51 protein-coding genes and 2 pseudogenes (1 of these 53 cut by a window edge) are annotated in these 56,963 nt (G+C 71.9%); 22 read left to right on the plus strand and 31 right to left on the minus strand.

Annotation, left to right across the window (positions count from 1 at the left end):
• Positions 1-172: 172 nt before the first annotated feature.
• The 9 genes and pseudogenes from ACH442_RS01800 to ACH442_RS01840 form a co-directional block, all read right to left on the minus strand.
• Complete coding sequence (locus ACH442_RS01800) at positions 173-565, minus strand: DUF3040 domain-containing protein (protein ID WP_396120642.1); 393 nt, start codon at positions 563-565, stop codon at positions 173-175.
• A 208-nt stretch (positions 566-773) separates the two neighbouring features.
• The gene (locus ACH442_RS01805) at positions 774-1,964 is read right to left on the minus strand and encodes an alkaline phosphatase family protein (RefSeq protein ID WP_396120643.1); all 1,191 of its coding nucleotides are present in this window, start codon (positions 1,962-1,964) and stop codon (positions 774-776) included.
• A complete protein-coding gene (locus tag ACH442_RS01810) occupies positions 1,961-2,707 on the minus strand; it encodes a methyltransferase domain-containing protein (protein WP_396120644.1) in 747 nt (248 codons plus the stop codon). Before ACH442_RS01810 ends, ACH442_RS01805 begins: the two co-directional genes overlap by 4 nt.
• A gap of 27 nt (positions 2,708-2,734) precedes the next feature.
• Positions 2,735-3,130 (minus strand): SSI family serine proteinase inhibitor, encoded by a 396-nt coding sequence (locus ACH442_RS01815; RefSeq protein WP_396120645.1) that lies wholly within the window; start codon positions 3,128-3,130, stop codon positions 2,735-2,737.
• Positions 3,131-3,211: 81 nt separating this feature from the next.
• Positions 3,212-6,535: an error-prone DNA polymerase gene (locus ACH442_RS01820; protein ID WP_396121016.1), complete on the minus strand. Its 3,324-nt coding sequence runs from the start codon at positions 6,533-6,535 to the stop codon at positions 3,212-3,214.
• 16 nt (positions 6,536-6,551) lie between these two features.
• Positions 6,552-8,507: a DNA polymerase Y family protein gene (locus ACH442_RS01825; RefSeq protein WP_396120646.1), complete on the minus strand. Its 1,956-nt coding sequence runs from the start codon at positions 8,505-8,507 to the stop codon at positions 6,552-6,554.
• 299 nt (positions 8,508-8,806) lie between these two features.
• A pseudogene (locus tag ACH442_RS01830) lies at positions 8,807-9,559 on the minus strand (hypothetical protein); the annotation flags it as partial.
• 472 nt (positions 9,560-10,031) lie between these two features.
• Positions 10,032-10,433, minus strand: a complete 402-nt coding sequence (locus ACH442_RS01835) for an SAV_6107 family HEPN domain-containing protein (protein ID WP_396121017.1) — start codon at positions 10,431-10,433, stop codon at positions 10,032-10,034.
• Between the two features lie 621 nt (positions 10,434-11,054).
• Positions 11,055-12,029, minus strand: a complete 975-nt coding sequence (locus tag ACH442_RS01840) for an ArsR/SmtB family transcription factor (RefSeq protein WP_396120647.1) — start codon at positions 12,027-12,029, stop codon at positions 11,055-11,057.
• Positions 12,030-12,097: 68 nt separating this feature from the next.
• Between ACH442_RS01840 and ACH442_RS01845 the strand changes: the two genes are divergently transcribed.
• Positions 12,098-13,282: an MFS transporter gene (locus ACH442_RS01845; RefSeq protein WP_396120648.1), complete on the plus strand. Its 1,185-nt coding sequence runs from the start codon at positions 12,098-12,100 to the stop codon at positions 13,280-13,282.
• An 80-nt stretch (positions 13,283-13,362) separates the two neighbouring features.
• Here ACH442_RS01845 and ACH442_RS01850 read toward each other — a convergent pair whose 3' ends face one another.
• A complete protein-coding gene (locus tag ACH442_RS01850; RefSeq protein WP_396120649.1) occupies positions 13,363-15,312 on the minus strand; it encodes an amino acid transporter in 1,950 nt (649 codons plus the stop codon).
• Between the two features lie 72 nt (positions 15,313-15,384).
• On the opposite strand from ACH442_RS01850, the gene ACH442_RS01855 reads away from it, so the two are divergent.
• The 6 genes from ACH442_RS01855 to ACH442_RS01880 are packed head-to-tail and all read left to right on the plus strand — an operon-like array spanning position 15,385 to position 20,748.
• Positions 15,385-16,191: an SDR family NAD(P)-dependent oxidoreductase gene (locus ACH442_RS01855; RefSeq protein ID WP_396120650.1), complete on the plus strand. Its 807-nt coding sequence runs from the start codon at positions 15,385-15,387 to the stop codon at positions 16,189-16,191.
• The gene (locus tag ACH442_RS01860; RefSeq protein ID WP_396121018.1) at positions 16,155-16,865 is read left to right on the plus strand and encodes a monooxygenase; all 711 of its coding nucleotides are present in this window, start codon (positions 16,155-16,157) and stop codon (positions 16,863-16,865) included. The genes ACH442_RS01855 and ACH442_RS01860 overlap by 37 nt, the downstream gene beginning before the upstream one ends.
• A 3-nt stretch (positions 16,866-16,868) precedes the next feature.
• Entirely contained in the window at positions 16,869-17,447 is a 579-nt protein-coding gene (locus ACH442_RS01865) for a GNAT family N-acetyltransferase (RefSeq protein ID WP_396120651.1), read from the plus strand.
• Positions 17,448-17,450: 3 nt separating this feature from the next.
• Complete coding sequence (locus ACH442_RS01870; protein WP_396120652.1) at positions 17,451-18,206, plus strand: carotenoid biosynthesis protein; 756 nt, start codon at positions 17,451-17,453, stop codon at positions 18,204-18,206.
• Positions 18,203-19,309 carry a glycosyltransferase gene (locus ACH442_RS01875; protein ID WP_396120653.1) on the plus strand — a complete coding sequence of 369 codons (1,107 nt, stop codon included), beginning with the start codon at positions 18,203-18,205 and terminating at the stop codon, positions 19,307-19,309. Before ACH442_RS01870 ends, ACH442_RS01875 begins: the two co-directional genes overlap by 4 nt.
• 5 nt (positions 19,310-19,314) lie before the next feature.
• On the plus strand, positions 19,315-20,748 hold the full coding sequence (locus tag ACH442_RS01880; RefSeq protein WP_396120654.1) for a phytoene desaturase family protein: 1,434 nt from the start codon (positions 19,315-19,317) through the stop codon (positions 20,746-20,748).
• Between the two features lie 9 nt (positions 20,749-20,757).
• Here the strand turns inward: ACH442_RS01880 and ACH442_RS01885 are convergent, their stop codons facing one another.
• The 3 genes from ACH442_RS01885 to ACH442_RS01895 form a co-directional block, all read right to left on the minus strand.
• Positions 20,758-22,482 carry a substrate-binding domain-containing protein gene (locus tag ACH442_RS01885; RefSeq protein WP_396120655.1) on the minus strand — a complete coding sequence of 575 codons (1,725 nt, stop codon included), beginning with the start codon at positions 22,480-22,482 and terminating at the stop codon, positions 20,758-20,760.
• 134 nt (positions 22,483-22,616) lie between these two features.
• The gene (locus tag ACH442_RS01890; protein WP_396120656.1) at positions 22,617-23,369 is read right to left on the minus strand and encodes a class I SAM-dependent methyltransferase; all 753 of its coding nucleotides are present in this window, start codon (positions 23,367-23,369) and stop codon (positions 22,617-22,619) included.
• A 53-nt stretch (positions 23,370-23,422) separates the two neighbouring features.
• Complete coding sequence (locus ACH442_RS01895) at positions 23,423-24,346, minus strand: LysR family transcriptional regulator (RefSeq protein WP_396121019.1); 924 nt, start codon at positions 24,344-24,346, stop codon at positions 23,423-23,425.
• A 167-nt stretch (positions 24,347-24,513) separates the two neighbouring features.
• On the opposite strand from ACH442_RS01895, the gene ACH442_RS01900 reads away from it, so the two are divergent.
• Genes ACH442_RS01900 through ACH442_RS01910 form a run of 3 tightly spaced genes read left to right on the plus strand, consistent with a single transcriptional unit; the run spans position 24,514 to position 27,849 of the window.
• Positions 24,514-25,158, plus strand: coding sequence for a succinate dehydrogenase cytochrome b subunit (locus ACH442_RS01900; RefSeq protein ID WP_396120657.1), 645 nt, complete (start codon positions 24,514-24,516; stop codon positions 25,156-25,158).
• 1 nt (position 25,159) lies between these two features.
• Complete coding sequence (locus ACH442_RS01905) at positions 25,160-27,106, plus strand: fumarate reductase/succinate dehydrogenase flavoprotein subunit (protein ID WP_396120658.1); 1,947 nt, start codon at positions 25,160-25,162, stop codon at positions 27,104-27,106.
• Positions 27,106-27,849, plus strand: coding sequence for a succinate dehydrogenase/fumarate reductase iron-sulfur subunit (locus ACH442_RS01910; protein ID WP_396120659.1), 744 nt, complete (start codon positions 27,106-27,108; stop codon positions 27,847-27,849). Before ACH442_RS01905 ends, ACH442_RS01910 begins: the two co-directional genes overlap by 1 nt.
• Before the next feature lie 252 nt (positions 27,850-28,101).
• Here ACH442_RS01910 and ACH442_RS01915 read toward each other — a convergent pair whose 3' ends face one another.
• Positions 28,102-28,290 (minus strand): nuclear transport factor 2 family protein, encoded by a 189-nt coding sequence (locus tag ACH442_RS01915; protein WP_396120660.1) that lies wholly within the window; start codon positions 28,288-28,290, stop codon positions 28,102-28,104.
• Between the two features lies 1 nt (position 28,291).
• Here ACH442_RS01915 and ACH442_RS01920 point away from each other — a divergent pair, with 1 nt between their 5' ends.
• A complete protein-coding gene (locus tag ACH442_RS01920; protein ID WP_396120661.1) occupies positions 28,292-28,507 on the plus strand; it encodes a hypothetical protein in 216 nt (71 codons plus the stop codon).
• A gap of 288 nt (positions 28,508-28,795) precedes the next feature.
• Here ACH442_RS01920 and ACH442_RS01925 read toward each other — a convergent pair whose 3' ends face one another.
• On the minus strand, positions 28,796-29,407 hold the full coding sequence (locus tag ACH442_RS01925) for a TetR/AcrR family transcriptional regulator (protein ID WP_396120662.1): 612 nt from the start codon (positions 29,405-29,407) through the stop codon (positions 28,796-28,798).
• Positions 29,408-29,473: 66 nt separating this feature from the next.
• Between ACH442_RS01925 and ACH442_RS01930 the strand changes: the two genes are divergently transcribed.
• Together ACH442_RS01930 and ACH442_RS01935 are read left to right on the plus strand one after the other, a co-directional pair.
• Complete coding sequence (locus ACH442_RS01930) at positions 29,474-30,868, plus strand: FAD-dependent monooxygenase (RefSeq protein ID WP_396120663.1); 1,395 nt, start codon at positions 29,474-29,476, stop codon at positions 30,866-30,868.
• Between the two features lie 181 nt (positions 30,869-31,049).
• Positions 31,050-31,106, plus strand: a pseudogene (locus ACH442_RS01935) (hypothetical protein); the annotation flags it as partial.
• 313 nt (positions 31,107-31,419) lie between these two features.
• Here the strand turns inward: ACH442_RS01935 and ACH442_RS01940 are convergent.
• From ACH442_RS01940 to metF, 3 genes are all read right to left on the minus strand, one after another.
• On the minus strand, positions 31,420-31,857 hold the full coding sequence (locus ACH442_RS01940; RefSeq protein WP_396120664.1) for an HNH endonuclease: 438 nt from the start codon (positions 31,855-31,857) through the stop codon (positions 31,420-31,422).
• A 111-nt stretch (positions 31,858-31,968) separates the two neighbouring features.
• Complete coding sequence (locus ACH442_RS01945; protein WP_396120665.1) at positions 31,969-32,598, minus strand: CDP-alcohol phosphatidyltransferase family protein; 630 nt, start codon at positions 32,596-32,598, stop codon at positions 31,969-31,971.
• Positions 32,595-33,518 carry a methylenetetrahydrofolate reductase [NAD(P)H] gene (metF, locus tag ACH442_RS01950; RefSeq protein WP_396120666.1) on the minus strand — a complete coding sequence of 308 codons (924 nt, stop codon included), beginning with the start codon at positions 33,516-33,518 and terminating at the stop codon, positions 32,595-32,597. The genes ACH442_RS01945 and metF overlap by 4 nt, the downstream gene beginning before the upstream one ends.
• Before the next feature lie 114 nt (positions 33,519-33,632).
• Here metF and ACH442_RS01955 point away from each other — a divergent pair, with 114 nt between their 5' ends.
• Positions 33,633-34,703 (plus strand): polyprenyl synthetase family protein, encoded by a 1,071-nt coding sequence (locus ACH442_RS01955; RefSeq protein WP_396120667.1) that lies wholly within the window; start codon positions 33,633-33,635, stop codon positions 34,701-34,703.
• Here the strand turns inward: ACH442_RS01955 and ACH442_RS01960 are convergent.
• The 3 genes from ACH442_RS01960 to ACH442_RS01970 are packed head-to-tail and all read right to left on the minus strand — an operon-like array spanning position 34,684 to position 35,733.
• Complete coding sequence (locus ACH442_RS01960) at positions 34,684-35,043, minus strand: lycopene cyclase domain-containing protein (RefSeq protein WP_396120668.1); 360 nt, start codon at positions 35,041-35,043, stop codon at positions 34,684-34,686. The two genes, ACH442_RS01955 and ACH442_RS01960, sit on opposite strands and share 20 nt — an antisense overlap.
• Positions 35,040-35,366: a lycopene cyclase domain-containing protein gene (locus ACH442_RS01965; RefSeq protein WP_396120669.1), complete on the minus strand. Its 327-nt coding sequence runs from the start codon at positions 35,364-35,366 to the stop codon at positions 35,040-35,042. The genes ACH442_RS01960 and ACH442_RS01965 overlap by 4 nt, the downstream gene beginning before the upstream one ends.
• A 16-nt stretch (positions 35,367-35,382) precedes the next feature.
• Positions 35,383-35,733, minus strand: coding sequence for an Rv2175c family DNA-binding protein (locus tag ACH442_RS01970; protein ID WP_396120670.1), 351 nt, complete (start codon positions 35,731-35,733; stop codon positions 35,383-35,385).
• A gap of 36 nt (positions 35,734-35,769) precedes the next feature.
• Between ACH442_RS01970 and ACH442_RS01975 the strand changes: the two genes are divergently transcribed.
• The 4 genes from ACH442_RS01975 to ACH442_RS01990 all read left to right on the plus strand — a co-directional run bounded on the left by ACH442_RS01975 (position 35,770) and on the right by ACH442_RS01990 (position 40,463).
• Positions 35,770-36,492: a hypothetical protein gene (locus ACH442_RS01975; RefSeq protein ID WP_396120671.1), complete on the plus strand. Its 723-nt coding sequence runs from the start codon at positions 35,770-35,772 to the stop codon at positions 36,490-36,492.
• A gap of 123 nt (positions 36,493-36,615) precedes the next feature.
• Positions 36,616-38,628 carry a Stk1 family PASTA domain-containing Ser/Thr kinase gene (pknB, locus tag ACH442_RS01980; RefSeq protein ID WP_396120672.1) on the plus strand — a complete coding sequence of 671 codons (2,013 nt, stop codon included), beginning with the start codon at positions 36,616-36,618 and terminating at the stop codon, positions 38,626-38,628.
• A complete protein-coding gene (locus tag ACH442_RS01985; protein ID WP_396120673.1) occupies positions 38,619-39,482 on the plus strand; it encodes a deoxyribonuclease IV in 864 nt (287 codons plus the stop codon). The genes pknB and ACH442_RS01985 overlap by 10 nt, the downstream gene beginning before the upstream one ends.
• Before the next feature lie 102 nt (positions 39,483-39,584).
• Positions 39,585-40,463, plus strand: a complete 879-nt coding sequence (locus ACH442_RS01990) for a helix-turn-helix transcriptional regulator (protein ID WP_396120674.1) — start codon at positions 39,585-39,587, stop codon at positions 40,461-40,463.
• Positions 40,464-40,549: 86 nt separating this feature from the next.
• On the opposite strand, the gene ACH442_RS01995 is transcribed toward ACH442_RS01990, so the two are convergent.
• Both ACH442_RS01995 and ACH442_RS02000 read right to left on the minus strand, forming a co-directional pair.
• Positions 40,550-41,341 (minus strand): SAM-dependent methyltransferase, encoded by a 792-nt coding sequence (locus ACH442_RS01995; protein WP_396120675.1) that lies wholly within the window; start codon positions 41,339-41,341, stop codon positions 40,550-40,552.
• A gap of 56 nt (positions 41,342-41,397) precedes the next feature.
• Positions 41,398-42,270, minus strand: coding sequence for a LysR family transcriptional regulator (locus ACH442_RS02000; RefSeq protein WP_396120676.1), 873 nt, complete (start codon positions 42,268-42,270; stop codon positions 41,398-41,400).
• Between the two features lie 72 nt (positions 42,271-42,342).
• On the opposite strand from ACH442_RS02000, the gene ACH442_RS02005 reads away from it, so the two are divergent.
• Positions 42,343-43,053 carry a hypothetical protein gene (locus ACH442_RS02005; protein WP_396120677.1) on the plus strand — a complete coding sequence of 237 codons (711 nt, stop codon included), beginning with the start codon at positions 42,343-42,345 and terminating at the stop codon, positions 43,051-43,053.
• Positions 43,054-43,243: 190 nt separating this feature from the next.
• On the opposite strand, the gene ACH442_RS02010 is transcribed toward ACH442_RS02005, so the two are convergent.
• The 5 genes from ACH442_RS02010 to ACH442_RS02030 form a co-directional block, all read right to left on the minus strand.
• Positions 43,244-44,467 (minus strand): IPT/TIG domain-containing protein, encoded by a 1,224-nt coding sequence (locus ACH442_RS02010; protein ID WP_396120678.1) that lies wholly within the window; start codon positions 44,465-44,467, stop codon positions 43,244-43,246.
• A 14-nt stretch (positions 44,468-44,481) separates the two neighbouring features.
• Positions 44,482-45,981 carry an IPT/TIG domain-containing protein gene (locus ACH442_RS02015; RefSeq protein ID WP_396120679.1) on the minus strand — a complete coding sequence of 500 codons (1,500 nt, stop codon included), beginning with the start codon at positions 45,979-45,981 and terminating at the stop codon, positions 44,482-44,484.
• A gap of 73 nt (positions 45,982-46,054) precedes the next feature.
• Positions 46,055-47,074, minus strand: a complete 1,020-nt coding sequence (locus ACH442_RS02020) for a threonine aldolase family protein (RefSeq protein ID WP_396120680.1) — start codon at positions 47,072-47,074, stop codon at positions 46,055-46,057.
• On the minus strand, positions 47,067-48,458 hold the full coding sequence (locus ACH442_RS02025) for a class II 3-deoxy-7-phosphoheptulonate synthase (protein WP_396120681.1): 1,392 nt from the start codon (positions 48,456-48,458) through the stop codon (positions 47,067-47,069). Before ACH442_RS02025 ends, ACH442_RS02020 begins: the two co-directional genes overlap by 8 nt.
• A gap of 61 nt (positions 48,459-48,519) precedes the next feature.
• Positions 48,520-49,995, minus strand: a complete 1,476-nt coding sequence (locus ACH442_RS02030; protein ID WP_396120682.1) for a glycosyl hydrolase family 18 protein — start codon at positions 49,993-49,995, stop codon at positions 48,520-48,522.
• Between the two features lie 168 nt (positions 49,996-50,163).
• Between ACH442_RS02030 and ACH442_RS02035 the strand changes: the two genes are divergently transcribed.
• Both ACH442_RS02035 and ACH442_RS02040 read left to right on the plus strand, forming a co-directional pair.
• Positions 50,164-50,634: a glutathione peroxidase gene (locus ACH442_RS02035; protein ID WP_396120683.1), complete on the plus strand. Its 471-nt coding sequence runs from the start codon at positions 50,164-50,166 to the stop codon at positions 50,632-50,634.
• An 84-nt stretch (positions 50,635-50,718) separates the two neighbouring features.
• A complete protein-coding gene (locus ACH442_RS02040; RefSeq protein WP_396120684.1) occupies positions 50,719-51,396 on the plus strand; it encodes a DUF429 domain-containing protein in 678 nt (225 codons plus the stop codon).
• A gap of 167 nt (positions 51,397-51,563) precedes the next feature.
• Here the strand turns inward: ACH442_RS02040 and proC are convergent, their stop codons facing one another.
• The 3 genes from proC to ACH442_RS02055 form a co-directional block, all read right to left on the minus strand.
• The gene (proC, locus tag ACH442_RS02045; RefSeq protein ID WP_396120685.1) at positions 51,564-52,376 is read right to left on the minus strand and encodes a pyrroline-5-carboxylate reductase; all 813 of its coding nucleotides are present in this window, start codon (positions 52,374-52,376) and stop codon (positions 51,564-51,566) included.
• Between the two features lie 59 nt (positions 52,377-52,435).
• On the minus strand, positions 52,436-53,464 hold the full coding sequence (locus ACH442_RS02050; protein ID WP_396120686.1) for a 6-phosphofructokinase: 1,029 nt from the start codon (positions 53,462-53,464) through the stop codon (positions 52,436-52,438).
• Positions 53,465-53,617: 153 nt separating this feature from the next.
• Complete coding sequence (locus tag ACH442_RS02055; RefSeq protein WP_396120687.1) at positions 53,618-55,852, minus strand: ROK family protein; 2,235 nt, start codon at positions 55,850-55,852, stop codon at positions 53,618-53,620.
• Positions 55,853-56,102: 250 nt separating this feature from the next.
• Here ACH442_RS02055 and ACH442_RS02060 point away from each other — a divergent pair, with 250 nt between their 5' ends.
• Positions 56,103-56,963: the 5' portion of an MFS transporter gene (locus ACH442_RS02060; RefSeq protein WP_396120688.1), read on the plus strand. 414 nt of this gene lie beyond the right edge of the window; only the first 861 of its 1,275 coding nucleotides appear in the window; the start codon lies at positions 56,103-56,105; its stop codon lies beyond the right edge, outside the window.

Consider the following 56,963-nt stretch of genomic DNA (forward strand, 5'->3'; position numbering starts at 1 on the left):
ACGGGGCGGGAAACGCGCGGCGCGGAGATTGGGGTGCCGGGTGACGGCGAGGCGGGGTGTGGGCGTACTGGGGCAATCGGCATGGACCGCTTGCCCGGCCGCAAGTGCCCAGGCAAGCGGAAACGACGACGGCGGCCGCATGGCCGCCGTTCGTCAATATGGGTCGAAGCCGTCAGCGATGCCCTTCCGGCCGCTGCTTCCACCGGTCTTCGAGACGGTCCAGGAAGCCACCGCTGCCCTTACGTCCTTGGCGGGTCCGCCGGGAGGCGGTGCCGCCGACGGATCTGAGGTCGGGGGCCTGGCCACGCTTGCGCGACTGCATCGCGAAGGCGGCGGACCCGAGCATCACGACGAAGCCGGCGACGCCGAGCAACACCGTGCCCGAGGCTGCCCCGTAGACGACGAGAGCCAGACCAAGCACGATCACGAACGCGGCGATGATGAGCCGGCGCCGTGCGTGGAAACGCGGGTCGCTGGCCCGCACAGCCGAGGCGAATTTGGGGTCCTCGGCAAGCGACCGCTCGATCTGATCGAACAGCCGCTGCTCGTGCTCCGAGAGCGGCACGGCTTTCCTCCCCGGGCGCATGTCCGGCCCGCGTGGGGCCGGGGCAGCCGTCGGCTGCCTTACCACGCAAGTCTACGAGGGGGTTGCCGGGTCGGAAAGCCGGACGACGGCTGAGTGCGGGTGATTTTCCGGGCCCGGAAGATCGTTTCGTCCGAAAAGCCCGTCTCACCAGGCTGATTACATCGCGTGAAGCACCTGCGACATCGAGTTATACGGATGAACGGGCGATCAGCAACGGGACGGTCATCTCCGCCGCCGTGGCCGAGCCGTGGTAGGCGACGAGCTGTCCCGCCTTCACCGGCTCCCAGCCCGAGGCCACCGCCACCGCCCGGCCCCAGCAGATCACCACGACGTCCCCGATCCGCTCGGCGTGCGCGGCCGGGACCGCCCCGAACCAGCCCTCGTCGATCGCCTGCTCGCGCGAGACCACCGAGGCGTCCGCGCCGAAAACCTCGCGCCAATTCGCCAGCACGTCATCACGTGCGCCCGCCGCCACGTGCAGATAGCGCACCCGCGGCTCCCCGGCCACGCCCTCGACGCCCTCGGCGAGTGCCGGTATCGCCGCGATGTCCCGCCGCCCCTCCAGCGGAACGTTCAGCTGGCCGTGATCGGCGACGATCAGCAGCGCGGATCGCGGCGGCAGCCCGTGCACCAGCCGGTCGAGCAGTTTGTCGACGCCGCGCGCGGCTTCCCGCCAGGTGTCCGAGCCGACCCCGTCCTCGTGGCCGAAGTGGTCGAGGTCCGGGTGGTAGCCGTAGACGAGCGCCGGCCCGTCCGCCTCGCGCAGCGCGGCCAGCATGCCGTCGGCGACCGCCGTGCCGTCCGCGGCGCCGCGGTAGACGCCGCCCCGGTTCGCGGCGAGCGACAGGCCGCCGCCCTCGAACTGGGGCTTGCTGACGACGGTGACCCGCACGCCGGCCGCGGCGGCCAGCTCCAGGCGGGTCGGGACCGGCTGCCACGTACGCGGATCGGGGTCGTTGCCCCACAGGATGTGGGTGAGCGGGCGTCCGTCCGGGCGCCGGACCGTGAAGCCGAGGATCCCGTGCGCGCCGGGCGGCACCCCGGCGCCGAGCGTGACCAGGCTGACCGGGGTGGTGGAGGGGAAGCCGGCGGTCAATGTGCCGGCGTGACCGCGCCCACCGGCGGCCAGGTCGGCGAGGACCGGCGCGTGCGGGGCGGCGAGCGGCAGCTGGTACGCCCCGAGCCCGTCCACCAGCAGCACCGCCACCTTGTCCACCCCGTCGAGCCGGGCGCCGAGGCCGAGCACGTCGGTCGCATCGGGAACGCCGAGCACCGCGCTGACGCTGGGCAGCAGGTCAGCGAGACTGCCCGTCCCGTAGGCGGGCCGGACGAGCCGCAGCGCGTCGGGATGCAGCCCGTCGGAGGGGAAGACGGTCATGGCCGGCGGGCGAACAGGTGCAGCTGCGAGGCGATGTCCCGGAACGGCGGCTGAGCGCTCAACGCCAGTTCCAGCTCCAGCACCGCCTGCGGGTCCTCCTCGAGCACGGCGGCGGGGAGGAGGTCGGCCACCACCCGTACGCCATGGGTCTGCTCGACGTCGAGCCCGGCGGAGCGCAACAGGTCGGCGGCGGTCTCCGCGTCGTATCGCCGGCGCAGGGTGTCCCGCGGCCCGGACCGGCCTTCCAGGTCGGTGACCAGCGCGGATGCCGCCCGAAGGTGACCGTTGACGGCCCGGCCCAGAATCGCGGCGGCCCTTCCGGCGACCAGCAGGCTGAGCGCACCGCCCGGCCGCAGGGCCCCGGCGATCGCGGTGACCACCTGCGACGGGTCGTCGACGATCTCCAGCACGGCGTGGCACAGGATCAGGTCGGCGCTGCCCGGCTCGACCAGCCCGGCGAGCGCGTCGCCGTCACCCTGCACGGCGTGCACGCGCTCGGCCACGCCGGCGTCGGCGGCGCGGCGGGTCAGGGCGGCCAGCGCGTCCGGGCTGGCGTCGATCACGGTGACGGTGTGCCCGGCCTCGGCCAGGGGCACGGCGAACCCGCCGGTGCCGCCGCCCACGTCCAGGACGGTCAGCGAACGGCCGGCATGCCGGTCCAGCTCACGGCGCAGCACGGCCCAGACCGCCGCGGTGCGGGCGGTGACGTGCGGCCGGCCGGTTCGGGTGATTGCGGTGTCCACGCAGGCAGCCTAGCCCGCCGGACAACCCTAGAAATCGAACAGGACGCCGGTGGCGCGATTCATCTCGCAACTGTTGCCGTAGGTGTGCGCCCACGTCACCGAGCGTCCCCGCCACACCCCTCTGAGCTGCGCGGTGACCGGCTTGTAGAGCAGGAAGCAGTAGCGGTCGGCCGGCTTGAGCCGCCCCGGGTTCGCCCCGGCCCGGGACAGGTCGGCGCAGGCCCGGGAGGGCTGGGGATGCCCGCCGCCGTCCGGATCACAGGTGAGTTCGACCGTCGCGGCTCCCCCGCCGGCCTCGGCGACGCGGGTGAGGACGAGTCGCGAGCCGGTGGGTGGCCCCGGTCGCGGCCCGGCGGCGGCGGGTGCCGCGGCGGCCAGGGCGGCTGCGGCGACGGCGAGACTCGTGCAGATTCGGAACAACATGGCGCACTCCCCGAGACTTCCTGGAGACGCACCCTATGCCAGCCGAACCGGCATTTCCGGCAAATGCCGAAAACAACCTCTTCAACGGAAGTCCCGCGAGGCCGGCGTCACCGGTGGGTTCAGCGCCTCCAGCCGATCCGCCACCAGGTTCAGCACCCCCTCCACCTTCTCCAGTTTTCCCCGCACCAGCAGCGCCGCACTGCTCCGCGCGACCCGCCGGTACCGCAGCCACAGCCCGGGTGAGCAGGTCACGTTCAGCATCCCGGTCTCGTCCTCCAGGTTCACGAACGTCACCCCGCCCGCGGTCGCCGGCCGCTGCCGGTGGGTGACGATCCCGCCGACCAGGACCCGGCTGCCGCCCTCGACCGCGGGCAGCGCGGAGATCGGCAGCGCCCCGGCCGCGTCGAGCCGCTCCCGGAGGAACCGCGCCGGATGCGTCTCCGGGGACAACCCGGTCGCCCAGACGTCCGCGACCAGCGTGTCCACCTCGCTCATCCCGGGCAGCATCGGCGCGTCGGTGCCGGTCGCCGTCCCGGGCAGCCGGTCCGGCTTGTCCTGCGCGGCGGCGCCCGCGGCCCACAGCGCCTCGCGCCGCGACAGGCCGAAACTCGCGAAGGCGTCGGCGGTGGCGAGCGCCTCCAGGTGCGCGGCCGAGCATCCGGTCCGGCGGGCAAGATCGGTCATCGACCGGTACGGCCCATGCTCGCGCCGCTCCTTCTCGATCCGCGCGGCGAGCTCGGCCCCGATCGTCCGGACCGCGCCCAGCCCCTGTCGCACCGCCGGGCCGTTCAGCCCCCACGCGTGCGGCGGTTCACCGGCGAGCGCGGCGTGCCGGCTCTGCGGGGTGGTCTCCAGCGTGGCCATCGCGTCGCTGGCGTTGATGTCCGGGCGGCGCACCTCGACGCCGTGCCGGCGGGCGTCGTCGACCAGCGTCTGCGGTGAGTAGAAGCCCATCGGCTGGGCGTTCAGCAGCGCGGCACAGAACGCGGCCGGGTGGTACCGCTTGAGCCAGGCACTGGCGTAGACCAGGTAGGCGAAGCTCATCGCGTGACTCTCCGGGAAGCCGTAACTGGCGAACGCGGAGAGCTTGTGGAACAGGTCGTCGGCGAGCTCTCCGGTGATCCCGTTGGCGGCCATCCCCTCGTACAGCCGGATCTTGATCCTCTGCATTTTCTCGATCGAACGCTTGGAACCCATCGCGCGTCGCAACTGGTCCGCCTCGGAAGGATCAAAACCGGCCACGTCGATGGCCAGTTGCATCAGCTGCTCCTGGAAGAGCGGAACGCCGAGGGTCTTGGCCAGTGCGTTCTCCATCAGCGGGTGCGGAACGGCCGGCGCCTCCAGGCCGTTCTTGCGCCGGATGTACGGGTGGACCGAGCCGCCCTGGATCGGCCCGGGGCGGATCAGCGCCACCTCGATCACCAGGTCGTAGAAGTTGTCCGGTTTGAGCCGGGGCAGCGTCGCCATCTGCGCCCGGCTCTCCACCTGGAACACCCCGACCGAGTCGGCCCTGCGCAGCATCGCGTAGACCTCGGGATCGTCGAGGCGCATCGTGCCGATGTCCAGCTCGGACTCGATCATGTCGTAGGCGTAGTGCAGCGCCGACAGCATCCCGAGCCCGAGCAGGTCGAACTTGACCAGATCGACCGCGGCGCAATCGTCCTTGTCCCACTGCAGGACGCTGCGGCCCGGCATCCGGCCCCACTCGACCGGGCAGACCTCGATGATCGGGCGGTCGCAGATCACCATGCCACCGGAGTGGATGCCCAGGTGCCGGGGGAAGTTCTGCACCGCGCCGGCGAACTCGACCACCTGCTCGGGCAGGTCGCTGCCGGCGGTCGCGACGTCGCCCCAACGGTCGATCTGCTTGCTCCACGCGTCCTGCTGGCCGGCCGAGAAACCGAACGCGCGGGCCATGTCCCGCACCGCCGACCGGGGACGGTAGGAGATCACGTTGGCGACCTGCGCGGTGTGCTCCCGTCCGTACTTCTCGTAGACGTGCTGGATCACCTCCTCGCGCCGATCCGACTCGATGTCGACGTCGATGTCCGGCGGGCCGTCGCGCTCGGGAGCGAGGAAGCGCTCGAAGAGCAGGTTGTACTCGACCGCGTCGACGTTGGTGATCCGCAGCGCGTAACAGACCGCGGAGTTGGCCGCCGAACCGCGGCCCTGGCAGTAGATCTTCTCCCGGAGGCAGAACTGCACGATGTCGTACACGATCAGGAAGTAGCCGGGAAAACCCAGGTCCTCGATCATCCGGAGCTCGTACTCCAGCTGCCGGTAGGCCTTCGGGTGATGCTCCCCGTAGCGTTCCCGGGCGCCGCGCATGGTCAGCTCACGCAGCCAGCTCATCTCGGTGTGCCCCGGCGGCACGTCGTAGTCGGGCAGCTTCGGCGCGACCAGCTCCAGGTCGAAGGCGAGACCGTCGCCGTACATCGCGGCGTTCTCCACCGCACCCGGATAACCGGCGAACCGGCGCGCCATCTCGGCGCCGCTGCGCAGGTGGGCGGTGCCGGCCGCGGGCAGCCAGCCGTCCATCTCGTCCAGGCTGCGCCGGGCCCGGACAGCGGCGAGCGCGGTCGCCAGCCGCCGCCGCGACGGGGTGGCGTAGTGAACGTTTCCGGTCGCGACCACCTCCAGGCGGCGGCTCCGGGCCAGGGCGAAGAGCGCGTCGTTGTAGTCGCCGTCATACGGGTGACCGTGATCGGTCAGCTCGACCGCCACGTTCGGCTTCCCGAACAGGTCCACCAGCCGGTCCAGCTCCCACGCGGCGGCGTCGACCCCCTCCGTGGCCAGGGCCAGCGGGACCGGGCCCTTGCGGCAGCCGGTCAGCACCAGCACGTGGTCCCTCAGGATCTCGGCGATCTCCTCCGGACTGCCGTACTCGGGTCTGCCCTTCTCCCCGCCCCGCAACTGTGCCTGCGAGATCACCCGGGCCAGCCGGGCGTAGCCCTCGTGCCCGTGCGCCAGGGCCAGCAGATGAGCGCCCTCCGGGTCGGGTTCGCCGTTCTGCGGGCGGGTCAGCCCCAGCGACAACTCGGCACCGAAGATCGTCGGCAATCCCAGCTCACGGGCCGCTCCGGAGAAGCGGACCACGCCGTAGAAACCGTCATGATCGGTCACGGCCAGCCCGGTCAGGCCGAGCCGGGCCGCCTCCTCGGCCAGCTCCTCCGGGTGGCTCGCCCCGTCCAGGAAGCTGAAGTTGGTGTGACAGTGCAACTCGGCGTACTCGACCTCGGCCTCCCGCCGCACCAGGCCGGGCGCGGCACGATAGGGCTCGCGCTTGCGACTGAACGCCGGTGAGTCACCACCGTCGGCATCGGCCGCGATCGGGTCCACCACCGGAGTCCCCGAGAGCGTCGCCTCCAGCTTCGCCCAGGACTGCTCCGGATGGTGAAAACTCATCGCGCCGGCCGAAGTGTCAGTCATAGATCGCCTCCACCGCCCACTGCCCCGCGGTCAGCGAGATCAGCACCGCCCGCCCGTCCGCCAGCGACATCTGGAACCTCGCCCGGCGCCGCGCCTCCTCCGGCGCCCACCAGCGCTCCTCGATCGGCCACGGGCCGGCCCAGCCGGTGATCGCCAGCGGCGCCGACCGATCCACCGTCAACGTCGCCGGCCTGCCGGTCAGCTCCAGGCGCGCGGAGACCCCGACCGGCATCCCGGTCTCGTCGTACACCACCGCCGGGATCGGCTGCCCCGGTGCCAGGGCGGGTGACGGTCGCGGCAGTCGCCCCGGCCAAGGAGGCTGTCTCTTCGAACCAGGACCCCACTGCTTTGCGCGTACGGCCGTTGCCGCGCCCGCCGCGGCATCCGCCCGCGCCTCGTTCTCCCGTCCGCCGTCCCGCCCAGCCGCCACTCCCGCGGCGCCGCCCCGCCCCGCCGCAGCTTCCGCCGCCGTCTCTGTCTCTGTCTCCCCGACCAGTCGCAGGTGGGAGCGCGAAGCCGGTCGGCCCTCATCGGCTTCCTGAGTCCGACTTTTCGGCTTTTCTTCACCGCTCGCCGTCCCCGTGAGCGGAGGCGGAAAGCGGCGCGGATCCGACTCGACCAGCACCGGGAAGCGGCGCGAAGCCGGACCACCGGGCAGTTCCGGAGCGATGGCACGGTCCAGCACCGGCACCGTGACCAGGCCCGGAATCGGATCCTCGTGCACCGCGGCGGGCCGGGCCGGCGTGCGCTCGTCACCCCACGGGACCAGGCGCACCTGATCGTCCCCGGAACGCCCGCCCCCGATCACCGGCGTCACCACCGCCTCCGGCCCGAGCAGGCCCTGCACCCGGCTGAACGCCCGATGCGCCCGGTCCCGCTCGGCGCCGGTGTCACCCCAGAGACCCGGTTGCAGGCCGGCGTGCGCGAGAACCCCGCCCGGGATCAGGCTCAGCCGGACCAGTCCCGCGGTCGGGCGGGCCGGCGCGTTCCGGCGGGCGCCGGTCAGCCAGCCGTCGAGCTGCCAGCGCACCCGCTCGGCGATCGCGGCCGCCGTGAGCAGGCCGTCGTGCCGCCAGACGCGGTGCAGTTCCTGACCGTCCGCGGTGACCGCCTCGACGCCGAGGCGGGTGCAGGCCAGCCCGTACCCGGCGAGCCTCTCGTGCAGGCGCTCGGCCAGCACCCGCCCGGCGAAAGCGGCGGTGTCCACTCGGTCGAGCGGTTCGTCGTACGTCTCGGAGACCGCCAGATCGCGCGGCGGCTGCCGGACCGCGAGCGGCCGGTGGTCACCGCCCCCGGCGAGCCGGTGCGCCAGCGCCCCGTCGAACCCGAACCGGGTCAGCACGTCCCCGGCCGGCAGCGCCGCGAACTCGCCCAGCGTCCTCGCCCCGAGCCGGCGCAGCAGGTCGGTGAGCTGCGGCCGCTCCAGCGCCTCGACCGGGAAACCGGCCAGGAACCCGGCGGTCCCGCCCGGCACGACGATCTTCCCGTCCCGGGCCGCGATCCCGGCCGCGAACACCCCGTCGGCGATCCCGATCTGGCTCTCCACCGCGCAGGTCTGCGCGATGTGCTCGACGATCCGCTCGGCCGCGGCCTCCTCACCCCCGTAGTACCGCGACGGCCCGCGCGCCGCCAGCGCACACGCGCCCGGACGCACCACCTCGACCCCGGCCGCGACCTCCTCGACCGCGGCCACCACCGGCTCGAACGCCCGCGCGTCCCGCCCCGGGTCATGCTCCACCACGATCAGTTGCGGACACCGTCCCTGCGCATCCCGCCGCCGCAGCCCTCGCCGCACGTTCTCCCGCCGGGCCGCCTCGGAACAGGCCAGCACCCGATTGTTCGCGAACACCGCGACCGGCTCGGCGGCCGGCACCCCGAGCACGATCTCGGCTGCCACCACCGGCCAGTCCGGGCACCAGACCAGCAGCGTCCGCACCGGCCCCACCATCACTCCCCCACCCCCGAACCCACGGACGAGCCCACCGCCGCCCCACGCCGCTCCCGCCCCGCCCCGACCGCCGACGTCGCCCCGAGCCGATCCCGCGCGGACATGGCGACCGCGGGTGTACCGCGACCGGCCCCGGACCCCGCTCCCGGCTTCTTCCGCCCGCCCTTCTGCCGCCGCCCGCTCTCCTCGGCACCTCGCGGCACGGCACCGCCGGAGCCCGGCCCACCCCGGCCGTCCCGAACCGGCGGCGGCCCGGCCAACGACCCCGCAGCGCCGCCACGAACACCAGCCCCGGCGATCGGCACCGAACTATCCGGACGTGCACCCGGCCCGGCGAGCGGCACCGAGCTGTCGGGATGAGAGGCAGGGCCGGCAGAACGGGCGGCCGGGCTGCTCGGGCGTGTGGTCAGCCCCGGCATCCACACAGTGAGCTCCCGCGGACGGGCCGCCGCGCCGCGCCCGTTGGCGGTGACGGTCACCTCCCGGCGGCGCAGGCGCCCCCAGCCGTCCCCGAGCCCTTCCCAGTGACTGCGGCTGACCTGCAGCGTCACGTCCGCGCCGGACCAGGCCCCGAACGGCATCAGCACACTGCCGCGCTGCCGGGCCCGGGCCGCGAGCCGGCTCACGACGGACCCGGCAACCGACCCGGGCACGGCCGTGACCACCACGTCCACGCCGTCGATCAGGGCGGCCACCACGGTCGGCCAGTCCGGGCCGGGGTCGGGCACCAGCGCGAGGCGTTCCAGCGCGATGCCGGTCTCGGCCGCGGCCAGCGCGCCCAGCGTCGGCAGCCCGACGACCGCGCACCAGGACCCGGCCCGGGAGGCCGCCGCGAGCAACGCCAGCATCAGTGAGGTCCCACCACCGGCGGACGCGACCCGGCCACCGGCCACCGCCACCGTGCTGCCGCGTCGCAGCCCGCTGCCGGGCAGCAGACCGCCCAGCTCAGCCGCGACCGGAAGCATCCGATGCGCGCCCGGCTCATCCGCCTCGCTCGCGGGACGAACCAGTCCCGCGAGGGCGGCCGTCCCGCTGATCATGCGCCCTGCCATGGTGCCCCGCTCTGTTTCCCCGTAACAGCCCGCCGCGACGCCGTCGTCACCTCGGGGCCGCAGCGCGGCTCGCTTCCCGCTTCCACCGCGATCCCGCGCCGGCCGCGGCGAAGATCGGCGGACCGAGCACGATAAAAGTGGATATTCCGCCCGCACGAAGCAGATGCCGACAGAACAGAATCCGGTCCGGCGGATTCACTGACCGGCAAGTAGATCTCGAACGCTCCGGAGGCGACGGCCAGGCAATCAGCGCCGGCCCGGAACGCAGGCTCCCGCACACCACCCATCCCGGTGCCCGGAGCGCCGACTCGTGCACGCCCCGGCCCGGGCATCCGGAGCGCCGACACGTGCCCGTCCCGGCATCCGGAGCGCACATCGTGCACGCGACCCGTCCGACGCCTGGAGTTCCGGCGCGCACACGCCACCTGCCCGGCACCTGGGTCTTCGGCGATTCGCCGGTGTCGCGTCGGGGTCAGGCGGCCAACGGCGGCTGACAGGAGAGCCCGAGCGAGGACTCCGCCACCGTCACGAACTGCTCGGCCGCGCGCAGCAGGTCATCCGCCTCGCGGGCGCTGACCACGTGCGGGATGCCGGCCTCGGCCGCAGCGCGCTTGCCGGCGCCGAGGGCGAAATAGCCCGCCCAGTCACCGAATTCGGGCGCGACCATCGCCAGCAGCGACCAGACACTGGTCGCCCGGGTGCGCCGCCCGGGTGCGGCCGGGCGAGCCCGGGCGGCGAGCAGAGCGGCGGCCGCGCGCAGGGCAGCCAAGTGGGCCGCCGCATATCGCAGGCCGTCGGGAGTCGTGTGTGCCGCCTCGGCCAGACCCTGCCGGGCGATTGCCAGCAGCTGGGCCGGTGAACGGTGGGGCAGCATGTGCGCCGGGACCGTGGGCGCGTCAGCCCGGCCGGTCGCGCCGGGTGCCGAAGCATGCCCGGGGACCGGCGTCAGGCCGGGTGCCGCGGTGCTCGCCATGGTCGTTTCTCCTCGCCTGTTCCGCATCCGACGACGTGGTGGCCGAACCGGACCGCTGCTGAGGAAGGCGCAACGGGCCAAACCTGTGGCCGGGGTGCCGGGACCCCACGGGCAGTAGGAGCCCCGGCTGCAGACCGGCCGGATGTGAAGCTTCCCCACACCACACCCGGCCGGCCAACACCAACCGGCGGGTCCGCCGCCCGCCACCGGGGGTCGGGGGCAACGAGCGGCGGCCTGCCTTGTCGCGAGGACCGGACCCGCGAATGCCCGGACCACGCATGCGGCACTTCGCGGTGCCGCGCCCGGAAGACACGCCGCGAAACACGCTCCCGGGGTCAGTTCGAATGCTCGTTCGAACATCCGTTCTAACTACAGCAGAGACTAACACCCCCGTACGACAAAAAAGCAACCTCAGAGGCGCCACGCCGCCCACTTTTTCGAACAGATGATCGACACCCGCGCTCACCCGGGTGAGCGGGTGCGACGGCGTACGGCAAAAAGCGCGAATGCGCCGGAAAAAGATCAGCCGGCCGCGGCGTGGACGACGGCCTCGCCCGCGGAGGTGCGCAGGTAGAGGACGCTGCGGCCGGCTCGGCGCCGGGTCACCAGACCCGCCTCCAGCAGCACCCGCAGGTGACCTCCGACCGATCCCAGGGCCAGCCCGGTGATCACGACCAGCTGGCTGGTGCTCCTCGGTTGCGCCAGCTCCAGCAGGATCCGCGCGCGGCCGGCCCCGAGCAGCCGCCCGAGCGCCCCGGGCACGACCCGGCCCGGCCCGGGGTCGGCCAGCACCCCGGTCGCGCGGTAGATCAGCGCGTACCGCGTCGGCTGCGGCTCCTGCCAGGACACCCAGCCGCGGCCGAGCGTGGTCGGCACGAGGAGCAGCTGGGCCCCGGAGATGTCGCGCGGCGGGTAGTCGAGTGCGTTGATCTGCAGCCGGCCCTCGCCGAGCCAGCGCATCCCGTCGCGCATCCCGTCCATCGCCGACCGCCAGCCACCGAGGCTGAGCTGCCGGGTCCGGGACAGGACGTCCGCCTCCAGCAGGCGGCGGCGCCGGGGCCAGTCCGGCGCGATCCCGGTACGCCAGACCCAGCTCAGCAGCTCCGCCGTCCGCGCGCCGAGGTCGTCCCGGTCGAGCGTGTCCGGCAGTCGTCCGCCCAGCCCTTCGGCGAGGTGGGCCCGGGCCGCCGCGGGCGAGGTGTCCCGGACCACCGCGACCTCGTCCTCGAACGGCTGCTCCACCTCGGCCGGTGGCGGTGCGACGAAGTCCGCGATCCAGTGCGGCCGCAGCGCCGCCTCGACCAGTTCGGCGGTGATCGGGTCGGCGGCGAGACGCTCCCGCCAGGCCGGCCGGTGCGCGCGCAGCCATTCCCGGTCGGACGGGATCTCGGCGGTGTCCCAGCGCAGCCGCATCAGCCCGGCGGTCGCCTCGGCCCGCGGGGAGAGCACGAAACGGCTGGTCGCGAGCGTGTCGGCGTCGACCTGCCACCAGCCCACGAGGAACCACCTTTCGCTGCCACGCGAAACATTAACCACTTCGCGGGGCGGCCCGAAGACTGCGAGCCATGCGTACCTACGGCGATCTGTTCCGGACTCCCGGATTCACCCCGATCTTCGCCGCGGCCTGCCTGCAGAACGCCGCGGGCACGGTGGTCGGGCTGGCGCTGGCCACCGGCGTCTACGCCCGTACCGGCTCGCCGTTCCTCGCCGCGATCAGCATGTTCGGCCCGTCGCTGGCCCAGCTGGCCGGCGCGACCCTGCTGATGTCCGCGGCCGACCGCTGGCCGCCACGGGCCGCGGCGACCGGGCTGGCCCTGCTCACCGCCGGGCTGACCGCGCTGCTGGCGCTGCCCGGGCTGCCGCTCGGCGGGATGTTCGCGGTGCTGCTCGCGACGGGGCTGGGCGCCTCGATCAGCGGCGGGGTGCGGGCCGGGCTCCTCACCGACGTGGCCGGCGAGGCGTACCTGCTGGGACGTTCTGCCCTGAACATCTCCACCGGGGTCATGCAGATCGCCGGGTTCGCGGCCGGCGGCGCGCTGGTGACAGTGCTGTCGCCGGCCGGGACGCTGCTCACCGGCGCCGGGTTCCACCTGGTCGCGGCGGTGGTGATCCGACGGGGACTGGCCCGGCGCGCGCCGCGGGCGGCCGGTCGTCCGTCAGTGGCGGCGACCTGGCGGACCAACCGTCGGTTGTGGACCATCTCCGGCGTACGGCCGATCTACGCCGGACTGTGGCTCCCGAACGGCCTGATCGTCGGCTGTGAGGCGTTGTTCGTGCCGTTCGCCCCGTCCGGCGCCGGGCTGCTGCTGGCCGGTTCCGCCCTGGGCATGCTCGCCGGCGACGTGCTGGCCGGGCGGTTCCTGCCGCCCCGCTGGCGCCGCCGGTCGGCCCCCTGGCTGCGGTTGTTGCTGGCCGTGCCGTACCTGCCGTTCGCGCTGCACCCGCCGCTCGCCGTCGCGGTGGCACTCGCCGTGATCGCGGCGGTCGGGTACTGCTCGACGCTGCTGCTCCAGGAGCGCCTGGTCGAGCTGACGCCGGACGAGAACCGTGGCCAGGCGCTCGGCCTGCACGCCTCCGGGATGCTGACCATGCAGGCGGTGTGCGCGGCGCTGGCCGGGACACTCGCCGAACTGACCTCGCCGGCGGTCGCGATCACGCTGCTGGCCGCCGGTTCGGTCGCGGTCACGCTGCTGCTCGCCCCGGCCCTGCGCGAGCCGGCAGAAGCGCGAGGAGCGGGGAGAACCGGGTGACAGGCGGGCGGGCACGAGCCACCGCCCGCCCGCGCGCCCACCTCAGGGGACACGGCTCACGACGTACCGGACAAGGGTCTTCATCCGACGTGGACCCGAGGGCGGCGCTCGGGAGAAGGCTCGACCTGCCGGAGGATCTCGCGGACCACGGGGGCCGTGTCGCCACGCCCGAAGAGCAGGTAGCGGAAGAGGTGGCCGAGTGGGCTGCCCTCGGCCCACTCGAAGTAGCAGTGCGGCCGGAGCCCGGTGGCGTCGCGGAGGGCGAGCAGGACGGCGGCGATCGCGTTCGGCGCGGCCGGGCTCTCCACGCGCAGGATCCGATGCTGGCCGGCCTCGGTGCCGCGCACTTTCAGGACGTCGCTGAACTCGGACGGGTCGACCACGTCGATCTCCAGGAAGAGGACGTCGGCGCGGCCGGGAACCGGGTTCATGCCGCGCTGCTCACTCTCCTTGGCGTCGTATTCCTCCGGGTCGCCGGTCTGCCGCTGGTTGGCGACGATGTTCAGCTCGCCGTCGTGGGCGATGGAGTCGGCGATGAACTGCCGTGCCTTCTCGTCGAACTCGATCCGGTCGGCGCGCAGCTCGGTGGTCCGGGTGATCCGGGAGATCAGCGAGACCAGGATGATCGCGGCGATGAAGACCGCGGAGATCGCGATGCCGTCCGGTTTCTCGATGATGTTGTCGGCCAGCGCGTAGAGCAGCACCAGCGTCAGCGCGGTGAAGCCGATGCCGGCGCCGCGCCGGCGGGCCCGCCACGCCGAGATGGTGACCGCGACCGAGCCGGAGACCATCATCGCCAGGATGCCTGTCGCATATGCCCCGGCCTGCGCGTTGACATCGGCGCCGAAGGCGATCGTGATGCCGATGCTGATCACCGTGTAGACCAGCACGACCGGGCGGACCGCGCGGCCCCATTCCGGCGCCATGCCGTAGCCGGGCAGGTAGCGCGGCACGATGTTGATCAGGCCGGCCATCGCGGACGCGCCGGCGAACCACAGGATCAGGATGCTGCTGATGTCATAGACCGTGCCGAAGACCTCGCCGAGTTTCTCGTGGGCCAGGTAGGCCAGGGCCCGCCCGTTCGCCTGCCCGCCCGCCTCGAACTCGGCCGGCGGGATCAGGACGGTGGTCACGAAGCTGGTCGCGATCAGGTAGACGCTCATGATCGCCGCGGCGGTGGTGAGCAGCTTGCGGGTGTTGCGCACCCGCTCCGCCATGTTCCCGGCCTTGATCAGCGGCATCATGCTGACCCCGGTCTCGAAGCCGGAGAGGCCCAGCACCAGGGCCGGGAAGGCGAGAATCGACGGGCCGACGATGTCGAAGAAGCCGCTGCCGTGCTCGGTCAGCCGGTCGGTCCAGGTGGAGAGCGCGCCCTCGGTGCCGAAGACGTCGACCAGGCCGACGACCGTGACAACGGCGTTGAGCAGCAGGAAAATCGCGACCAGCGGGATCGCGACGCCGACCGCCTCGCTGAAGCCGAGCAGGAAGACGAAGCCGAGGATCAGCAGCAGCACGACGGTGATCAGCACTTCGTGGCCGTGCAGGGCGGCGGGAAGATACGGATTCTCCGACATGTGCACGGTCGCGTCGGCCGCGGACAGCGTGATCGTGATGATCCACGAGGTGCAGACGAAGCCGAGCAGCACCAGCACGAAGATCTTGCCGCGCCAGAACGGCAGCAGTTTCTCCAGCATCGCGACCGAGCCCTGCCCGTGCGGCGACTCCTCGGCGACCCGCCGGTACATCGGGAGCATGCCGAGCAGGGTGAGTGCCACGATCAGCAGCGTGGCCAGCGGGGACAGCGCGCCCGCGGCCAGCGCCGCGATGGCCGGGAGATAGGACAGTGTGGAGAAGTAGTCCACACCGGTCAGGCACATCACCTTCCACCAGGCCTGCTCGTGCTCGGCGTGCTCGGACTCCGGCCCGACCGGCTGCACCCGGTTGGCCAGCAGCCAGCGGGACAGGGGGCGTTGTGACACCCGCTCGCGGACCGGCTCCACGACCGCCGGAACGTTGATCTCGGTGCTCATCGACCTCTCCCTTGCCACGCGCAGATGACAGGATGCACCAGAGGTGCGACATTCCGGGGATCAGGAGGCGTGATGGCGCGAACAATCGTGGTCACTGGGGGCAGTTCCGGCATCGGACTGGCCGCGGGCGAGCAACTGGCCGCCCGCGGTGACGAGGTGGTGCTGGTCGGCCGCGATCCGGATCGCCTGGCGGCGGCCGTCGAGCGGGTCCGGGCCGCCGGGAACGGTCGCGCTCCGCTTCACTTCCGGGCCGATTTCGAGAACCTCGACGACGTACGGACCCTGGCCGCGAACCTGCTCGACGAGCTCCCGGAGATCCACGTCCTGGCCAACAACGCCGGTGGCATCATCGCCCGGCCGCGGGAGACCGTGGACGGTTACGAGGCCACCGTGCAGGGCAACCATCTGGGCCCGTTCCTGCTGACCAACCTGCTGCGGGAGCGCCTGGCCGGCGGGCGGGTGGTGAACACCTCGTCGCGCGCGCACATGCAGGGGCGGCCGGGAACGAACTTCACCGATGAGTACAAATCGTACAATCAATGGCGTTCTTACGGTGCCAGCAAGACGGCCAACATCCTGTTCGCGGCGGAAGCGGCCCGGCGCTGGCCCGATGTGGTGAGCGTCTCCTTCCACCCCGGGGTGGTCCGCACCAACTTCGGCTCCGGCCGGCTGACCCGGTTCTTCTACAAGCACGCGCCCGGCCTGGTCACCCCCGAGGCCGCCGGTGAGCTGCTCACCTGGCTCTGCACCACCGGCGAGCTGCAGAACGGTGCCTACTACGTCGGCCGTGAAGTCGCCCGGCCGGCCGCGCACGCCCGCGACCCCGAGCTGGCCGCCGCGCTCTGGGAGGCGAGCCTCACGGCGACCGGTCTAGCCTGAGCGGGATGCATGATCACGTGACGTTGCACGTCTGGCGGGTGCCGCGCCGCGCGGCCGGCTCCGCCATGCTGCGCATGGCCTTCGCACGCCGCCTCCTGCGCGGCGTCCGGTTCGGCAAGTTCCTCGGCACCGGGACCGGGACGACGTTCGGGCCCGGCGATGCGGACCTGTCCCGCTGGGCCGCACTCACGGTCAGCGATTCCCCGGTACGTTTTCCCGCCTGGGACCGGATCGCGACCGCTCACGCCCGCGTCGACCTGGAGCCGCTGATCAGCCGGGGCACGTGGTCCGGGCAGACCCCGTTCGCACCGACCGGCCGCCGCCACGACGGCATGGTGCTCGCTCTGACCCGGGCCCGGTTGCGGCCGGCACGCGCCCTGCGGTTCTGGCGGGCGATCCCGGCCGTCGCCCGGGAGGTGGCCGACGCGCCCGGCCTGCTCGCCCGCTTCGGGGTCGGCGAGGCGCCGATCGGCTGGCAGGGCACGGTCACCGTGTGGCGCGGCGCGGCGGATCTGACCGCGTTCGCGTACCGTCAGCCGGAGCATCGCGCGGCGATCGCCCGGACCCCGGCCGACCGCTGGTACGCCGAGGAGCTGTTCGCCCGGTTCGCGGTGCACGGCATCAGCGGTGACCGGTCCGTCCTGGGCTGGGCACAGGGACAGGAGCGGACGTAAGCGATGAGGCTCGTAGCGTGGCAGCCGGACGACCTGCTGCGTCGGCTCGACGACGTGGTCGGCGTCTACGGCGAGGCGATGGGCTACCGCCAGGAGCTGCTGCAGACCCGCCGGGGATACATCGGCTCGCACGTGCGGCGGCCCGGCTTCCGCGCGGTGGCGACGCTGACCACCGAGGGCCGCCTGATGGGCTTCGGTTACGGGTATGCCTCGCAGTCCGGCCAGTGGTGGCACGACCAGGTCAAGTTCGCCCTCGACGAGGAGTCGCGGCGGCAGTGGCTGGCCGACTGCTTCGAGGTGGTCGAGCTGCACGTGCGCCCGGCCGCGCAGGGGCACGGGGTCGGCGCCCGCCAGCTGCGCGCGCTGCTCGCGATGGCCAAGGGCCGGACCGTCCTGCTCAGCACGCCGGAAGCCGACGAGCAGGCGTCCCGCGCCTGGCGGCTGTACCGGCGGTACGGCTTCTCGGACGTGCTGCGGCACTTCTACTTCCCCGGCGACGAGCGCGCGTTCGCCGTCCTCGGCCGGGAACTGCCCCTGGCGGAACGGCCGGTCGAGGACGCGTCCGGCCGGGCCGGCGCATAGACGGTGCCGGCTCGCTGGTTGCCCTGGGGACTGCTCGGGGCACTCGTTCTCGCGCAGATCTGCTACCCACTCACCGACGGTGACGCCCGGGCCCGGCTGACCGTGGTCACCGTGCTGCTCGGCGTCGCGTTCTCCCTGGTCCACGCACTGCTGGCCCGGGGACCGCGGGCGGCCGGCGCGCTGCTGCTGACCGCGACGCTGGGCGGTTTCGCGGTGGAGGCGGTCGGGGTCGCCACCGGTTTCCCGTTCGGGACGTACGAGTACTCCGGCCGCCTCGGCCCGCGCCTGCTCGACGTGCCGTTGATCATCCCGCTGGCCTGGACCTGGATGGCCTGGCCGGCCTGGCTGGCCGCGGTCCGTGTCGCCCGTCGCCGCCTCACCCGGATCCTGGTCGCCGGAGCCGGGCTCGCCGCCTGGGACGTCTTCCTCGACCCGCAGATGGTCGCCGAGCACTACTGGCAGTGGGCCGACCCGACGCCCGCGCTGCCCGGCGTTCCCGGCATCCCGATCGGCAACTACCTCGGCTGGCTCGGCTTCGCCCTGGTCCTGATGGCCGCCCTGTCGGCGGTCGCCGGGCGGGCGGCGTCGGCCCCGCTGGCCTCGGACGCGCCCGCTCTCGCGCTCTGGCTCTGGACGTTCGCCTCGTCGGTACTCGCCCACGCGGTGTTCCTGTCGCTGCCCGCGTCGGCGGCCTGGGGCGCGGTCCTGATGGGCGCGGCCGTCCTCCCACTGATCCCGCGTCTGCGCGGCCGCACATGACCGTCGCCTGGGTTCTGCTGATCCCGCTGGTACTGCTCACCGCGCACACCGCGGTCAACGCCCGGCTGCTGCGCCGCCCGGGCCGCGGCGCGACCACCACCGAGCGCGTCGCCGTCCTGCTCCCGCTGCGCGACGAGGCCGGCCGGGTCACCCCGTGCCTGCGGTCGCTGCTCGCGCAGGAGGGGGTGCCGGGGCTGACGATCCACGTTCTCGACGACGGCTCGACCGACGGCACCGCGGACGTGGTCCGGGAAGTGGCCGGCGACCGGGTTCACCTGCACACCGGCGCTCCCCCGCCGCCGGGCTGGCTGGGCAAGCCGCACGCCTGCCACCGCCTCGGGGAGTTCGCCGCGGACGCCGACGTGCTGGTCTTCGTGGACGCGGATGTCGTGCTGGAGCCGGATGCCGTGGCCGGCGCCGTCGACCTGTTACGCCGGACCGGGGTGACACTGCTCAGCCCGTACCCCCGGATCGTCGGTGCCGGGCGCCTCGTCCAGCCGCTCCTGCAGTGGTCCTGGCTCACCTTCCTGCCGCTGCGGGCGATGGAACGCTCGCCGCGCCCGTCCCTGGCGGCGGCCGGCGGACAGTGGCTGGTCCTGGACCGGGCCGGCTATCAGCGCGCCGGTGGCCACGCCGCGGTCCGGGACGAGATCCTGGAGGACATCGCGCTGGCCCGCGCGGTCAAACGCACCGGCGGGCGGATCGCCCTGGCCGACGGTTCCGCCCTGGCCACCTGCCGCATGTACGACTCCTGGCACGACCTCACCGACGGTTACACCAAATCGTTGTGGGCGTCCTTCGGCTCCACGGCGGGAGCGGCGGCCGTGACGTCCCTGCTGGTCCTGCTCTACGTCGTCCTGCCCTCGGCCGCTCCGGTCCTCGTGCTTCCCGCGCTGATCGCCTACCTCCTCGGGGTCGCCGGCCGCGCGATCAGCGCACACGCCACCGGCGGCCGCGCCCTCCCGGACGCCCTGGCGCATCCGATCTCCGTCCTCCTCTTCGGATACCTGATCGTTCTCTCTGTCCACAGGCGCCGGGCGGGCCGCCTCGCGTGGCGTGGCCGGCCCCTGCCCAGCGCGGCCGCCGACAAACGGAAAGGGTGAGCGGCATGAGCGACATCGTGGTGATCGGGGCCGGCGTCGGCGGGCTGGCCGCGGCGATCAAGCTGGCCGAGGCCGGGCACCGGGTCACCGTGCACGAGCGTTCCGGCACGACCGGTGGCAAGCTCGCCGCGTTCGAGCGGGACGGTTTCCGCTTCGACACCGGCCCGAGCCTGCTGACTCTCCCCCAGGTCTTCGCCGACCTCGGTCTGGGCCTGCGTCCCGAGCCGCTGGACCCGCTGGTCCGGCATTTCTTCCCGGACGGCGCGGTCCTCGACTCGTCCTCCGATCACGCCGTCTTCCTCGACCGGATCGGCGCTGCTCTCGGCCCGGGCGCCGCGCGCGACTGGGCCCGGTTCTGGCGCCGGGCCGAGCGGATCTGGCACGCCTCATGGGAGTCGGTGCTGCAACGCCCGGTCACGGCGGCATCCCTGGCCCGGCTCTCGTGGCGGGTCCGTGACCTGGCCGCGATCGCGCCGGGCCGGTCGCTGCGCGCGCTGGGCCGGCACTATCTGCACGATCCACGGCTGCGGATGCTGCTGGACCGGTACGCGACGTACGCCGGCGCGGATCCACGTCGCGCACCCGCGGCGCTGGCGGCCATCCCGTACGCGGAAATGGCTTTCGGGGGTTGGTATCTGCCCGGTGGCCTGATCACGCTGGCCGGGGCGCTGCGCGCGAGGTGCGACGAGCTGGGGGTGCGGATCGAGCTGAACTCCCCGGTCGCCGCGATCCTGGCCGACCGGAAGGTTCGCGGCGTGCGGCTGGGCGACGGCACCGAGGTCCGCGCCGACGTGGTGGTGTCCGACGTGGACGCGCTGACGCTCTACCGTGATCTGCTGCCCGCTCCAAGGCCGCTGGCCGCGCTGGCCGACCGCAGCCTGGCCGGGTTCGTGCTGCTGCTCGGCGTGCGCGGGGAAACACCCGAACTGGCACACCACAACGTGTTCTTCCCGCGCGACTACGACGCCGAGTTCGACGCGGTCTTCGGCGACGCCGGGCGGCGGGCGCGACCGGCCGGCGACCCCACCGTCTTCGTCACCCGCGCGCTGGACCCGGCCGTTGCCCCGCCTGGGCACGAGGCGTGGTTCGTGCTGGTCAACGCGGCGCCGCACGGCACCGGGTGGCATCGGGTGGACTGGCGGCGGGCGGGGCTGGCGCAGGCGTACCGGGATCGGGTTCTCGCCGTGCTCGCCGCGCGGGGCCTGGACGTACGGGATCGGCTGCTCTTCGACGAGATCCGCACGCCGGCCGATCTCGCCGACGCGACCGGCGCCCCCGGGGGTGCGATCTACGGTACCGCCGGCGGCCTGGTGCGACCGGCCAACCGCAGCCGGGTCGAGGGCTTGTTCCTGGTCGGTGGCTCGGCCCACCCCGGCGGCGGCCTCCCCATGGTCACCCTCTCCGCCAAGATCGCCGCCGATCAGATCGGCCGAACCTGACAACCACACTCAACTCCCGTGCGCGGCCAGGAAGGCGGCCGCGATGCCGGCGGCGAGATCGGCCGGGTTCTTGGCCGCGACAGCCTGCCCGCCGGTCGCCTTCGCCATCGCCTGCAGCGCCGGCATGTTCGCGTCCGGCCCGTAACCGACCGCGATCACCGGCACCGGCCGCGCCGGGTCCGCTCCCGCGGTCAGTTTCTTCAGGAAGTCCGCCTGGGACATCCTGAAGCGCGTCCCGCCGTCCGACCCGTCGGTCAGCACCACCACCACGGTCGCCGTGCCCGCGGCGGCCCGCCCGCGCATGTCCGCGACCCCGTCCAGAACGGTCTGGTAGAGCGGCGTCCCGGAGTTCGTCACCGGCTTGTACCCGCCGATCCCGGCGGCCAGCTGATCGCGCCGGGTCTGGCCGCCGGCACCGGCGTCGAGCCGGCCGAACGGCACCTCCTCGGTGTGCGCCGGGCTGGTCGCCGACGGGGTGCCGAAGAACCACATGCCGAGGCTGGTGTCGTCGCCGAAGAGCTGGGCCGCGCTGGTCCCGGACTCGCGCAGCAGCGACGCCTTGGTGACGCTCCGCCCGGCCCGGTCGGTGATCTTCTCGTTCATCGAGCCGGACGCGTCGATCAGCAACAGCACCTGGAACGCCACCGACTTGTACGCCGTCCACTGCTGCGCCGCGCTGAACAGCGCGGCCGGGTCGGCCGGCGGCCGCAGCGCGCCCTTCGTCGCCTCGGTCCGGAACCCGGCCCCGGTCAGGGCCTCCGTGGTGATCGCCTCGCGCAGGTGTTTCGCCAGGTCGGCCGGGGCACCTTTGCGCACCGCGTACGGGTAGTCGGCGTCCACCTGCCCGTCGGCCGGGGCGCCGCCGACCAGCCGTACGTCATGATCCGCTTTCTGATAGCCCAGGAACTGCTGCTCGGTCGTCGGGAAGACGCCCACCTCGAACGTCGCCGCGGTCTGTTCGGTCTCGACGGCCATCTGCCGGAGCAGCTGGGCCGGGTCGGCCGCCGCGCTCTCCAGCCGGCTGCGCAGGGTGAGCGCCTGCAGCTGGGCGATGCCGGCGTCGGGGTTGGTCCGGGCGGTCGCCTGCCGCAGGGCGAAGACGCTGAGCAGCCCGGTCGTGGTCTGTGTCGCGTCCGGCATCCGTACCGCGGGCAGCCGTTTCTGGATCGCGCCCTGCACCACCGTCATCCACGAGGTAGCGCCGTTCGGGGCGAAGAGCGAGCCGAGTGCCTCGGGGCCGACGATCACCAGCGGTGACCAGGCGAGCGGCCCGCCGTCGACGGTCCAGGTGGCGCCCCGCGATTTCGCCGCGGCCAGCCAGACGCTGCTGGACGGCACCCACACGTCGGGTTGCGGCTTGGCGTCGAGCACGGCGCCGGGTTCGACGGCCCGCACCTCCACCTCGGAGCAGCGCTGGCCGGAGCGGCTGAGGCCGGTGGCGGCGGCCTGGACCACCGGGGCGATCTCCGGCGCGGCGGCGACCCGCAGTTTCGGCTCGGGGCAGGGCAGGACGGTGTGTTCCACGATGGGTGGCGGCGCGCTGGGCTGAGCGACCGGGGTGGCGGAGCGGTTGCTCATCAGACGCCAGGCGATGCCACCGGCGGCCAGCAGCACCAGGACGACGACCGCGGCGGCGAGGAGCGCGCGGCCCCGCCCGGGTGGCGGGTCGTGGTGCGGCTGGCTCCATTCGACCGGTTCGGGGAGCCGTGGATCGGGCCACTCGTTCTCGGGCATGCCACCTCGACATCGCGTAAAGATCGACAACGATCGGTAAAGACCGACTCCAATGGTTGCGGATGGTAGTCCCGGATTTAAGCCCCGCAACGGTTACTAAGGTTCCGCACAACAACTCGGCACATCCGTGACCGCTAGGACATCAGCCGCGGCGCAACGACCGCGATCACGATGAACTCGCCGTCGCCGCTGAGACCGACGGGCTCACGGCCCCACCCGCCGTAGATCGTGTCCACCCGGAACCCGGCCTCCCGCAACGAGGCCCGCAACTCCGGCTCGGTCCGGAACCGCAGCGTCGCCGAGTTCGCCACCTCCCGCCCGTCCGCGAACCGGTAGCGCTCGGTGACGTGCCAGACGTTCGGCTCCACCTCCGCGGCCTCGCTCCACGCCTCCGCCTCACCGTCCGGGAGGACCACGGCCCGCCAGGAGTCCCGCGGGTTCCACAGTGCCCACGGCTCGAACGCCGGGTCGCTGCTGTCGAAGACGAGCCGTCCCTCGGGGACCAGGGCCCGGCGCAGCCCGCGCAGCACCCCGTCCCACTCCTCGTCGTCCACGAAGGACTGGGCGACGTGACTGGTCATGAACGCGGCGTCGAACGAGCGGGCCGGCAGTTGACCGGCCGAGCCCTGCAGCCAGTGCACCCGCTCCCCGCCGCTCTTGCGGCGGGCGGCTGCGAGCGCGGCGGCGGCCGGGTCGACGGCGGTCACCTCGTGCCCGGCCCGGGCCATCGCGATGGCCAGCCGGCCGGTGCCGCAGCCCAGGTCGACGACCCGGTGGGCGGAGCGTTCGGCGAGCACGGCCATGAAGAAGTCGTCGTCCCAGCCCCAGGGACACTCGGCGTCGTAGACCTCGACGAGTCGCGGGTCGTGGAACTCGCCAATCCACACCCCTGGACTGTAGGACGCGTGGTGGGCAGTTGACTACCCTAAGTGGACGAAGCTCAGAGAGCGCGTACCCCGAACGGGAGCCGGCCCGACGTGATGTGCTCCAGCACGACGTCGCGCAGCGCGGCGGCGGCGTGCGGCAGCACCGCGGCCCGGCGCTGGGCCAGGGCGATCGTCCGCCGCATGCCGGGCGGCGCGAGCGGCGTGGCCCGCAGCAGCGGCCGGTTGGCCAGGACCATGCTGGGCACGAGCGCGACCCCGAGCCCGGCCTCCACGAAGGCGAGCACCGCGTCCATCTCCCCGCCCTCGACGGCGAGCTTGGGGGTGAAGCCGGCCCGTTCGCAGGCGTGCAGGGTCACCTCGCGGATGTCGTAGCCCTCCCGGAACATCACCATCGGGGTGTGCCGCAGCTCGCCGAGCTCCAGCTGCCGGCCGACGGTCAGCGGCGGCCCGTCCGCGACCGAGGCCACCACCAGGCTCTCCCGGACCAGCTCGGTGGTGACCAGCGTCTGGTCCACGCCGTGTTCGGGGGCGACGATCAACGCCAGGTCGAGGGTGTGCGCGAGCAGCCCGGCGATCAGGTCCTGCGAGCTGCCCTCACTGATGTACAGCTTCACCCCCGGGTGGTCCGCCCGGTATGTCCGCAGCACGGCCGGGACCAGGGAGGAGCAGAGGCTGGGGGTGGCACCCAGGCGCACCTCGCCGCGACGAAGGCCGACGATGTCCTGCACGGCGTCGCGGGCCGCGTCGGCGTCGGCGACGATCCGCTGCGCCATCGGCAGCAGGGTCTCGCCGGCCACCGTGAGGGTTACCGCACCCCGCATCCGCTCGAAGAGGGGGGCGCCGAGTGAGGACTCCAAGGTGTGAATCTGCTTACTCAACGTAGGCTGCGACACGCCCATAATGTCCGCTGCTTGGGTGAAATGTCGGGTCTCCACCACTGCTAAGTAGTACCGGAGTTGTTGCAGCTGCACCGTAATAGCTTACCGCTATGACCATCCGCCCGATCATGCATTAGACGAATGACTCGGGACTTTCTACCGTCAAGGTTGTGGCGGTAGACACTCCAATTCCGAAGACAAAGAACGCGGCCGGGGCGACGGCAACGCCCACCCCGCGCAGGACGGTCCGGCCCTCGTCGGTCTCCTTGAAGATCATCATGGCGGTCAGCGGGATCCTGCTGTTCCTCTTCCTCTACGTGCACATGGTCGGGAACCTCAAGATCTTCTTGGGCGCTTCCGAGTTCGACCACTACGCACACTTCCTGCGGTCGCTCGGCACCCCGGTCCTTCCGGAGATGTGGTACCTCTGGATCCAGCGGACCGTCCTGACGCTCGCCGTCATCGCGCACATCTACACCGCGGCCGTGCTGACGGTGCGCGCCAGGAAGGCGCGCCCGGTCAAGTACGCGCACCGGCCGAAGGTCCAGGGCAGTTACGCCGCCCGGACCATGCGCTGGGGCGGCGTGATCGTCCTGCTGTTCATCATCTTCCACATCCTCGACCTGACCACCGGCACGGTGAACCCGGTCGGCGACCACGAGCACCCGTACACGAACGTCGTCGCCGACTTCGCGCCGGACCGCTGGTACGTGACGCTCTTCTACGCGCTCGCGATCATCGCCGTCGGTTTCCACCTGTGGCACGGCATCTTCAGCGCGGCGCGCACGCTCGGCCAGCAGACCGAGAAGGGCCAGCGGCGCGCCAAGACCATCGCGGCCGTACTCTCCGCGGTCCTGGTCGTCGGGTATCTCTCGGTGCCGTTCTCGGTACTGGTCGGATTGGTGGACTGACATGACTGACACTGACTTCTGGACCGAGGGCGAACCGGTCGTCGACAAGGCCGCCCCCGACGGACCGATCGAGACCCGCTGGGAGCGCCGCAAGTTCTCGGCCAAGCTGGTCAACCCGGCGAACCGCCGGAAGCTGACGATCATCGTGGTCGGCACCGGCCTGGCCGGCGGCTCGGCCGCCGCGACGCTGGCCGAGCAGGGTTACCACGTCAAGTCGTACTGCTACCAGGACAGCCCGCGCCGCGCGCACTCGATCGCCGCGCAGGGTGGCATCAACGCCGCGAAGAACTATCGCAACGACGGCGACTCCGTCTACCGGCTCTTCTACGACACGGTCAAGGGCGGCGACTTCCGCGCCCGCGAGTCCAATGTGTACCGCCTGGCCCAGGAGTCGGTGAACATCATCGACCAGGCCGTGGCGCAGGGCGTCCCGTTCGCGCGCGAGTACGGCGGCCTGCTCGACAACCGCTCGTTCGGCGGCACCCAGGTGTCCCGCACGTTCTACGCCCGGGGCCAAACGGGTCAGCAGCTGCTGATCGGCGCCTACCAGGCCCTGGAGCGGCAGATCGGCCTCGGGAACGTCGAGATGAACACCCGGCACGAGATGCTCGAGCTGATCATCGTCGACGGCAAGGCCCGCGGCATCGTCGTCCGGGACATGGTCACCGGCGAGATCACCACCGAGCTGGCCGACGCCGTGGTCCTGGCCTCCGGCGGGTACGGCAACGTGTTCTTCCTGTCCACCAACGCCAAGGGCTGCAACGTCACGGCGTCGTGGCGGGCGCACCGCAAGGGCGCACTGTTCGCGAACCCCTGCTACACGCAGATCCACCCGACGTGCATCCCGGAGTCCGGCTCGCACCAGTCGAAGCTGACCCTGATGTCGGAGTCGCTGCGCAACGACGGCCGGGTCTGGGTGCCGAAGGCGCAGAACGACACGCGCCGCCCCGCGGACATCCCCGAGGACGAGCGCGACTACTACCTGGAGCGCATCTACCCGTCGTTCGGCAACCTGGTGCCGCGTGACATCGCGTCGCGCGCCGCCAAGAACGTCTGCGACGAGGGCCGTGGTGTCGGCCCCGGTGGGCTCGGCGTCTACCTCGACTTCGCCGACGCGATCAGCCGGCTGGGCCACAAGGCGGTCGAGGCCAAGTACGGCAACCTCTTCGAGATGTACCAGCGCATCACCGGCGAGGACCCGTACGAGACGCCGATGCGCATCTACCCCGCCGTGCACTACACGATGGGCGGCCTCTGGGTCGACTACGACCTGCAGTCCACGATTCCCGGCCTGTTCGTCGTCGGCGAGGCCAACTTCTCCGACCACGGCGCCAACCGGCTCGGCGCGTCCGCGCTGATGCAGGGCCTGGCCGACGGCTACTTCGTGCTGCCGAACACGATCAACAACTACCTCGCGTCCGGCCCCTTCCCGAAGGTGTCCACCAACGACGAGGCGGTCGTGGCGGCGCGCACCGAGGTCGAGGACCGGATCGCGAAGTTCCTGTCGATCGACGGCGACCGCACGGTCGACTCCTTCCACCGCGAGCTCGGCCACATCATGTGGGAGTACTGCGGCATGGAGCGCACCGAGGAGGGCCTGACCAAGGCGATCGGCCTGATCCGCGCGCTCAAGGAGGAGTTCTGGACCCGGGTGAAGGTGCCGGGCAAGGGCGAGGAGCTCAACCAGAACCTGGAGAAGGCCGGCCGGGTCGCCGACTTCATCGAGCTCGGTGAGCTGATGTGCATCGACGCGCTGCACCGGCGGGAGTCGTGCGGCGGTCACTTCCGGGCCGAGTCGCAGACCCCGGACGGCGAGGCGCTGCGCAACGACGACGAGTTCAGCTACGCCGCGGCGTGGGAGTACTTCGCCGCCGACGGCCGGCCGACCCTGCACAAGGAAATGCTCGAATTCGAGTACGTCCACCCGAGCACGCGGAGCTACAAGTAATGGACATTCAGGTACGGGTGTGGCGTCAGTCCGGTCCCTCCGACCGAGGCCGCATGGTCACCTACGACGTCAAGGACATCTCCCCCGACGCGTCGTTCCTCGAGATGATCGACGTCCTGAACGAGAAGCTGATCCTCGACGGCGACGACCCGATCGCGTTCGACCACGACTGCCGCGAGGGCATCTGCGGCGCGTGCAGCATGGTGATCAACGGCGTGGCGCACGGCCCGGAGAAGGCCACCACGACGTGCCAGCTGCACATGCGGCACTTCTCCGACGGCGACGTGATCGACGTCGAGCCGTGGCGCGCGTCCGCCTTCCCGGTCATCAAGGACCTGGTCGTCGACCGTTCCGCCTTCGACCAGATCATCCAGGCCGGCGGTTACATCAGCGCCCCCACCGGCACCGCGCCGGACGCGCACGCGACCCCGGTCCCGAAGAAGGACGCCGACGCCGCGTTCGAAGCCGCCACCTGCATCGGCTGCGGCGCCTGCGTCGCCGCCTGCCCGAACGGCTCGTCGATGCTGTTCACCGCCGCGAAGATCACCCACCTCGGCCTGATGCCCCAGGGCCAGCCCGAGCGCGACAGCCGCGTCATCGACATGCTGCAGGCGCAGGACGACGCCGGCTTCGGCGGCTGCACCAACATGGGCGAATGCGCGGAGGTCTGCCCCAAGGGCATCCCGCTGAGCCTGATCGGCCGCCTCAACAGCGATTACCGCAAGGCCGTCGCCAAGAGCTGATCGGACGGAACTCCAGGTGTCCGGCACAACGGCGTGCCGGGCACCCGGTTACCCAAGATCAAATTCAAGATCTTCATTGCCCATCTCCGCCGTGGTCGCCGATCGTCGCTCCCGCGGGGACCCTTCCGGGCCGAGCAGGGCGCGGGGCGCCCAGAACGCTCAGCCCTCCAGGGCGACGTCCGCGGGTGGTCCCGCTCAGAGCAACAAACCCGCCCACGCAGTCGAGCACGCCGCCCGGAGTCCGCGGCTCGGTCAGGTGGTCAGGGCGGCGGCGATGGCCATCGTGTGCTGGTATTCGCGCCAGCCGGCGAGCAGCCCGTCGCGCGTACGCAGCACCCCGATGAACGGCGCCGCCGCCTGCACCCCGGTCACCTCGTGGGTGCCGACCAGCTCGTACTCCACGACGATCACGTCCGGGTCCGCGGTCTCGTGGACCACCACGTTGCGGCAGCTCCCCCAGACCCTCGGTCACCTGGAGCAGGCCGTCGCCACGCTGCTGGCCCAGGCCCGGTCAGCCGGCACGGTCCGCCCGGAGGTCCAGCTTCCCGAGGTCATGGCCCTGCTGATCAGTGTCACCCAGGGCGCCCTGCACGGCGGCTGGCCCCCCGGCCTGCAGAGCCGAACCCTCGCCGTCCTCTTCGCCGGCCTCCGCCCCTGACCACCAGCCGGCCCCCGCCGGAGCCCCGGAACAAGCCCCAGCCGCGGCCGGCCCCCAAGCCCGGAGGCACCCCCGAGAACCAGCTGATTCCGCACGACTGACGCTCAGAGCCGCTTCGAAGCGCCGGAACCAGCCGGCGGGCAGAAGGTCGCGGCGCGGCGCGGGCTGATCGGCCGTCTCCCAGGGCGCCTCAGCCCACTCGAGGCACCCTGGGAGACGGCCGGGAGGCGTGGGAGCGGCCGGGGCTGGACATGGCGCGGGGTCGCGGAGGGGTGCGGCGGGCGCGGACTACGGCGGACCGGGACGGGAAGGGCGGCCGCCGAGGCCGGCGTGCAGGAAATCGGTGAGGGTGTCGATCGCCTCGTCGTCGGAGAGCTCGCGACCGAGGTCGGGCCGGTTCGCGGAGAGCCAGTTCGTGGCGAAGGCGCTGATCGTGGTGCCGAACAGGGAGGCGCAGACGAGCGGGTCGCCCGGGAGATCCAAGTCGGACAGGTGCTCGACGATATGGCCCAGGTCGGGGGCGAGCATGTCGCGGCTGCGCTCGGCGAAGGTGCCGGAGACGAGCGCGGCCTGCTGCAGCGCGAGCATGACGACGTGGTGCCGCCGGTAGGCCGACCAGAACGCGGCGACGTGCCACCGGACCGCGTCCCGATCGCGGAAGTCCGTGCCGTGGCCGGCCATCCCGGCACTGGCGTCACCCTCGGCCAGCACGTCCGCCAGCAGCGCTTCGAGCAGCGCTTCCTTCGAGGCGAAATGCTTGTAGAACGAGCCGGTGGCCCGCCCCGCCTCCGCGGTGATGTCCGTGATCTTGGTGTTCAGGTATCCGGCGCGCTCGAAGACACGGACCGCGGCCGCTTTGAGTTCCGCCTCGGTCTGCGCCGCCTGTTCCTTGCGGAGCACCGTGTCACCACCATTCGAACAACCCGACGCCTTGACCGGAGCGTATCAGCGCCTTACGGTGAATCCATGTTCACTGAATCGAAGTTCACCATCATCGCCGGCGCCGGGCCGACCGGTCTCACCGTGGCCCGCCAGCTGCAGCGACACGGCGTGCCGTTCCGCATCCTGGAGAAGTCGCCGCACCCGTTCGGCGGCTCCCGCGGCAAGGGACTGCAGCCCCGGACGCTGGAGGTGCTCGACGACCTGGGGCTGATCGCGCGGTTCCAGCAGTCCGGCAGCGACTACCCGGCATTGCGGGTGCACCGGCCGGACGGCCAGATCGTCGAGTGGCGGATGGACGAGCTGCACGAGCCGACGCCCGCCGTGCCGTACCCGAACAGGCTGATGGTTCCCCAGTGGCGGACGTCCGAGCTGCTGGCAGACGGGGTGCCGGTCGAGTTCGGGGTCGGCGTCGACGCGGTCGAGCAGGACGCCGGCGGGGTGCGGGTCACGCTCGACACCGGCGAGGTCGTCACCGCGCGTTACCTGGTCGGGGCCGACGGCGGGCGCAGCACGGTCCGGCGGGCGCTCGGGGTGGAGTTCCTCGGCGCGACCCACGAGGACGAGCGGATGGTCATCGCCGACGTCCGGCTGACCGGTCTGGATCGCGAACACTGGCACGTCTGGCCGGGCGCCGACGGGTTCCGGCTCGGCCTGTGCCCGCTGCCCGGCGAGGGCGAGTGGTGGCAGCTCACCGGGCCGCCCACGGAGACGCCGGTGCCCGAACTGGTCGCCGCGGTCGACCCGTCAATCTCGGTCACGGAGGTCGCCTGGACGTCGCGGTTCCGGGCGAACATGCGGATGGCGTCCCGCTTCCGGGCCGGCAACGTGTTCCTCGCCGGCGACGCCGCGCACGTGCACTCCCCGGCCGGCGGGCAGGGGCTGAACACCGGCATCCAGGACGGTTACAACCTCGGCTGGAAGCTCGCGACCGGCAACGACGCACTGCTGGACACATATGAGGCGGAGCGCCTGCCGGTCGCCGCGGACGTGCTCGGCATCAGCACCGAGCTGCACCGCCGCCACGTCGCCCAGGAGGAGGACGCGATGCGCCGCGACGACCCGGCGCTGCGGCAGCTCGCGCTGAACTACCGGGGTGGCCCGCTCGCCGCCGAGCACCGGGCCGCGCCGGGCCTGGTCCGGGCCGGCGACCGCGCTCCCGACGCGCCGCTCGGCGACGGCCGCCGGATCTTCGACCTGCTCCGCGGCCCGCACGCGACGCTGCTCGTCTTCGGCCGGCCCGGCACGGTGCCGGAGATGCCCGCCACGGTGCCGGCCCATCACGTCACGGCAGCCGAGGCGAAAGACGCTTACGACGTACCGGAATCGGCCCTGATCTTGATCCGTCCCGACAACTATGTCGGCTGCGCGACGCAGGATCCGCGGGACGTGCTCGACTACCTGAAACTGATCGGCGGCTAGTGATCCGCCGGCACACCCATGGCCCGAGATCAGCAGTTCGATGCCGTCGAGCAGCCGGCCCAGGCCGATCTCGAAGCTGTTGTCCGGCTCGTCGCCCTGGAACTGACCGATCGGGGCCTTCACGCCGTACGGGCCGGTGACCCGCACCAGCGACGTGCTCCTCGCCACCCTCCGGCTCGGCGTGACCGTCACCGGCTGGCGGGCCGCACGCCGCCGGCGCTTCGGCGAACACCGGCGCTGGATGATCCGCAGCTTCGCCCTCACCGCGTCGATCATCACCAACCGCATCTGGGGCGCAGTTGGAGACAACCTTCCACGGGGACGAAGGCCCGCTCAGCTGGGTGGCGTCGGGGGCTTCGGCGGGGCTGGGCTGGACCGTGCCGTTCCTGCTCGCCGAGTGGTGGCTGGAGCGGGACCGCGGCCGGGGCCGTCGCGCGGCCGTTCCTGCGGCTCCGCGGCCCGAGCCCGCACTCCCGGTGCCCTGACCCGCCCCGGTCGTCAGGAAGCGGACGGCCGGCGGGTCCCCGTGTGCACCCGCCGGCCGCCGGTCATCAGGCGAAGGTCACCCAGGCCGGCGCGTACGGCGTCACGCGCAACGGCATCCGGGCCTCCGCCGGCGTCCGGTCACCCTTCCGGTTGTTGCAGCGACCGCAGGCCGCCACGGTGTTCAGCCATTCGTTCCGGCCGCCCCGGGAGCGGGGCAGGATGTGGTCGATGGTGGTGGCCGTCTCGCCGCAGTAACCGCAGATCCTCCGGTCGCGGGTCAGCACGCCGGCTCGCGTCCAGCCCGGGCCGCGGCCCCGCCGCCAGCGCGTCACCACGTAACTGACCAGGCGCACCACGGTCGGCACCTGATAGACGCCGATGGTCGCGTCCGGCTGCGCCTCGTGCACCACCGCCACCTGACGGAACAGCATCCGGATCGCGTGCCGGAGGCTGACCCGGTGCAGCGGCCCGCAATCGGCGTTCAGAACCAGAACCGCGCTCATTCCGTTTCACCTCCGTCAACCTTGTCTTCCCCACGAATCAGCAGCTCACGGGCGTAACCGCTGAGGAAGAAAATAGGCGCGGCATCGAAGATGCGACAACTGATTAAAAGGTCAGCGCAGAGCGCGGTGGACGACCACCGACAATTGCGTCAGCCCGGCGACCTGCAGGCCCACCCACAGCGTCGGCGGCAGCCAGGGCAGATCGACCGCGGCGAGGGCGGCCAGGCCCAGGCCGGCGATCAGGGCTCGGGTGGGCCGCTCGGCCACGGTGACCACCCCGATCTCCGACATTCCGGCCGCGACGGCCCGGGCCCGGACGTACTCGTGCAGCCAGCTCGCCGCCCCGGCCGCGGTGACCAGCCAGCCGGGGGCGCCGGCCAGCCAGAACGCGACGAGCCAGGCGGCCTCGCCGAGGCGGTCGGCGACCGAGTCGTACACGAATCCGGTTCTCGTCACCCGGCCGGAGACCACCGCGACCGCGCCGTCGAGCCCGTCGGCGAGGGCCGCCACCAGCACCAGCACGGCGGCGAGGAGCAGACTGACCGGCACCGCGGCCGGCACGCCGAGACAGATCAGCAGGCCGCAGGTGGTCACCGTCATCGGCGACACCCGCTTGCTGCTCAACCAGAATCCGATTTTGTACGCCGTGAGCACCCACCCACGAACGACCCGCGACCCTTTCCGCGGATCGAATCCGCCGTGCAGGCCGGACCAGGCAGTCGCGTACTCGTCCCAGGTCACGCGACCGTGGCGACTTCCGAAGGCGCCAGCCGCTGCCAGACCTCACGGGTCGCGGTCGAGCGGTTCATGGTGATGAAGTGAATGCCCGGCACACCCTCGTCGAGGAGCCGCGCGCACATTTCCGCGCATTTCTCGATCCCGAGTTCGCGCACCGCGGCGTCGTCACCGGCGACCCGCTCGAATTCCCGCAGCAGGGCGGGCGGGAACGGTGCCCCGGAGAGTTGCGTGGACCGTTCGATCGTCGCCATCCGGGTGACCGGCATGACCCCGGCCACGATCGGCGTGTCACCACCGCCGGCCGCGACCCGGTCGCGCAGGCGCAGGTAGTCGTCGGCGTCGAAGAACATCTGGGTGATCGCGTAGTCCGCACCGGCGCGACACTTGCGGACGAAGTGGCGCGTGTCGCTCGCCACGTCGGCCGAACGCGGATGTTTGTACGGGAAGGCGGCCACGCCGACGCTGAAGTCGCCGGACTCGCGGATCAGCCGGACCAGGTCCTCGGCGTAGTCGATGCCCTCGGGGTGCCGCACCCATGTGCCCGTCGGGTCGCCGGGCGGGTCGCCGCGCAGGGCGAGCACGTTGCGGATCCCGGCGCCGGCCAGCCGGCCGATGACGTTGCGCAGCTCGGCGACCGAGTGGTCGACGGCGGTGAGGTGGGCGAGCGCCAGCAGGGTGGTCTCGGTGGCGACCCGCTCGGTGACGGCGACGGTCGTCTCCCGCGTGGTGCCGCCCGCGCCGTAGGTGATCGAGACGAAGCTCGGCCGCAGCGACTCCAGTTCCCGGATCGCCTGCCAGAGCAGCCGCTCGCCGTCGGACGTCTTCGGCGGGAAGAACTCGAACGAGAAGGTCGGCGCCGCCCCGCGGATCAGCTCACCGATCGCGGGCGTGCCGGGCAGCTTGGAGGGAAGGCCGAGAGACACACCGGGAACTGTACCGGGCCGGTTCACGGAGGCACCTGTTCCGACCGGGCCGGCCGCGCGGACCACGCCGCAGCCCTGCGCGGTCCGCGCGGCCGGCCCTAGTAGCGTCGCCGTGTGACGACTTCCCCGCTCGAGCTGGCCGGTCTGCGGCCGCGTGTCGACAAGGCGCTGACCGATTTCCTGGCCGGGCAGCGCGATCAGCTGCTGGCGATCGACCCGGCGCTGGCCGAGATGGCGGCCACGGTGACCGGGTTCGTGCTGGGGGGTGGCAAGCGGCTGCGTCCGGCGTTCGCCTACTGGGGTTTCCGCGGGGCCGGTGGCACCGACTCGGACGCCGTCGTCGCGGCCGTCGCGTCGCTGGAGCTGGTGCAGGCCAGCGCGCTGATCCACGACGACCTGATGGACCGGTCGGACACGCGTCGCGGGGTGCCGTCGGTGCACCGCCGGTTCGAGAAGCTGCACGCCGGCGAGGGCTGGCGGGGCAGCGCGGCCGGGTTCGGCGACTGTGCCGCGCTGCTGCTCGGCGATCTGGCCCTGGTCTGGTCGGACGAGCTGCTGCACGGTTCCGGGATGACGCTGGCCGATCTGGCGCGGGCCCGGCCGGTCTTCGACGGGATGCGCACCGAGGTGACCGTCGGTCAGTACCTGGACGTGCTCACCCAGGCGACGGCCGACACCTCGCTGGAGCGGGCCGGCAAGGTCGCCCGCTACAAGGCGGCGAAGTACACGGTGGAGCGTCCGCTGTTGCTCGGTGCGGCGCTGGCCGGGGCCGGGCCGGAGGTGCACGCGGCGTACTCGGCGTTCGGCCTTCCGCTGGGTGAGGCGTTCCAGCTGCGCGACGACGTGCTGGGCGTCTTCGGCGACCCGGAACGGACCGGGAAACCGGCCGGTGACGATCTGCGCGAGGGCAAGCGGACCTATCTGGTGGCGTCGGCGTTCGGCGCGCTGGACGAGGCCGGCCGGGCCGAGCTGGACGCCGCGCTCGGCGACCCGGACCTCGACGACGCCGGGGTCCAGCGGCTCCGCGCGGTGATCCGGGACAGCGGGGCGCTCGCGGCGACCGAGGCGCGGATCGAGGAGTTGATGACCGGCTCGCTGACCGCGCTGGCCGCCGCGCCGATCGAGGAGGAGGGCCGGGACGTGCTGCGACAGCTCGCCGAGGCCGCTACTCGCCGGTCCGTCTGATCAGCTTCCAGAGGCTGCGGCCCTCGCCCGCGGCGGGGTGACGCTGGATGCCACGACGGCCCAGCGTCACCCACAGTGACAGCGTGCTCAGCACCAGCGCGAACCCGAACAGCAGGTCCTCCACCGGGGCGTGGACCAACCGCCAGCCGATGATCGCGTCCGGGTCGTACATCACGATGTTCCGGCCGGTCAGGATGCCGTTCGAGATCAGCTGGAACCCGAAGATGATCGGGTAGGTCGCCCAGAAGACGACCCGGCGCACCAACTTCGTCCTCACGATCAGAAGATCCAGGACCAGGCTTGCCAGTACGCCGAGAAGCGCGGCCGTGGTGTAGCTCACTCGTCCCCCGCCGGTCGGCGCAGGACGGCTCGCACCGCTTCGAAGCCGAGGATCGCGCAGACCGGCACGACCAGGAAGAACAGCACCTCGTCGAGCGGCAGCCCACCACCGAGGAAGACACCGGTGATCTGCTCGGGGTCGAAGTGCCAGTGCCCGGCGGCGATCGCGCCCAGGTCCCACAGGACGAAGACGGCCGCCACCGGCACCACGGTCAGGACCAGCCGGCGCCAGCGGCGCAGGACGTTGACCCGCAGGAACGGCTCGAGCCAGAGCGCGCCGGCCAGGCAGCCGGCGAGCACCGCGACGTACGCGAAATGGCGCATCTGATCGGAGAAGCGGTCAGAAGCCGAGCGCCTGGGCGCGCCGCTTGATCTCCCGGGCCAGGTCGCCCCCGAGCGCGATCGCGGCGTTGCCGCCGACGCTCGGATCCGACGCGTAGAGCCACCGGAGGGCCTCTTCGTCGTTGTACCCGGCGTCGCGGAGCAAGTTCAGCACGCCGGGCAGGTGCTTCAGGACGGTGGCGTTGGCAACCAGCTCGGCCGGGACCAGACGCACGCCGTCGCGCCGGACGGCGAGCAGGTCACCGTCCTTGACCATCTGGTTGACCTTGCTGATCGAGAGGCCGAGCTTCTCGGAGACGTCCGGCAGGTTGACCCAGCCGGACGGTTCGGTGATGACGGTTTCGCTCACGCGTACAGCGTGCCAGACGAGAACGGAGAACAGTTGATGAGCCTGTGGCTGAGGGTGCGCGGCGAGCTTGCCGGGGCCTGGCGCTCGATGCGCTACGACCTGCGGGGCCGCGCGGCGGAGCGCCCGGACGGGCCGGACGTCACCTCGACCGGGCTCAGCACGTTCCCCGGCTCGCTGATGGAATGGCGCACCGCCACACCGGAGACGAACGCCCGGCCGCCGCGGCGATTTGTGGCGGTAACGGCGTTGTGCCTGTTGGCGCTGATCGGTGCCATCGGGTCGTATCTCCTGGTCACCCGCGGTCTCGCGGCGGCCGGCGACCGGCCGCTGGCGGCGCCTTCGCAGCCCGTCGTGCCGACCCCGGCCGACACGCCCGGGACCGGAACGGCCCGGCCGGACGACGCGATCGGGCCGCCGAGCCACCCGAAGGCGGCGCGTCCGGTTCCGGCCACCACGAACGTGGCGCGCGGCGCAGCCCCGGTGGCGACGAAGGCCGGCATCGCGCAGACCAGGCCGCGGCGACCGGCCGCGCACCATGCCCCGGCGGCGACTCCGGAGTGTCACTGCGTCACTCCCCCGGTTCCGACGCCGACCGCCCCGTCCCCGAGCGTCGGCCACAGCCCCGACCCGGGCGGATCGCCGACCGGCAGCCCGTCGGTGCCGCCCAGCACATCGACGGGCCCCAGCGCCGAGCCGAGCGATCAGACCACCGACGGTGACCACCGACGTGACCGTCGTCATTGGCCGAAAAACGGATAAAACCGGAACGACGTCCGGGGTAGCTGCGAATCGGTGCAGGTCACAGCGGTTCAGGTACCCGTTTGGACTCAGCTGTGACATCCTGGGTCACCCTCACCGGAAAGACACATACACTTCACGCCGATGGACACCACAGTCGCCGATACGTTGATCGGCACAACGATTGACGGGCGCTACCGGATCACCGGTCGCGTCGCCCGTGGTGGCATGGCGACCGTCTACCGGGCCACCGACGAGCGGCTCGGGCGTACCGTCGCATTGAAGATCATCCACCCGTCGCAGGCCACGAACGTGCACTTCGTCGACCGGTTCACCGACGAGGCGAAGACGATCGCCCGGCTCACCCACCCGAACGTCGTGGCCGTTTACGACCAGGGCCGCCACCAGGGCCTTCCGTACCTGGTGATGGAGTTCGTGCAGGGCAAGACGCTGCGCGACCTGCTGGCCCAGCGCCGCAAGCTGAGCGCGGTCGAGGCGATGGCGATCATGGAGCAGATGCTCGCCGCGATCGCCGCCGCGCACCGCGCCGGCCTGGTGCACCGCGACGTCAAGCCGGAGAACGTGCTGGTCGCCGAGGCCCCCAGCGGCGGCTCGGCCGACCTGGTGGACGCCGTGGTCAAGGTCGCCGACTTCGGTCTGGCGCGGGCCATCGAGGCGAGCACCGTGGACGAGTCCGGCCAGCTGATGGCGACCGTCGCCTACGTGGCGCCCGAGCTGGTCCAGGCCGGTCAGGCCGACGCGCGGACCGACGTCTACTCGGCCGGCATCGTGCTCTACGAGATGCTCACCGGCCAGGTGCCCTACGACGGCGCCGACCCGGTCGAGGTCGCCTGGCAGCACGTCGACAACGACGTCCCGCCCCCGTCGCGGACCGTTCCCGGCCTGCCCCACGCGCTCGACGAGCTGGTCGCGAGGGCCACCAAGCGGAACCCGTCGGAGCGGCCGACCGACGCCGGCCGGCTGCTGACCGAGGTCCAGGCGGTCCGTGACGGCCTGGGCGCGATCAACCTGCAGACCGCGATGATGCCGCAGGTCCCCGGCCGCTCCCCGGCCGGCGACGCGACGAGGATCGTGCCGGCCGTGCCGGCCACCGACGCGACCGCGCTGGTCCCGCCGGTGCCCGGCGGTTACCACCAGCCGGGCACCCAGCGCCCGTCCTGGGCCCGGCTGCCCGAACAGGGCGGCGGTCCCCGCACCACGGCGTACGGACGGGGCGCCGCCGACCCGCGTGGCCGCGAGGGTTTCTTCGCCGACCGCCGCCGGGTCACCCTGGTCTCGCTGCTCGCGGTGATCGTCCTGGTCGTGGCCGGCAGCACCTGGTGGGTGACCTCCGGGCGCTACACGGACGCGCCGAGCCTGGTCGGCCTGCCGAGGGCGAACGCCGAGGCGGCCGCGAAGTCAGCCGGTTTCGGGATCTTCTACGCCGACCCCGGGCAGTACAGCCCGACCGTCCCGAAGGACTCGGTGGTCAGCCAGAACCCGGGCCCCGGCGAGAAGGTGGTCAAGGGCGACACGCTGACGCTGATCCTGTCGCTCGGCCCCGAGGTGCACCCGGTCCCCGACGTCAGCGGGCAGGAGGCGGCCGCGGCCAAGGCCTCGATCGAGGAGCTCGGCCTGAAGTACAAGGAGGCCAAGGCCACCTACAGCGACACCGCGCCGGAGGGCGTGGTCATCTCCACGAACCCGAAGGCCGGCACCGAGCTGAAGCCCGGCGACACGGTCACCGTGACGCTGAGCAAGGGCCGCGCCCCGATCTCCGTGCCGAACCTGGTCGGGCTCAACATCAACGACGCCCGCTCTCAGCTGCAGAAGGCCGGCCTGACCGCCCTGGAACGCACGAAGGACAGCGACAAGCCGGCCGACGAGGTCCTGGCGCAGACGCCGAAAGCGGGCACCGGTGTGGAGAAGAACGCCGAGATCACCCTCGACGTGAGCAAGGGTCCGCCGCTGGTGACCATCCCGGATGTGAACAACCAGCCGTGCGGCCAGGGCGAGAACACGCTGAAGGGTCTCGGGCTGCAGGTTCAGGTCAACAACCTGAACCCGCTGAACCCGAACTCCTCGGTCCACCAGCAGAACCCGCCGCCGAACTCGCAGGTTCAGCCCGGCAGCGGAGCGCAGATCACGTGCTTCTAGACCGCCGGATCGGATCACACACGAAGACGTCGGGTGGGCTGGCCAAGGCCGCCCTCCCGTACGTCGACGCCGCCGGGTCGGAGACACTGCAGGTGTACGTCTCCAACTCGCGGGGCTGGGCGCTGCCGGCCGGCGACCCGAAACAGGACACACTGTTCCGCGACGGGATCGGCGAGCGGGAGCTGCCCGCGTACATCCATGCCTCGCTTCTGGTGAATCTCGGGTCGCCGACCGAGCTGACGGTGGAACGCTCGATCGCCACGCTGGAGCACGCACTGCGGCGCGGCCGGGCGATCGGCGCGACCGCGGTCGTCTACCACGCCGGCAGCTCGGTCGACGAGGCGCACGCCGAGAAGGCGATGCACCAGCTCCACGAGCAGCTGCTGCCGCTGCTGGAGACGGCCGAGGCCGAGGGTCTGCCGCGACTGCTGGTCGAGCCGAGCGCCGGTGGTGGCCGCAGCCTCGCCTCGAAGGTGCAGGACCTGGAGGCCTACCTCGCCGCCGTCGACGGGCACCCGTGGCTGGGCGTCTGCTTCGACACCTGCCACGCCTGGGCCGCCGGGCACGACCTGGCCACCCCGGGCGGCATGACCGAGACGCTGGACGCGCTGGTCACGGCGGCCGGGCCGGGCCGGCTGCAGCTGATCCACGCGAACGACTCGAAGGACGCCTGCGGCTCCACCCGGGACCGGCACGAGACGATCGGCAAGGGCACGATCGGGACGGCGCCGTTCGCGGAACTGTTCCGCCACCCGGCGACCGCCGGCGTGCCGATCATCGTGGAGACGCCGACGGTCGAGCACGAGGGTCACGCCGCCGACATCGCGCTGCTCAAGGGCTTGCGGGATGGTTAGGTCCGGTCCCGTGGATCACGCGGGGCCGCGGCGCGGGACAGAAGCCGATCAGGTACTGACAGTACGTCGCAGGGATGCGGTTCAGGTCGTACCGTCGCAGAGGTGAACAACCGAGCCGAAGTGCACGACTTCCTCACCTCGCGGCGCGCCAAGATCACTCCGGAGCGGGCCGGGATCCCGTCCGCGGGGCAGCGACGCGTGCCGGGGTTGCGCCGCAGCGAGGTCGCCGCGCTGGCCGGGATGAGCGTCGAGTACTACGCGAAGCTGGAGCGCGGCGCGCTGGCCGGGGTCTCCGCCGGAGTTCTGGAGGCGATCGCCCGGGCCCTGCAGCTCGACGACGCCGAACGGGCCCACCTGATGCGCCTGGCGCAGGAGGCCAACGGCACCAGCGTGCTCATCCGGCCCAGCCGCCGGCCCAGGCAGTGGACGTTGCGGCCGAGCCTGCAGTGGGCGCTGGACGCGATCACCGCGCCCGCGATCCTGGTGAACGACCGGCAGGACCTGCTCGGTGCGAACCTGCTGGGCCGGGCCATGTACAGCGAGATCTACGCCACCGCCGGCGGCTCGGTGCCGAACTTCGGCCGGTTCACGTTCCTCGACGGGGCCGCGCACCGCTTCTACCCCGACTGGAATCTCGCCGCCGAGATGCTGGTGGCGAACCTGCGCACCGCGGCCGGCAAGGATCCGCACGACAAGGGCCTGCACGACCTGGTCGGTGAGCTCTCGACCCGCAGCGACGAGTTCCGGCGCCGGTGGGGCGCGCACAACGTGCGGATCCACAGCACCGGCATCAAGACGTTCCACCACCACGTCGTGGGCGGCCTCGAACTGATCTACGAGACCATGGATCTGCGGGCCGAGGACGGGATCAACATGACCATCTACTCGGCCGAGCCGGGCTCGGCGACCGAGCAGGCCCTGGCGCTGCTCGCGTCGTGGGCCGCGACCAGCGAGAGCCTGCCCGCCGCGTCGGACCGCTGACGAGGGGCCCGCGGTCAGGGGATGCGGGCGGGCTCGCCCCGGCGCTCCCGGGCGGGCTCGCCCCGGCGCTCCCGGGCGGGCTCGTCTCAGGGTTTGCGGGCGACGGCGCCGAACTCGTCGACCTCGCGGAGGTCGTCACCGGTCGCCTCCGGGGACGGGCGCCACCGCGAGCACGGGACCAGACCCGGCTCCAGCACCTCCAGGCCGCCGAGGAAACGGGCCAGTTCCTCCGGATGACGCAGGTGATAGCTGAGCGGCGCGTTCGCGTTCCACACCGCGATCGCCTCCTGGAAGGCCGGCCCGTCGATCACGTCGGTGCCGTCGGCGGTGATCAGGTAACTGCCGGAGGGCAGGGCGTCGAGCAGCTCGCCGACGATCGCGACGGCCCGATCGACGCCGGGCACGTGACCGAGAACGTTCATCAGGATCAGGCCGACCGGCTGGGTCAGGTCCAGCGTCGCACCGGCCGCCTGGACGATCGTCGCCGGGGCGTTCAGGTCCGCGTCGACGTACGCCACCCGGCCCTCGGGGGTGCCGGCCAGCAGCGCTCGCGCGTGCTTCAGGACCAGGGGGTCGTTGTCGGCGTAGACCACCTTCACGTCGGCGGCCGCGGCCTGCGCCACCTGGTGGGTGTGCTCGGCGCTCGGGATGCCGGTGCCGACGTCCAGGAACTGGCGGATGCCGGCCTCGGTCACCAGGAACGTGACGGCCCGTTTCAGGAACGCCCGGGAGTGCCGCGCGACCACGGTGATGTCCGGGTAGAGCTTCGCGAAGTCGTCACCGACGGCCCGGTCCACCGTGAAGTTGTCGGTGCCGCCCAGCCAGTGGTTCCACACGCGCGCCGAGTGCGGCACACCGTTGTCCAGGTCGTCCGTCATGGCCTGCGCCCCCTTCACGGTCCGCGGGCCGAGCATATGTCCACAGCAGACCCCGCTCAAGACGTCAGCAGGGCGGTGAGGCGGCTCGCCGGCTCGCCCGGGTCCGCGACGGCCGGGGCCCGCAGGAGTTCGACGCGGTGCACCAGGCGGGGCACGCCGAGCGGGACCGCGGCCAGGTCCGGACGGCCGGTGAGCAGCCACTCGGGGAGCACGGCGAGGCCGTGACCGGCGGCGACCAGGCCGGCCAGGACGGTCACCTCGGCGCCGTCGTAGTGCAGGCCGGCCCGCAGACCGTCGACCGGCAACCGCTGGAACGGGGCCACTTCCGGGGCGTCGATCCAGTACGCGTCGGCCAGATCGGCCAGATCCACCGACGTGCGCCGGGCCAGCGGGTGCCCGGACGGGACGGCGACGACCGCGGGACACTCGGCGACCCGCAGCGAACGCGGATCACCCGGCTCGGGCAGGCGCACCGGGTCGCTCGGCGCGGTGAAGCCGTCGACCAGGCCCAGGTCCAGCGCGCCGGTGGCGGTGGCGGTGACGATCCGGTCCAGGCCGGCGACCAGGAGGCGGGTCGAGAGGCGGGCGGACTCGGCGCGGATCCGGGTGAGGGCCGCGGCGACCGGGGCGGACCAGGCGAGCGGGGTCAGGCCCAGGGCCAGCCGGCCGGGCGGGACGGACGTGCGGGTGACGTCGGCGCGGGCGGCTTCGAGGCGTACGAGCAAAGCTCTGGCATGGCGCCGGAGGCGCTCACCCGCCTCGGTCGGACGAACCGGGCGGCGCGTCAGCAGGGGTGTGCCGAGGTCGCTCTCCAGGGCGGCGATCTGCTGGGAGACGGCCGACTGGGTGAAGTTCAGGCGCTCGGCGGCCGCGGAGAACGAGCCGGTCTCGGCGACCTCGACGAAAGTGCGCAGCAGGTGCGGGTCCACATCAGGAACGCTAATACCCGGTGTACGAACGATCGTTGGACCTGATCTCACCGGCGCGCCGACGATGGGGGCATGAAGACGATTGCTCTGGTCGGTGACCGGTCACCGACGGTCCGCGCGCACACGCGCATTCCCGTGATCATGGACGCCCTGCGCGACGGCGCCGGGTTCGACCTGGACGTCTACTGGGTGCCGACCCCGGCGGCGGAGGATCCGGCGGCGCTGCGCGGGTTCGACGGGATCTGGATGGTGCCGGGGAGCCCTTACCGCAGCGAGGCCGGCGCGATCACCGCCGCGCGGACCGCCCGGACCGAGGGGATCCCGTTCCTCGGCACGTGCGGCGGATTCCAGCACGCGATGCTCGAGTTCGCCCGGGACGTCTGCGGGCTCGCCGACGCCCGGCACGCGGAGAACGAGCCGGGCAACCCGTCCGAGGACGCTCTGATCGTGGCGCTGACCTGCTCGCTCGCCGGGCACGAGGCGGTGGTCGAACTGACCGGCGGTTCACTCGTGGAGCGGCTGCTCGGGGCGTCCCGGACGGTGGAGCGGTACCACTGCTCGTACGGGCTCTCGCCGGCTTTTCTCGATCTTCTGCGGGCGCACGGCATGCGCTTCACCGGCCACGACGAGTCCGGCGAGGTGCGGGTGGCCGAGCTCCCCGGCCACCCGTTCTTCCTGGCCACGCTTTTCCAGCCAGAACTGGCAAGCGAACCCCCGCATCCACTGATCCAAGGCTTCGCCAACGCCGTGACGACGTCGACGTCGACGAGCGCCCCCCTCTGACCTCACCCCAGCGCATTTCGCCCGTCGATGCCGAGAGTGCCGAAAAACGACAAGCAAAGCGCAGTTGTTTTTCGGCACTCTCGGCATCGACCTAAAGGGGCGAAATGCCCGCCGAGCGAAGCGAGGCCATCAGGCACAGCCCGCCGACTGAAGCGAGGCCATCAAGCACAACCCGCCGACCGAATCAGACTCAATTCTCCGTGTAGCTGAACATCGCCGCGGCCGTGAAGCGGCTGGCCTTGCCGGTGCCGGAGGTGAAGGTGACCGCGACCGGCCCGCCCTGCGACGCCGGCGGCACCGTGCACTGGAAGACCAGGGTGGCTCCCGAGCCTTGTTTGGCGCAGACGGCCGCGTTGTCGCCGAACTTGAAGCCGGTCGAGTCGCCGGCACTGGCCCCGGCCACCCGGACGGCGACCCGGGTGCCGCCGGCGATCGTGTCGGTCTTGGCGGACAGGCTGGTGACGACCGGCGCGATGCTGACGTCGGACGGTTCGCCGGCGATGGTGTCGTGGGTGATGGTGAGCGCGGCCGTGTCGGTGGTCATCGGCGGCATGACGACCTTCAGGTGGGTTTCGTCGACCCAGGTGGTGCTGAGTGCTTTTTTGCCGGCGAGCACCCCGATGCGTTCGGCGTTGAATTCCTTGATGTCGCCGCCGGCCTTGCCGCCGGTGATGGTCAGCAGGAGCGGTCCGCCGCTGGCCTTGGCGGTCGGCGCGGCGGTGGTGTCGATGCCGAGCGCGGCGCGGTAGTTCACCTTGCTGGACCCGTTGGCCTCGCTGGCGCCGCCGGTGGACTTGACCTTGACGACGGCGGTGCCGTTCGTGCCGGCCGGGGCGACTGCGGTGATCTTCGTGGCGGACACGACGGTGACCGAGGTCGCGGCCGCGTCGCCGAACGTGACGGCCTGCGGGTCGTCGGGGTCGACGCCGAGGAAGCCGGTGCCGTTGACGGTCACCAGGGTGCCGCCGAGCGAGCTGATCCTGGCGGGGGTCACCGCGACGATGCCCGGGTAGTACGCGACGGTCGCCGCCGACTCCGGCCCGGCCGTCCCGCGGCGGGTCAGCTGCATGGTGACCGCGGTCGCCGAGGTGGTGGCCGGCGCGACCACCTTGAGGTGCGTCTCGTCGACGTAGGTGACCTGCGCGGACTTCCCGCCGACGCGGGCGGTGACCCGCATCGCGCTGAACGCCTGCGGAGTGGCGCCGACGGTGCCGCCGGTGACGGTCACCGGGATGATCGTGCCGCCGGTCGAGCGGGCCGGGATCCGGTCGGTGAACTCGGCGCCGAGCTCGATGCCGTCGCCCTGGGCCGAGACCCGGCCGGAGGCGAACGCGGTGCTGGAGACACCGGCCATCAGGAGGGTGGCGGCGGTCGCGACACCGGCCGCGGTACGGGTCTTCTTCGAGTACGTCATTGCTGTCCTCCTGATCAGTCGAGGTCGGTGTAGCTGAACGCGGCGGCCGGGGTGAACTTGCTGGCCGTCCCGGTGCCGGCGGTGAACGAGACCCAGGCCGGGCCGGCTTCCGTGGCGGCCGGGACGGTGCAGGTGAAGACCAGTCCGGAGCCGGTGCCGCTGACCGGGCAGATCGCCGGGTTCGTGCCGAACATGAAGTTGGTGGCGGTCGCCACTCCGGCACCGGCCACCTTGACCTTGACGGTGGCGCCCCCGGTGAGCGTGCTGGTGACCGTGGACAGGCTGGTCACGACCGGTGCGATCGGCACGGTGACGGCCGGGCCGGCGACGACGTCCTGCCACACGACCAGGTCGGCGGTCTCGGTGGTCAGCGGCGGGAGGGTGAGCTTGAGGTGGGTCGCGTCGACGTAGGTGGCGGTGAGCTTGGTCTTGCCCATCCGCACGGTGATCGCCGCGGCCGCGAAGTCGGCGGCGGTCGCGCCGAGCGTGCCACCGCCGACGGTGAGCAGGTGCACGCCGCCGCCGGCCCGCAGATACTGGCCGCCGTCGATGACGAGTGCGCTGCGGTAGGCGACCTTCGGCCCTTCCGGGCTGCTGCCGCCCGGCGTGGTGACCTTCACCGCGGCGTTGCCGGCGGCACCTTCCGGCACCACGGCGTCGATCTGGACGGCCGAGACGACCTGGAAGTACTTCGCGTCGAAGCCCCCGATCGTCACCGCACTGGTGTCGGTCGGGTCCACGCCGCCGAACCCGGTCCCCATGATCTTGATGGTGTCGCCGCCGGCCACCGCGACCGAGCCGGGCGAGACCGTGCTGATCACCGGGTAGTAGTTGACCACCGAGGTGGACTCCGGACCGGTGAAGCCCTCCTGGACCAGCTGGACCTTGGCCGGGACGGCTTTGGTGACCGCCGGCAGGCCGACCTTGACGTGATTCTGGTCCAGCCAGGTGACCTTGGTGGTGGCGATGCCACCCACCTTCGCGGTGATCTTCAGGGCGGCGAACTGGGAGGACGTGGCGCCGACGGTGCCGTCGGTGACCGTGACGATCACCTCGCCGCCACCGGTCGCCTTCGCCGGCAGCGACTCGAACTCGGCCCCCAGCTTCAGCCGGTACCCGAAGATCGAGGTGGTGTTCTTGCTGGTTCCGGCCGCGGTGACGACCTTGACGAGGGAGTTGCCGGTGCTGGTGAAGGCCGGGGACACCGCGACGAGCTTGGTGTCGGAGACGACCCGGACGTCGGTGGAGAGCTGGTCACCGAAGTACACCCGCGGCGGGTTGTCCGGGTCGGCGGTGAAGCCCGACCCCCAGATGGTCACCGGCGTACCACCCGCGGGAACTCCCATGAGCGGCGTGATGCTGGAGACGACCGGGCCCACCTCAGCGGCCCGGACCATGGCCGACGCGGAGTACGCGGCGGACGGTTCGGCGATGGCGACCGTGACGGTGCCGGCGACGGCAACCACGGCGGCGGTGAATGCGGTGGCCCTCCGGGCCCGAGATGTCTTCGTCATAGCGAAGACCTGTATCGGGCCCGGACCGTCCGACCTGCGGAAACTCCCGGTTGCCTCTCCGCAACCGGGAGCGTCAGGCCAGCAACACGCTGAGAACCGAGATGGCCTCGTCGATGCCGTCGTCGTCGACGTCCAGGTGGACCACGAGCCGGGCCAGCTTCGGCAGCATCGCGGCGATCAGCACCCCGCGACGGGCGGCCGCGGCGGCCAGTTCCGGCGCGTCCAGCGGGGCCTTGGTCAGATCCAGCGGGACCAGGTTGGTCCGCACCTTCTCCGGGTCGACCACCCCGAGCGGGGCCAGGCCCTCGGCGAGCCGGCGGGCCCGCGCGTGGTCCTCGGCCAGGCGCTGCACGTGGTTGTCCAGCGCGTACTGTCCGGCGGCGGCGAGGATGCCGACCTGCCGCATGCCGCCGCCCATCCGCTTGCGGATGACCCGGGCCCGGGCAATCTTCTCCCGGCTGCCCACGACCAGCGAGCCGACCGGGGCGCCGAGGCCCTTGGAGAGGCACACCGAGAGCGTGTCGAAGAGCGCGCCGTACGTCGCCAGCGGCACCCCGTCGGCGACGTGCGCGTGCCAGATCCGGGCGCCGTCGCAGTGCAGCGCGACCCGGGCGGCGTCGGCCACCGCGCGCAGGTCGTGCAGCGTGGCCAGCGGGATGACGCCGCCACCGCCGAGGTTGTGGGTCTGCTCGACGGCGATGGCCGCGGTCGGCACCGACGGGAAGCCGGCCGGGCGGATCATGTCGGCGATCCGGTCCACGTTCAGCGCGGCGCCGGTCGCCGCCCAGGTGCGGGTGGAGATGCCGCCGAGCAGGGCCGCGGCGCCCAGTTCGTACGTCACCACGTGTGCATCCGCCCCGGCCAGCAGTTCCCCGCCGGGTGGGGTGACCAGCTGCAGCGCGATCTGGTTGGCCATCGTGCCGGACGGGGCGAAGAGCGCCGCCTCGTGGCCGAACAGTCGCGCCACGTGCTGTTCGAGCGCGTTGACGGTCGGGTCGTCCCCGAAGACGTCGTCGCCGACGGCCGCGGTGGCCATCGCCTCGCGCATCCCGTCGGTGGGGCGGGTGACCGTGTCCGAGCGAAGATCAACCACGGAGCATCTCCGCCACCAGGAAGGCCAGTTCCAGGCTCTGCTGGGTGTTCAGGCGCGGGTCGCACGCCGTCTCGTACCGGTCGGGCAGGTCCAGGTCCTCGATGCCCTGGGCGCCGCCGAGGCACTCGGTGACGTCCTCACCGGTCAGTTCGATGTGGATGCCGCCCGGGTGCGTGCCCAGGCCGCGGTGCACCTCGAAGTAGCCGAGGACCTCGTCGACGATCCGGTCGAAGTGGCGGGTCTTGTACCCGTTCGACGACTCGTGGGTGTTGCCGTGCATCGGGTCGCACTGCCAGACCACCTTGGCGCCGGTGGCGGTGACCTTCTCCACGATCGACGGGAGCGCGTCGCGCACCTTGCCGTTGCCCATCCGGCTGATCAGCGTGAGCCGGCCGGGGATGTTCTCCGGGTTCAGCTTCTCGCACAGCTCGATCGCGGTCTCCGGGCTGGTGCCGGGGCCGATCTTGACGCCGATCGGGTTGGAGATCCGGCTGATGAAGTCGATGTGCGCGTGATCCAGCTGGCGGGTGCGCTCGCCGATCCAGAGGAAGTGCCCGGAGAGCCCGTACGCCTTACCGCCCGAGACCCGGGTCAGGGCCCGGTCGTACTCCAGGGCGAGCGCTTCGTGGGAGCAGTACAGGCTGACCGTGCGCAACGCATCGTTGTCGGTCATGCCACAGGCGCGGATGAAGTCGAGGGCACGGTCGATCTCGCGGGCGATCGCCTCGTAGCGCTCACCGGCCGGCGAGGCGCGGACGAAGTCCTTGTTCCAGTCGTGCAGGCCGTGCAGGTCGGCCAGGCCACCGGCCAGGTAGGCACGGAGCATGTTCATGGCGGCGGCCGAGTTCGCGTACGCCCGGATCATCCGCTGCGGGTCGGCGATCCGTGCCGTCTCGTCGGCGTCCAGCGCGTTGATCATGTCGCCCCGGTACGCCGGGAGGCCCAGCGAGTCGGTCAGCGACGACCGCGGCTTGGTGTATTGCCCGGCGACCCGGGCGACCTTGACCACCGGCATCGACGCGCCGTACGTCAGGACGACCGCCATCTGCAGCAGCGTCCGCGCGTTGGCGAGCAGGTGGCTCTCGGTGTTGTCGGCGAACGTCTCGGCGCAGTCGCCGCCCTGGAGCAGGAACGCCTTGCCCTCGCACACCTCGGCGAGCCGGGCCCGGAGCTGGTCGACCTCGTAGGGCGCGACGATCGACGGCACGTTCTCCAGGGTGTTGCAGACCGCGGCGACCTCGCCCATGTCCGGCCAGGGTGGCATCTGCACCCGGGGCAGCGCACGCCATCGGTCGAGGCCCAGGGCCTCGTCCTCGGCGGAGTCGGTGGACGGCCGGGAAGTCGCGACTCCCGGGTGACTGAGCTGATGCCACTCTCGGCGCATGGGATGAGCCTACGAAAACGGGGCACCGGGCCTGGACCCGGTGCCCCGCATTCTCAAAAAATTACAGGTTGCCCTTGATCGCGCTGATCAGCTCACCGTTGCTGGTGTCGCCGGAGAACTCCCAGAAGAAGGCGCCGCCGAGGCCCTGGTTCTTGGCGTACGTCATCTTGCCCGCGATCGTCGCCGGGGTGTCGTAACCCCACCAGTTGGTGCCGCAGTAGGCGTACGCCGTCCCACCGACCGTGCCGGTCGCCGGGCAGCTGTTCTTCAGGACCTTGTAGTCCTCGATGCCGGCCTCGTAGGTGCCCGGGGCCGCGCCGGTCGCCGAACCGCCGGGGGCGGCCTGGGTGACGCCGGTCCAGCCGCGGCCGTAGAAGCCGATGCCGAGCAGGATCTTGCCGGCCGGAACGCCCTTGCTCTTCAGCTTCTGGATCGCCGCGTCGGAGTAGAAGCCGGCCGTCGGGATGCCGGTGTACGAGGTCAGCGGCGAGTGCGGGGCGGTCGGGCCCTGCGCCGCGAACGCGCCGAAGTAGTCGTAGGTCATCGGGAAGACCAGGTTCAGCTTCGCGATGCCGGAGGCGTAGTCGGCCACGTCCAGCTTGCCGCCGTTGGAGCCGTCGGCGGAGATCGCCGAGGTGATCAGGAAGCTCGAGCCGAACTTGTTCCGCAGCGCGGTGATCACCTTGTTGTACGAGTCCGGGCCGGACGCGTCGCAGGCCAGGCCGCACGCGTTCGGGTACTCCCAGTCGACGTCGATGCCGTCGAAGACGTCCGACCAGCGGGAGTCCTTGACCAGGTTGTAGCAGGAGTCGGCGAACGCGGCCGGGTTCGCGGCGGCCTGGGTGAAGCCACCGGACCAGGTCCAGCCGCCGAACGACCAGATCACCTTGATGTTCGGGTACTGCTTCTTCAGCTTGCGGAGCTGGTTGAACGAGCCGCGCAGCGCGCCGGTGTCCCAGGTGTCGGCGACGCCGTCGACGCTCTCGGCCGCGGAGTAGGCGCGGTCGTAGTCGGCGTAGGAGTCACCGATCGAGCACTGGCCGCCGGTGGTGTTGCCGAACGCGTACAGGATGTGGGTCAGCTTGGCCGCCGAACCCGAGGTGACCAGGTTCTTCACGTGGTAGTTGCGGCCGTAGACGCCCCACTCGGCGAAGTAACCGACGACGTTCTTGCCGCTGGTCCCCGAGGTCGGGGTGGTGGTCGGCGGCGTGGTGGCCGGAGTCGTGGTGGGCGGCGTCGTGGTCGGCGCGGTGGTGGTCGGGGATGTGGTCGGGGTGGTCGTGCCGCCGCACGCGCCGTTGTCGATCCAGACGTCCCACTGACCGCTGTGCGTGGCCGGCGACTCGTTCTGGGTCCACCACTTGGCGGTGTAGTTGTGGCCGCTCTGCGAGGCGACGTTGTCCTTGACGTAGGTGGCGGTGGCAGACCAGGCGGTGGCACACGCGGTCGCGGCGTTCGCCTGCACGAGCGGGACCGAGGCCGAGGCGCCGATCACCACCGCACTGACGAGCAGCGCCCGGCGGAGGGTTTTGCCCACGGGGTCTCCTTTAATATTTAGGAAACTTTCCAGAGAGAGGATGAAGAGACGGTAGTCACATCGATTAACACGAGTCAAGCCTGGTGACAGTCTTTAAGGTTCCATTAACAACGACCACGGGATGAACACGGCGTGCGTTCGAGCCACTACACCGCGTAGGCTTTCGCCATGACCATCTTCGACGTCAGCATTGACGCCCTCACCGGCGGTACGACCGATTTGGACCGCTACCGCGGATCGGTCCTGCTGGTGGTCAATGTGGCCTCGCGCTGCGGCCTGACCCCGCAGTACGACAAGTTGCAGCCCCTCTACGACACCTACCGCGACCAGGGCCTGGTGCTGCTCGGTGTGCCCTGCGACCAGTTCGGCAACCAGGAACCGGGCACGGCGTCCGAGATCGACGAGTTCTGCCGGGCCACCTACGGTGTCACGTTCCCGATGACCGAGAAGGTCGAGGTCAACGGCCCCGGCCGGCACCCGCTCTACACCGAACTGATCGGTGGCGGGCCCGACATCCAGTGGAACTTCGAGAAGTTCGTGGTCGCCCCCGACGGCACGGTGGCCGCCCGGTTCAGCCCCCGGGTCGAGCCGGACGACCCCGAGCTGGTCGCGACCATCGAGAAACACCTGCCGCGCTGAGCCGCCGATGAGTGAGCTTGCGAACGAATCAATGGGCACAGCCGGCAACCCATCGTGTCACCGGAGTGCAGCGGAGGTGACGCGATGAGTATTCATGTGATCGGGGTCGACGCGTATGCGCTCGGCTGGGTCGGGGTCGAGCTCCGGGACGGCGCCTTCGGGCGCGCGATCCTCGCCTCGACGCTCTACGAGATCGTCGCCGGCAGCTCCGGCGCCGCGGTGATCGGCGTCGACATCCCCCTGGGCATGCTGCCGGACCGCTGGCGTGCCGCCGACACCCTCGCCGCCGATCAGCTCGGCCCGCGCCGCGGCAGCGTCTTCCGGGTGCCACCCCGCGCCGTCTGGGCCGAACCGGACTTCACCGCCGCCAACCGCCGCTGCCGCGAACTGACCGGCGCCGGCCTGAGCCGCCAGTCCTGGGCGCTGCGCCCCAAGCTCCTCGAGGCCAATGCGCTGTGGGAACGCCACCCGGGTCTGCTCTTCGAGGCCCACCCGGAGGTCAGTTTCCGGACCATGGCGGGCGAACCCCTGCCCTACGCCAAGAAGACCTGGAGCGGACAGTCCCACCGCCGCGAGCTCCTCGCCCGCAACGGCATCACGCTGCCCGACCAGCTCGGACCGGCAGGCCAGGCCCCACCCGACGACATCCTCGACGCGGCGGCCGTCGCGTGGACCGCCCACCGCGTCGCCACCGGCACCGCGCTGTCCTTCCCGTCCCCGCCCGAGGAGAACAACGGCTCCCGCATAGCCATCTGGTATTGAAGGCCCATTTCCCGTACGTCTGCGCGAGCTGATCCACCGGTCCCCACCAGCCGCGACCCGGAGTCGCGCTGCCGCCGGGACCACCCGGGAAGCTCGCGCAGCCACGGACGGGGCCGGGTCGTGTCGCCGGAGAACGGGCGCCGAAAATGTCGTACGAAAGAATGGTTCTAGAGGGCTTGAGCGGCGATTTCCCGGGCCCGGTCGCGCGCCGCCTCCAGGGCCGACAGCATGGCCGCGCGCACCCCGTGGTTCTCCAGCTCGCGGATCGCCGAGATCGTCGTGCCGGCCGGGGAGGTCACGGCCTCGCGCAGCTTGACCGGGTGCTCGCCGGAGTCGCGCAGCATCGTGGCCGAGCCGACCGCGGTCTGCACGATCAGCTCGTGGGCCACCGGCCGGGGCAGCCCGAGCAGGACGCCGGCCTCGATCATGGCTTCGACCAGCAGGTAGAAGTAGGCCGGGCCGGAACCGGAGAGCGCGGTGACCGCGTCCTGCTGGGACTCGGGGACGCGGACGGTCCGGCCGAGCGGCTGGAACATCGCCTCGGCGACGGCCAGGTGCTCGTCGCCGGCGTGGGCGCCCGGGGAGATCGCGGTCATCGCCTGGTCGACCAGGGCCGGGGTGTTCGTCATGACCCGGACGACCGGGGTGCCCTCCGGCAGCCGGGCGGCGAAGAAGCCGGTGGGCAGGCCCGCGCAGAGCGAGACGACGAGTTTCCCGGACGGCACGGACCGGCCGACCTCGTCCAGCAGGGCACCGGCATCCTGCGGTTTTGTCCCGATCATGATGATGTCGGCGCGCTCGACAGCTGCGGCGTTGGTGACGACGGTGACGCCGTACTTCTCGGTCAGCTCGGTGCCGCGGGCCGGCCGGCGGGCGGTGACCAGGACCCGGTCGGCGGACCAGCCGGACCGGAGCAGGCCGGCCAGGACGACCTCGCCCATCTTGCCGGTGCCGAGCATCGCGACGGTGTTCTCGGTCAACGTCCACTCCTCAACAGAGAAAAAGGGGCCGGGGAGAACCCCGGCCCCTTTCCGACAACTCAGTTACCGAAGAAGACCTCGGCCTCTTCGTAACGCGACAGCGGAACGGTCTTCAGCTCGCCGGTGCCCTCGATCAGCGGGACGCGGACGATGTCGGTGCCGCGCAGCGCCATCATCTTGCCGAAGTCGCCCTCGTGCACGGCGTCGATCGCCTGCAGGCCGAAGCGGGTCGACAGGACCCGGTCGAACGCGGTCGGGGTGCCACCGCGCTGGATGTGACCGAGGACGACCGTGCGGGCCTCCTTGCCGGTCTTCTCCTCCAGCTGCTCGGCGAGCCACTGGCCGATGCCGCCGAGGCGGACGTGGCCGAAGCTGTCCAGCTCCTGGTTGTGCAGGACCATCTGGCCGTCGAGCGGCTGGGCGCCCTCGGCGACGACGACGATCGGCGCGTACTCCACCTGGAAGCGCTTCGTCACATACGTCGCGACCTGCTCGACGTCGAACTTGCGCTCCGGCAGCAGGATGACGTTGGCGCCACCGGCGAGACCGGCGTGCAGCGCGATCCAGCCCGCGTGGCGGCCCATGACCTCGACGACCAGCGTGCGGTGGTGCGACTCGGCGGTGGTGTGCAGCCGGTCGATGGCCTCCATCGCGATGTTCACCGCGGTGTCGAAACCGAACGTGAAGTCGGTCGCGTTGAGGTCGTTGTCGATCGTCTTCGGCACGCCGACGACGTTGACGCCCAGGTCGTTCAGCTTGGTCGCGACGCCGAGGGTGTCCTCGCCGCCGATCGCGACCAGCGCGTCGACACCCTGCTCGGCCAGGTTGGCCTTGATCCGCTCGACGCCACCCTCGATCTTGAAGGGGTTGGTGCGCGAGGAGCCCAGGATCGTGCCGCCGCGCGGGAGGATGCCACGGACCTCCGCGATGCCGAGCGGCTTCGTCAGACCCTCCAGCGGGCCCTTCCAACCGTCGCGGAAGCCGACGAACTCGTGACCGTAAGCGGTCACGCCCTTGCGGACCACGGCACGGATGACCGCGTTGAGACCGGGGCAGTCGCCCCCACCGGTGAGCACGCCGATACGCATTGTTTCTCCTCGTCCTTCCCCATTGCGGGTAGCGAGATGCAGATAGCCCGTGAGAGCCCCCGGGAACGTCTTCGTCGGCAGCGTTGCCGGGCCCGGGGCGGGCCGCACGCCGAACTCTAGTCTCCGCCTCGGCAGCTGCTGAAAGCGCCCCTTTCACAGCAACGACTCGACCGCCCCGAGCGCCTCGGCCTCGGCGCCGAGACGGGACCGGACCACGGTCAGGCCGGCTGCGGCGCTCGGGGCGCAGTGCCGCTGCAACGACTCCCGGATGCCGTCGATCACGTGGTCACCGGGCTCGGCGAACCGCCCGCCGACCACCACGACGGCCGGGTTCAGCAGATCGCAGACGACCGCGACGGTTCGCCCGATCAGGCGACCGGCGTCCAGCAGCGCCCGGCGGGCCGGCCCGTGACCACCGGCGGCCAGCGCGATCAGCCGCTCCTCGGTCGGCTTGTCGAGCAGCGCCCCGAAGTAGGACGGGGTCAGGAACGCCCCGAGGCAGCCACGCCGGCCGCAGACGCAGAGCGGGCCCATGTCCCGGACGGTCAGGTGGCCGATCTCGCCGGCGTAGCCGATGCTGCCGCCGTAGGAGCGTCCACCGGCCACGATGCCGGCGCCGACGTACTGCGCGGCCTTGAGGTAGAGCACGTCACGGGCGCCGCGGGCGGCACCCCGGCGAGTCTCGGCCAGCGCCGCGAGCTGGGCGTTGTTGCCGACGACAACCGGGCAGCCGAGCATTCCGGAGATCAGCTCGGCGGGCGAGAACCCGGAGAACATCGGCAGTACGCTACGGGCGCCGAACTCGCCGTTGCCCGGGTGGACCGGGGACGGGACGCTGAGGCCCACCGCCGGGTTGTCGTGCCCGGCCAGCAGCTCGGCCGCATATTCCGCGGCGGCCCGGATCAGCACCCGCCCGTTGATGTCCTGCGCGAGCGGCCGGAAGCCGTCGGCCAGGCGGTTCCCGGCACGATCGGTGAGAACCGCGTGCAGGCCGTCGAGATCCAATGCCATGCCGAGAACGACCCCCGGCGGGACGGCGAGGCGGAACGACGGCGACGGGCGGCCGGAGCGCGCGGGCGGCGGACAGGACTCGACCCGGCCCTCGTGCTGCAGCTCGGCGAGGGTCTCGGCGACCGCGGCCCGGGGCAGTCTGGTGATCCGGGTGAGGTCGCTGCGGGTGGTCGCGCCGCGGGACCGGAGCAGGTCGGTGATCACCTCGCGGCGGACGAGCTTCTCGTGCTGCCCCACCTTCACCGATATTTCCTGCAAGGTTCGTCCGCCGCGGGACGCCGGGGTCGCCCGCAGCGCGAGCGTGACCGCGCCCAGCAGTCCCGCCCGGCCGCTCAGCGAGGTCAGCCGGATCTCGGTCGACTCCGCCACCTCGGGCTGGGCGTAGCGGCGCAGCGCCTCCCGCACCCCGGCCAGCACCGGCCCGTCCTCCACGATCAACGGCCCGTCCAGCACGACCAGCTCCGGGTTGACCGTGTTGGCCAGGTCGGCGAGCACCCGCCCGATCATCCGCCCGGCGTCCGCCATGATCCGTTCGACGGTGGCGTCCTGCCGGGACAGCTCGACGGCGCGCTCGGCGGTGATCGGCTCCCCGTACGCCGCTTCCAGGGACGCCAGGATCTCCCGCGTCGCCGCGATCGTCTCCAGACAGCCCCGGTTCCCGCAGCGGCACAGCGCCCCGGTCTCGTCCACCTGCACGTGCCCGAGCTCGCCGGCCACCCCGGTGGCGCCCGGGTGCACGTGCCCGGCGAGCATCAGCCCGCACCCGATCCCGGTGGTGACCCGCAGGTAGCAGACGTCCCGCCGGCCGGCCGCCGCGCCCTGCGCGACCTCCCCGATCACGCACAGGTCGGCGCCGTTGCGGACGGTGACCCGATGACCGAGCCGCTCGGACAGCTCGCGGGCGGGGGCCCGACCGGCCCAGCCGGGCAGCACGGTGCCGGGCTGCACCACCCCGTCGAGGATCGCGGCGGAGAGCCCGACGACCGTGGACCAGACCCGCTCACCGGCGTACGCCTCGATCAGCCCGGCCAGTTCCTCCGGATCGTTGCCCGGCTCGTGCCGCTCGTCCAGGATCCGCCCGGCCAGGTCGGCGACCGCGATCCGGGTGCCGTCCCCGCCGACGACCGCACCGACCACCACGCCGGCCTGCTCGCCGATCGTCAGCAGCCGGGCCGGACGGCCGGGCCGGCTGCCGTCGGCGGCGGCGCCGGCCTCGGCCAGCAGTCCCGCGTCGAGCAGTTCGGCGACCAGTCCGGTGACCGTCATCCGGGCCATGCCGGTGCGCTTGGCGAGGCCGGCGCGACTGATCCGCCCGGCCTCCCGGACCGCCGCGAGGATCAGGTCGCGGCGGACGAGGTGAACGCGTCGACCGGTCACGGACCCGAGCCTACGCCGGGGTTTTGCCGAACTTGAGCGTAATGCTGCCGGCACGGTGACCGTGATCACCAGAGGAAAGCCCCGAAAAAGACAAAGTTAGTGCCGACAAAGGCAATTCACAGGTGTACGCGACCCTCGTGACCTCTAGTTCGGTGTTGTTCGCAGCGATACCTTTCGAAACAAGGCGTTAACAAACCGGAAGCCGGCCCGGTCCCCGCCTCCCCCGATAACTCGTGTCCCGAGGTGTGCGATGACCACTGTCGAATCCCGGCCGACGACGCCGTCCGTGCTGTCCGACCGGCCCAACGCCCCCACCAAGCTGATCGTCGCCATGGCGCTCGCCATGCTCGGCGCCTACCTGACGATCCTCACCCCGGTCATCGTCAGCATGTCCGTCCGGGTCGCGCAGATCGCCCCGGACGACAAGTCCGCCGCCCTCGGCACGGTGCTCTCGGTCGGCGCGGTCCTCGCACTGATCGGCAACCCGTTCTTCGGCGCGATGTCGGACCGGACCACCTCCCGGCTCGGCCGCCGCCGCCCGTGGCTGCTCGGCGGCATGCTGGTCGGCTCGGCCGGCCTGCTGATCGTCTCGCTCGGCACCGACATCCCGACGCTGACCGCCGGCTGGGCGCTCGCGCAGCTCGGCATCAACGCCACCCTGGCCACGCTGACCGCGCTGCTGCCCGACCAGATCCCGCCCCAGCAGCGCGGCAAGGTCAGCGGCATCCTCGGCCTGATGACCTCGGTCGCGATCCTGGCCGGCAGCGCCCTGGCCGCCGCACTCTCCGGCAACGCGCTGCTGATGTTCATGGTCCCGGCGGTGATCGGCATCGCCACGGTGGTGCTGCTCGTGACGGTCCTCAAGGACCGCCCGGCGGAGAAGGGACACTTCGCGCCGTACGGCTTCAAGGAGTTCCTGGCGACCTTCTACATCAACCCGAAGCGGTACCCGGACTTCGCCTGGAACATCCTCAGCCGGTTCCTGATCTGGACCGGACTCGCGGCGGTCACCACGTACGAGAGCTACCTGCTGATCGACCGGTTCGGCTACACCACCGACAACGTCGCCACCGGCGTCCTCGCCGCCACCCTGATCACCACGGTCGGCCTG

The organism is Actinoplanes sp. NPDC020271, from assembly GCF_044388125.1.
In the GTDB taxonomy this organism is placed as follows: domain Bacteria; phylum Actinomycetota; class Actinomycetes; order Mycobacteriales; family Micromonosporaceae; genus Actinoplanes.

Bases quoted from the DNA above. Each gene is read 5' to 3' on its own strand.
- ACH442_RS01805 (WP_396120643.1), bottom strand. From the start codon at position 1,964: ATGACCGTCTTCCCCTCCGACGGGCTGCATCCCGACGCGCTGCGGCTC.
- ACH442_RS01815 (WP_396120645.1), bottom strand. From the start codon at position 3,130: ATGTTGTTCCGAATCTGCACGAGTCTCGCCGTCGCCGCAGCCGCCCTG.
- ACH442_RS01820 (WP_396121016.1), bottom strand. From the start codon at position 6,535: ATGAGTTTTCACCATCCGGAGCAGTCCTGGGCGAAGCTGGAGGCGACG.
- ACH442_RS01825 (WP_396120646.1), bottom strand. From the start codon at position 8,507: ATGGTGGGGCCGGTGCGGACGCTGCTGGTCTGGTGCCCGGACTGGCCG.
- ACH442_RS01835 (WP_396121017.1), bottom strand. From the start codon at position 10,433: ATGCTGCCCCACCGTTCACCGGCCCAGCTGCTGGCAATCGCCCGGCAG.
- ACH442_RS01845 (WP_396120648.1), top strand. From the start codon at position 12,098: ATGCGTACCTACGGCGATCTGTTCCGGACTCCCGGATTCACCCCGATC.
- ACH442_RS01850 (WP_396120649.1), bottom strand. From the start codon at position 15,312: ATGAGCACCGAGATCAACGTTCCGGCGGTCGTGGAGCCGGTCCGCGAG.
- ACH442_RS01855 (WP_396120650.1), top strand. From the start codon at position 15,385: ATGGCGCGAACAATCGTGGTCACTGGGGGCAGTTCCGGCATCGGACTG.
- ACH442_RS01865 (WP_396120651.1), top strand. From the start codon at position 16,869: ATGAGGCTCGTAGCGTGGCAGCCGGACGACCTGCTGCGTCGGCTCGAC.
- ACH442_RS01875 (WP_396120653.1), top strand. From the start codon at position 18,203: ATGACCGTCGCCTGGGTTCTGCTGATCCCGCTGGTACTGCTCACCGCG.
- ACH442_RS01880 (WP_396120654.1), top strand. From the start codon at position 19,315: ATGAGCGACATCGTGGTGATCGGGGCCGGCGTCGGCGGGCTGGCCGCG.
- ACH442_RS01885 (WP_396120655.1), bottom strand. From the start codon at position 22,482: ATGCCCGAGAACGAGTGGCCCGATCCACGGCTCCCCGAACCGGTCGAA.
- ACH442_RS01905 (WP_396120658.1), top strand. From the start codon at position 25,160: ATGACTGACACTGACTTCTGGACCGAGGGCGAACCGGTCGTCGACAAG.
- ACH442_RS01910 (WP_396120659.1), top strand. From the start codon at position 27,106: ATGGACATTCAGGTACGGGTGTGGCGTCAGTCCGGTCCCTCCGACCGA.
- ACH442_RS01930 (WP_396120663.1), top strand. From the start codon at position 29,474: ATGTTCACTGAATCGAAGTTCACCATCATCGCCGGCGCCGGGCCGACC.
- ACH442_RS01940 (WP_396120664.1), bottom strand. From the start codon at position 31,857: ATGAGCGCGGTTCTGGTTCTGAACGCCGATTGCGGGCCGCTGCACCGG.
- ACH442_RS01965 (WP_396120669.1), bottom strand. From the start codon at position 35,366: ATGCGCCATTTCGCGTACGTCGCGGTGCTCGCCGGCTGCCTGGCCGGC.
- ACH442_RS01975 (WP_396120671.1), top strand. From the start codon at position 35,770: ATGAGCCTGTGGCTGAGGGTGCGCGGCGAGCTTGCCGGGGCCTGGCGC.
- pknB (WP_396120672.1), top strand. From the start codon at position 36,616: ATGGACACCACAGTCGCCGATACGTTGATCGGCACAACGATTGACGGG.
- ACH442_RS01995 (WP_396120675.1), bottom strand. From the start codon at position 41,341: ATGACGGACGACCTGGACAACGGTGTGCCGCACTCGGCGCGCGTGTGG.
- ACH442_RS02005 (WP_396120677.1), top strand. From the start codon at position 42,343: ATGAAGACGATTGCTCTGGTCGGTGACCGGTCACCGACGGTCCGCGCG.
- ACH442_RS02010 (WP_396120678.1), bottom strand. From the start codon at position 44,467: ATGACGTACTCGAAGAAGACCCGTACCGCGGCCGGTGTCGCGACCGCC.
- ACH442_RS02015 (WP_396120679.1), bottom strand. From the start codon at position 45,981: ATGACGAAGACATCTCGGGCCCGGAGGGCCACCGCATTCACCGCCGCC.
- ACH442_RS02025 (WP_396120681.1), bottom strand. From the start codon at position 48,458: ATGCGCCGAGAGTGGCATCAGCTCAGTCACCCGGGAGTCGCGACTTCC.
- ACH442_RS02035 (WP_396120683.1), top strand. From the start codon at position 50,164: ATGACCATCTTCGACGTCAGCATTGACGCCCTCACCGGCGGTACGACC.
- ACH442_RS02040 (WP_396120684.1), top strand. From the start codon at position 50,719: ATGAGTATTCATGTGATCGGGGTCGACGCGTATGCGCTCGGCTGGGTC.
- ACH442_RS02050 (WP_396120686.1), bottom strand. From the start codon at position 53,464: ATGCGTATCGGCGTGCTCACCGGTGGGGGCGACTGCCCCGGTCTCAAC.